The following is a 56,860-nucleotide window of genomic DNA, read 5'->3' as shown; positions in this document are numbered from 1 at the left end:
GTCGTTCTGATAGGCCGAAACCAGCGCCTTCACCCAATCGGCGTCCTTGTTGTCTTCCTTGACGGCGATGAAGTTGCGGTAGGGGTTGTCGGCGATCGGCTCCTGCGCGATGCGCTCCTTCGGCGACAGACCGCTCTTCAGCGCCCAGTCGGTATTGACGACGGCGCCGTCGAGATCGTCGATCGAGCGGCCGACGATGCCGGCGTCGAGTTCCTTGATCTCGAGCTTCTTAGGGTTCTCGGTGACATCGGCGAGGGTGGCGAGAATGCCGGTGCCGTCCTTGAGCTTGATCAGGCCCTCGTTCTGCAGCACGCGCAGCGCACGGCCTTCGTTCGATGGGTCGTTCGGCACGCCGATGATGGCGCCTTCTGGAATCTCGGCGATCGTCTTGTACTTCTTGGTGTAGAGGCCGATCGGCCAGACGCCGGTATAGCCGACGCGAACGATATGGTAGCCGTGCGTCTTGATCTGGTTGTCGAGGTAGGGCTGGTGCTGGAAGGCGTTGGCATCGACTTCTCCGCGCTCCAGTGCTTCGTTCGGCTGCGTGTAGTCGTTGAAGGCGATGGTCTCGATCTTGAGACCCTTCTTGGCAGCTTCGGCGGTCACGACGCGCCAGACGTCTTCGTCCTCGCCGCTCATGATGCCGACCTTGATGGATTTGTCGGCTGCAACCGAAGGAAGCGGTGCGGCAAAGGTTGCCAACGCGACGGCGGAAACGGCGAGCGCTGCAAGGCCTGCGCGGCGCGTCAGGGCGAGCGTGGAGAAAGTCTTGTTCATATTATTGTCCCGTCTTGATGATGAGAATTGATCTCTAAACAGCCAAAAGCATGTCAGATCGCGGGCGCGCCTTCGAAGCACGGGTGTCTCTTCTCGAATGCAGGCCGGAAAAACTCTTGCGAAAGCGGCAGGGCTTGCCGAATAAAATTCCACATTTTTTATAGAGTATATTGGTTGTGCGGAATGATGATCCGCCTTATTGCGGATTGCAGCAGTGAATGATCCAGGTACGATAACGTGATGAACAGCGGTGGCGGTCTTTCCAAGGTCGTGGCAATTATTGGCGGGGGCGTATCCGGCGCCGGTGCCGCCTATCATCTTGCGCAAGCGCTTGCACCCGGGCAGGCCGATATCATCGTCTTCGAACCGCGCGAGGAGCTTGGCCGCGGGCTCGCCTACGACACGGCGGATGCGGCGCACCGCATCAATGTGCCCGCCGCCCGCATGAGCCTGTTTCCCGATAGGCCGGAAGATTTTCTCGACTGGATCGCCGCCACCGATGGCGTTGCCGGCGATCCGCGGGCTGTTCGCTCCGATGGCAGCCTCTTTCCGAAGCGCAGCCTTTTCGGCGCCTATATTGCCGCCCGTGTGCAGCCGCTCGTTGACGAGGGCAGGATCATCCACAGGCGCGCGTCGGTGACCGGTGTCGAGAAGACATCGGATAAGTGGGTTATTTCCGACAGTGCCGGTGCGGAGACCCGCGCCGACTATCTGGTGGTCGCCACGACGCATCCCGCACCGTCCGCACCCCGCGGGCTGCAGGCCGCACTCGCCGGTCATCCGCGATATGTTGCCGATCCGACGGCCGCAGGCGCGCTCGATGCGATCCGCCCTGATGACCGTGTGCTGATCGTCGGCAATGGTCTGACGGCGGCAGATATCGTCGCATCGCTTTCGCTTGCCGGTCACCACGGCGAGATCGTCTCCGCTTCCCGGCGCGGCTTGCGGTCACGCGGCCATGCCGCGGTGGCGCAGGAGCCGTTCGGTGATTCCACGGCGCAACCCGCGAAGACCGCCTCGCAGCTGCTGAAGAGCATTCGCCGGGCGATTGCCGAGGCGGATAGGGCGGGCATCAGCTGGCACGCCGTCATCGACGAGGTGCGCGGCCATGGACGGCAGATCTGGCAGGGGCTTGCGCTTGCCGAGCGGCAGCGCATCGTCCGGCATCTGCGTCCCTTCTGGGATGTGCATCGCTTCCGGATCGCTCCGCAGGTGGAGGAGGCTCTCGATCAGGCAATCGGCGAGGGGCGGCTTTCGGTGCTCGCCGCGTCGGTTCGTGATGCCGAACGTGATGGCGAAGAGATCGGCGTCACGCTGAGGCTTCGCAACGGCAGCACGCTGGCGAAGACCTTCGACGCCGTGGTGGTGACCACGGGGCCGGCGCATGGCGGCATCCTGCAGAGCCAGCTCTGGCTCAGCGAGCTGGCCGAGGCCGGCTGGCTGGAGCTCGATCCGACGGGGCTGGGCATCGCCTGCAACGATCGTTGCGAGGCGATCGGCCGGGCAGGCGACGCCGAACCGTCGCTGCTGATCGGCGGGCCGCTGGCGCGTGGTACCTTCGGCGAACTGATGGGCCTGCCGCAGGTGACCGAGCATTCGGTCTTCGTCGCAGCCGAGTTGCAGCGCAAGCTGTTGCAGGCTGACTGATAGAGACGCCTTTTCACACCGTTTTGGCGCTTGTTCGCCTGCGGCTCATTGCCATCCCGGACAAAGCTCAACCTGAGGGATCGAATTTCCCTGCCGCTCTTCAGAATGGAATTCCATTCCTTTAGTGCACTAAATTTATAGAGAATATTTGGCGCAAGATTAAAGGAGAGAGACATGCCCCTTCGCCTCGTGGGAATCGCCGGCAGCTTCAGCCGCCCGTCCAAGACCTACGCGCTCGTCGACCATATCGCCGGTTTGGCGGCTGAAAGCTATGGTTTCTCGATGAAGGTCTACGACTTGCACGACGTCGGTCCGTCGCTTGGTTCGTCGCTGTCGCGTAAGGAGCTTGATGCGCAGGCTGCCACCGTCATTGACGATATCGTCAATGCCGACGTGCTGGTGGTCGGCTCGCCGACCTACAAGGGCTCCTATCCCGGTCACTTCAAGCATCTGATCGATCTGATCGAGCCGCATGAGCTGCGCTCCAAGCCTGTGATCATCACTGCGACCGGTGGCGGTGACCGGCATGCGCTGATGGTCGAGCATCAGCTGCGCCCGCTGTTCGGTTTCTTCATGGCCCACACGCTGCCGACGGCCGTCTACGCTTCGGATCGTGATTTCACCGACTACAAGGTCTCGTCGGAACCGTTGTCCGGCCGGATCGGCGCCGTTGTCGATGAACTGGCGGCCTTCTTCCCGGCCTCGCGCCGCAACCTTCAAGCCGCGGAGTAACGTCATGGGCGGCGCTGGCTTGGGTTTGCGGATGGCGGACGAGCTCTGGAACGTCTTCGATTTTTCCCGCCGCTACCGGCTTCCGGTCCGTGAACAGAACCGCCTGCTGATGCTTTTCGGCCCGGTGGCCCGTGCCGAAGACCTGCTTGCCAATGCAAGGCGCAACCAGTCGATCTGACGATCTCATGAGGAGAACCGGGTTATGAGGCTTGTATTCGAAATCCTGTCGATCCTGCGGCAGGCGCTCAGCCATCCGCGGCCGCTCGATGCGGCGCTGCTTTCCGAAGGCGACCGGGAGCCCAGCGCCCGCGACTATGAATTCTACTATTGGACCCCGGCTTCCGGGCCTTGGTATTGAGGAGGCTGGCATGGCCGTTTTCGACGACCGCCGTCCGGCGCCGCTTTCACCGTCCGGCCGGATCCTGCGCAGCAGCGCCGATCTAGCCGCACCGGCTGCCGCGGCACTCTCCTTTGCTCTGCTTTTTGCCATCACGTTCGGCATTCTCTAGATCGGAGACGACATGACGCCGGTACTTATCGTTCCCGGACTTTTCGGATCGGAAGAGGCGCATTGGCAGAGCGCCTGGCTCAAGGATCACCCCGAGAGCCGTCTGGTTCAGCAGGAAGACTGGGATCATCCGCGCGTCACCCCATGGCTGGAAGCTCTGGAAACGGAGCTGGAGCGGGCGGGCGACGCCTTCATCGTCGCCCACAGCCTCGGTTGCCTGCTGGCAGCCCGTCTGGCCGGACGGCCGGCGGCCCGGCGCGTCAAGGGCGCGCTGCTCGTCGCCCCTTGCGATCTCAAGGTTACCGACAAGCTGCATCCCGGCCAGATCGGTTTCGGCACCATGCCGACGGAATGGCTGCCGTTTCCAAGCATGCTCGTCGGCAGCCTCAACGATCATTACATGTCGCTTGAGCGGCTGACGCTGTTCTCCAGGCTCTGGGGCAGCGATCTGCGCAATGCCGGGCTCGCCGGGCACATCAATGTCGCCAGCGGATACGGCCGCTGGCCGGGCGGCTACCGGCTGTTCGAAACGCTGAAAACAAAGACGCGGCATCTGAGCAAAATCCCGCCGAAAAGGCATTCACTGGAGCGGGAAGTTCCTCTAGCGTAGCGGCGGATATTTCACCCTGTCAGGCATGAGGCATTCCCAGCCCCTGGCTGCCACCATCTTCATAAAGGTCCCATTCCATGAGCCTGCGCATCAATGACGTCGCCCCGGATTTCAGTGCTGACACCAGCCAGGGTCCTATCCAGTTTCATGACTGGATCGGCAATGGCTGGGCGGTGCTGTTCTCGCATCCGAAGAACTTCACGCCTGTCTGCACCACGGAACTCGGTGCCATGGCCGGACTCGAGGGCGAATTCCGCCAGCGCGGCGTCAAGATCATCGGCATCTCGGTCGATCCGGTCGAAAGCCACGCCAAGTGGAAGGGCGATATCAAGACGGCGACCGGCTTCGAGGTCGAGTATCCGCTGATCGGCGACAAGGATCTGAAGGTCGCCAAGCTCTACGATATGCTGCCGGCCGGCGCCGGCGAGAGCTCGGAAGGCCGCACGCCGGCGGATAACGCGACTGTGCGCTCGGTCTTCGTGATCGGCCCAGACAAGAAGATCAAGCTTGTTCTCACCTATCCGATGACGACAGGCCGCAACTTCGCGGAGATCCTGCGCGCCATCGATTCCATCCAGCTGACCGCCAAGCATCAGGTCGCGACGCCCGCCAACTGGCAGCAGGGCGACGACGTGATCATCACGGCCGCGGTCTCCAATGAGGATGCGATCACGCGGTTTGGTTCGTTCGACACGGTGCTGCCGTATCTGCGCAAGACGAAGCAGCCTGCTGCTTGAGGTTGATTAAGGGGAGGGTTCGTTGAACTCTCCCTCATTGCTATGCTCGCCACAAGACGAGGGAAATGCCGTGCTCGTGGCCCCCTCATCCGACCCTTCGGGGCTCCGGGCGGGAGCGTCGCTTCCAAGCGAAGCGCCTTCACGCCTCGGCGTGATGCTGCCTCTGCGCACTCCCCGCAGACCTCCTGATCACCTCGCCGATTTCCATCAGTTGCCTGACCAGCGGGGTCGAGTTGCGCCAGATCATGCCGATGGTGCGTGATGGCCGGGGCGACTGGAAGCGGGCGATCGAGACTTGCGCCGAGCGGGTTTCGATTGGGACGGCCATTTCCGGGATCAGCGTGACCCCGATGCCGGCGCCGACCATCTGGACCAGCGTGGAGAGCGAGCTGCCTTCCATGATTTCCCGCGGCCGCGCCTGGCCGATGCGGCAGAAGGACAGTGCCTGTTCGCGGAAGCAATGGCCTTCCTCGAGCAGCAGCAGCCGCATTTCGCGCAGCATGTCGCGGTCGGGAACCGGGCGGCCTTCATCTTCCAGACGGCGGACGAGCACGAATTCCTCGTCGAACAGTTTCAGTTCGGCCAGCGACGGTTCCGAGACCGGGAGGGCGACGATCGCCAGATCGAGATCGCCTCGTGACAGCTCCTGCACGAGCTTTGCGGTCTGTGTCTCGCGCACGTCGATCTGAATCCCGTCGAATGTGGCGTTCAGATCGTTTATGATTGCCGGAAGCAGATAGGGCGCAACGGTCGGGATAATGCCGATCCTCAAACGCGCCAGAAACGGATCGCGCGATGCGCGGGCGAGATCGCCGAGCTCATCGACGGCACGTAAAATGTCATGAGCGCGGGAGGCGAACATCTGGCCGAAGGCGGTGAGCTTCACCTCGCGGGCGCTGCGTTCGAAGAGATCGTTTCCAAGCTCTTCCTCGAGCTCCTTGATCTGCATCGAGAGCGCCGGCTGCGAGATGGCGCAGGCATCCGCGGCAAGGCGGAAACGGCCGTGGCGGGCGAGCGCCTCGAAATAGCGCAGCTGTCTCAATGTCAGGTTATTCATAACTTTATCTTATCGCGGCAATCAGTAAATCCAACTTAAATTTATCACATGCTTCCGATAAGAAGAGGGTAAGGGAGGAGGCGCCGAGGCGCTCAGCCGGCCAGATGGCACGGCCCCTCCCTGTCGACGGCAGATCATCGAATAATTCAAGGAGAACGTCATGGACGACCAGAAACCCGACAGCGCAGGCAAATGTCCCGTCCCGCACGGCGGTAACACGCCGCGCGCCAGAGGCAATCGCGAATGGTGGCCGAACCAGCTCAACGTGCAGATGCTGCATGGCCATTCCGTCCGCTCCGACCCGATGGGTGAAGGCTTCAACTATGCCGAAGAGTTCAAGAAGCTCGATCTCGAAGCGCTGAAGCAGGACCTTCACGCGCTGATGACCGATTCGCAGGAATGGTGGCCGGCCGACTTCGGTCACTATGGCGGCCTGTTCATCCGCATGGCCTGGCATAGCGCCGGTACCTACCGCATCACTGACGGCCGCGGCGGCGCCGGTCAAGGGCAGCAGCGCTTTGCCCCGCTCAACAGCTGGCCTGACAACGTCAACCTCGACAAGGCCCGCCGTCTCCTGTGGCCGATCAAGCAGAAATACGGCAACAGCATTTCCTGGGCCGACCTTCTGATCCTGACCGGCAACGTTGCGCTTGAGTCGATGGGTTTCAAGACCTTCGGCTTTGCCGGTGGCCGTGCCGACGTCTGGGAGCCGGAAGAACTCTATTGGGGTCCTGAAGGCACATGGCTCGGCGACGAGCGCTACAGCGGCGAACGCGAGCTGGCAGAGCCGCTCGGTGCTGTGCAGATGGGTCTCATCTACGTCAACCCGGAAGGCCCGAACGGCAATCCGGATCCGCTCGCGTCGGCACGCGACATTCGCGACACTTTCGCCCGCATGGCGATGAATGACGAAGAAACCGTGGCGCTGATCGCTGGCGGCCACACCTTCGGCAAGACTCACGGCGCGGGTGATCCGTCGCTCGTCGGTGTCGAGCCGGAAGGCGGCGCGATCGAAGATCAGGGGATTGGCTGGAACAGCAAGTTCGGCACTGGCCGGGCAGGCGACACGATCGGCAGCGGTCTCGAAGTCACCTGGACGCAGACGCCGACGCAGTGGAGCAACTTTTTCTTCGAAAACCTCTTCGGCTTCGAATGGGAGCTGACCACCAGCCCGGCAGGCGCCAAGCAGTGGGTGGCGAAGACCGCCGAAGCTTCGGTTCCTGATGCTTTCGACGCGTCGAAGAAGCATCGCCCGACGATGCTGACCAGTGACCTAGCGCTGCGTTTCGACCCGATCTACGAAAAGATCTCGCGCCGCTTCCTGGAAAATCCGGCCGAGTTTGCCGACGCGTTCGCTCGCGCCTGGTTCAAGCTGACGCACCGCGACATGGGCCCGAAAGCCCGCTATCTCGGCCCGGATGTTCCGGCTGAAGATCTGATCTGGCAGGATGTCGTTCCGGCCGTCGATCACAAGTTGATCGACGATGCGGACATCGCCGCTCTGAAGGAGAAAGTTCTCTCGACCGGTCTTTCCGTGCAGGAGCTGGTTTCCACCGCTTGGGCGTCCGCCTCGAGCTTCCGCGGTTCCGACAAGCGCGGCGGTGCCAATGGTGCGCGCGTCCGTCTTGCGCCGCAGAAGGATTGGGAAGCCAACCAGCCGGCCCAGCTTGCCAAGGTTCTCGGCGTTCTCGAAGGCATCCAGAAGGAGTTCAACGCCGCCCAGAACAGCGGCAAGAAGCTCTCGCTGGCCGACCTGATCGTGCTGGCCGGTGCTGCAGGTGTGGAAAAGGCCGCGAAGGCCGGCGGCCAGTCCGTCAACGTGCCGTTCACGCCGGGCCGCACCGATGCGTCCGATGCACAGACCGACGCTGCTTCCTTCGCAGCGCTGGAGCCACGCGCTGACGCGTTCCGGAACTATGTCAACGGCAAGCGCAAGCAGTTCCTCAAGGCCGAAGAAGCGCTCGTCGACCGTGCCCAGCTGCTGACGCTGACGGCGCCTGAGATGACCGTTCTCATCGGTGGTCTGCGTGTGCTGAAGGCCGGTGCTCCCGAGCATGGCGTCTTCACGTCGCGCCCGGAAACGCTCTCCAACGACTTCTTCGTCAACCTGCTCGATATGGGCACGCAGTGGGCTCCGGCTCCCGGCAAGGACGGCGTTTATGAAGGCCGCGACCGCAAGACCGGCGAATTCAAGTGGACCGGCACGCGCGTCGACCTGATCTTCGGCTCGCATTCGCAGCTGCGCGCCATCGCCGAAGTCTATGGCCAGGCAGACGCCAAGGCGAAGTTCGTCAAGGACTTCGTTGCCGCCTGGAACAAGGTGATGAACGCCGACCGTTTCGATCTCGTCTGATCGATAGGATCCGTCTGGACGCGGTAGACCGCGTCCAGACATCTGGTGCTCTTATTCCCCAAGGCGCCGAAACCTCGCGGGATTATGCCTTGCACCCATTTGTGCTGACTAATTTACGCCTGGATTAATCACATTTTTTGGACAGTGTGTTCCAGTTACGGGGATGGAAAATCTCCGGAACAGCCGTTACAGATAGCGTCGTGATATATCGCGACTGGCCGATTGCGCTGTGCGAGCGACGAGACGACCGTACGGCGAACGCACGGCCGTCGATCCTGACAACAATACGGATAACCCTCTCCATTTCATCCTCCGCGGCGCCAATTCCTCCCAGGCGCATACGCGGCGATCCTGCTTTGATAATTCCTCCCAAGAAATTACAGCCGATACACACCATGACCACACCTTGCCCCGAGTTGTTTAAAACCCTCTTCGGCATCGCCTCCTATCCCGATACGCGGGAGACGGAGGAAAGCGACGTGATGCCGAGCCAAACTTTCAGGACGGCGCTGCGCATCGTTCTGGCTATTGCCTATAATCAGGCGCAGTCGCGCACGACGCCGCACCGCAAGATTTGCCGGATTGGCGGCATAGCCGAGCATGACGCCGATGCGATCCTCGGCCTTTTGAAGTTCGCAGATATTGTCAGCGGCGATGATGAAGGTTACCGGCTTGCCCGGTCGCCGCGCATGGTCTCGCTTGCCGAAATTTATGCCGCCGTCACGCCGGCCCGCAAGCTGCCGAAGACAAGCTTCGATTATCTCTATGATGCTCTGATCGACAAGGCCCGCACGGCAGCCATTGCCGACCTCGATGGCATTGACCTCTCTTCGACGCTCGCCGATTTGCTTGGGACCGGGGAAGGCACGAGTTTTGAAGTGGCCGACCGCGGCCACTAGCAACTGCAACTCGCCGATTCACAGCAATCGGCGATAGTGGTTCTAGATTTTTTGCTGTTTCGGCGGTATGTCACAATTGATGAGTGACACACGGTTTCCGACAGCGCTGCAAATCGTAGTGACGGTCGCGGTCAACGAGGCCGCGGGCGTTCGCACGACGAGCCCGTTATTGGCCGTCAGTCTCGACACGAACCCCAGTTTTGTCAGAAAAATCGTCTCGACTCTGTCGAAATCCGGCATCCTCGTCTCCAGCGACGGGGTCAACGGTGGGATACGCCTTGCAAGGCCGGCACCTGACATCAAGCTTCTCGACATTCATGGCAGCGTGCTGCCGGAGCAGAAGGCCTGGTCGGCAAGGGGAGGCATTCCCTCGATCTGCTCGGTCACCCGCAATATCGGCGCTGTATCGGATCAGCTGAGTGCGCAGGCCGACAGCGCCGTCGCAGGCGTGCTGAAAGGTGTCACCGTGCAGGATTGCATCGAGCAGATCAGCGCACTCGATCGCAGCGATCTTAGCGCCGCAACCCACTCCTAAAAACTCCAAATAAAAAAGAAGCCCGGAGGGAAATCCGGGCTTCTTCACTGTGATCGGAGGTCAACCAGATCACTTGACGTGCGTCTCTAACCGCACGTCAATTCATTAGAAGTCGCGCTGCAGGCGGAAGAAGCCTTCAACCCAGTCGGCATCGCCCTTACCGTCAACCGTCTGATTGCCGTAGTCTTCCTTGACGTAGGTCGCGGTCAGCTTGGCATTCAGGTTTTCAACGACCTGGTAGTCGAGGGTCACGCCGGCGCGCCACATGCTGCCGTCATCCCAGCTGCCGTCAGCATCGGTTACGATGTTGTTGGTGTACTGAGCTGCCGGGGTGATGGTGAACTTGTCGGTTGCCTTCAGAGCGTACTGAGCAACGACCGTCCATTCGCCGTTTGCGTAGTAAGCGTTGCCGCCGTTGCCGGCATCGCCGAGACCGCTCGACCAGATGACTGCAACTTCAGCCTTGCCTGGGCCAACGTCTGCACCGATACGAGCCGTGACGGCGCCTTCCTGGTTGCCAGCGTCATAGCCGCCGTAGACAGCCCAGGTGAAGTTCGAGAACTTGCCGCCGACCGAAGCGTCAACGCCGAGGGTGTTGCCACGCTCGTCCGTGCCGCCAACGAAGGACGAGCTGCGGGTGAAGGTGCCGTCGTTGCCGCCGAGTTCTTCGAGCGCTACGCCTGCGTAGAAATCGCCAGCGTCATACTGATAGCGAACAGCGTTCGTGTTCGTCACGTTCGCCATTGCATCGGTTTCGCCCGAGAAGTCGTCGTCCCACCAGCTGGTGAACTTACCAACGCGCAGGCCAGCGATATCGATGTAGGCCTGGTCGATGATCGTGCCGGTGGAAACGCCACCGAGGGTCGTCGAGCTTTCTGCGGTGATGCCGCTTGCACCTGTAGCAACCGGACGGTTGTTGGCTTCAAGAACGATACGGCTCGTCAGTGTGCCGTATTCCGTGTCGCTCTTGGCGTCGAAGGCGACGTGAGCGCGGGTACGGGAAGACCAGTCTTCGTTCGAGTTGTTCTTGTAAGCATCGCCGAAGCCGAAGCCGACGTCGAAGCGGAGGTAGCCACCGATCTTGAGGCAGGTTTCGGTGCCCGGAATGTAGAAGTAGCCAGTGCCGTAAGCGTCGCAAACGCGAACGTATTCAACAGCTTCCGGCTCAGCTGCAACAATGGCGTCGGCCGCGTATGCGCCGGACACCGAGCTCAGCGCAGCCGCCGAACCAATGAGAATAGAACGAATGTTCATAGCAGTTCCTTTTTCAATCGGGCGCAGGAGATCGCGCCGAGAAACCAGCGTCAAAAACCCATCCCAGTTTTGTCGAATCCCCTCAGGGGAAAGCGGCAACCCGCGAGTATTGGATCGCACATCAGCCTAACCGTATCAAGCTGAGATACGGTTAGGTCACGCTGTTGCGGACCCCTGTTGCCAAAACGACACAAATTGATGATCTGAAAACGCAGATATGGGCATGCTGCAGCTGCGAAGCAAGGCCTTTGATATTGAAAATAAAACAGAAACGGCTGGATCCTGCCGTCGCCTGTGCGAAAAAGGCGGCACTCTGCGCAGGAATCCGATGTAACCTATATAAAAGCTGGCTATTTCATTGCGCGCCCATGGTTTCGGCGTTATTTGACAATAGAAGAAGGCATAATGGCGCGAATACTGCAGGGCTATCGAAGATGCTGACGAAAAAGGGAAAATACGGGCTGAAGGCGCTGGTCGATCTGGCCAGGCTGGCGCCCGGAGAGACGGCGTTCATCAACGACGTCGCGGCGCGCAACAACATCCCGAAGAAGTTCCTCGATACGATCCTGCTCGAGCTTCGCAATGTCGGCATCCTGCGCTCGAAAAAGGGACCGGGCGGCGGTTACTCGCTGTCGCGTCCGGCATCGGAAATTCGAATCGGCCATGTCATCCGTACGCTCGACGGTCCGCTGGCACCGATCCGCTGCGCCAGCCGCACGGCTTATGAAGCCTGCGACGACTGTTCGGATCCCGAGACCTGTCATGTCCGCCGGTCGATGACCGAGGTTCGCGACGCAATTGCCGATATCCTCGACAACATGACGCTGGAACAGTTCGTCGCCAAGGATGGCAAGCTGGGCGATGCCGACGTCGCCGAGGTTCTGCCGGTTTCGGCGGCCGGCTGATCAGATTTCCCAGTTAGGGCCATAATAGGCGACTGCTTTCGCATGCAGGCCTGCGAGCTTGCCGCCGAGCGCCCGGATGCGGGCGTTGCGCCAGTGCCGGTCAAGGTTGCGGCCGATGCCGCCCACGTCACCTTTTGCGATCTCGAAAATGGCGGCGGCGGTGCGTAATGCCAGTTCGCTTGAATGCGCCTGCGCGGCGGTGGCGGAAAACGCCGCCTCGGTGATCGCCGTCCCTGAATTGATCTGGGCGATATCGAGCCTGTGTCCGGCCCGCTCCAGGAGGGCTGCCGCGGCTTCGATGCCGACAATCAGCCCGCCTGCGGCCGGCGGCATGATTTCGGCTTCCTGCAATTCCGACAGAACGGCGCGGGCAATGCCGAGATCAACGCCGGCATGCAGCAGCGAGGCGATCGCAACGGCCGGTGCCTCTTGGCTGACAGCGGCATCTGCATTGGTCTGAACATTCTCAGCGATCAAAGCCGCGGTGCCGTTGGTGCGCTGGCCAAAGCCGTCCCAACTGTCGATTACCTGCAGGCCTTCGCTGCTGCGGGCAAGATAAAGCAGAAGGTTGTTGCCGGGGGTCGAGATCGCCAGCCAGTCGGCAAAAAGCACAGCTGTTGCCTGCCGGCTGCGGCCATTGATGCGGTGGCCGAGGGGAAGGGCGGTAACAGCATCGGTGTCGAAGCTTGCTTCGGCAAAGCGGTCTCCCGCCAAAGCGCGAGTGAACAGCGGGCGCTTGAGATCGTCGCCAGCGTGCTGCCGCAAACCCTCCAAAGCCGCGAAATGGACTGCCAGGCATTCGCCGATCGAGGCATCTCCCTCGGCGATGATCGCGACGATCTCCGCCAGCAGCGCGTTGCTGACGTCGAGACCTTCATATTCGGGAGGCACGGTGATCGCCGTCAGTCCCGAGAGCGACAGCGAGTCGAGTTCGGAATAGGGGAGGATGCGATTGATGTCGCGTTCGCTCGACTGGCGCCTGAAATCGGCGGCAAGGCGGCGCGCTGCGGCGACCGCTTCTTCCTCGCTCTCGATCCGGTGTGCGGCCGGTCTCAACCGGTCGTGCAATTGCGATACTGTTCCCATCGGTCATTCTCTTCCTGATGTCCGTATGAGTGATCGATCCCATCCTTGTTGATAAGGCCGCATTTTCTACAAAATCGGTACGGTTTGAATTTTTCTACCAGCTTGCCAGCCGCAGCCTTTTGCCTAACTATTTCGTAAAGCTCACAATTCGCACTTCACGGCTTCCAGCACAGCGCGGGATCGACTATGGCTCATTCATTCGCAGACGACGACCGTGAGGTTAGGACCATGTCATCGCCATCCCGGCAGCGCCTCCAGTTCGACCCCGGCGATATGCCGATCTATGCGATCGGGGATATCCACGGCCGCCACGACCTGCTGGAGATGGCAGAGCACACGATCATCAGGGATGCGGCGCGTCTTCCGGGCCGCAAGCTGCTCATCACGCTTGGGGACTATATTGACCGCGGGCCGTCGTCGGCCCAGGTGATCTCGCATCTGATGATGCCGCCGCCGGAGAATTTCGACCGGATCTGCCTGACCGGCAATCACGAGATCATGATGCTCGACTATATCGACGGCAAGATTTCCTATGCCGAATGGATGCGGATGGGCGCCGATGCACTGCTGCGCTCCTACGGTCTCGATCCCGAGCATCTGCCGCTGATTTTTCCGACGGCCTCGAAGCTGGATACCTTCATCCGCCAGTCGCTGCCGAAGCCGCATATCGATTTCCTGCGGGAAATGCCGATCTATGCGGATACGCCGGATATTCTCTTCGTCCACGCCGGCATCGATCCGACACTGCCGCTGGAGCGGCAAAGCGACGAAGATCTCGTCTTCATCCGCGAGCGCTTTTTCCAGGCCATGAAGCCGCTGCCGAAGCTTGTCGTCCACGGCCATACGCCGGTCGAGGAGCCGGAGATCGAGGCAATGCGCCTCAATCTCGATACGCGGGCGTTCAAGACAGGCAGACTGACCGTCGCCCGGTTCTGGCGCGGTCAGGTCCACCTTTTCTCCACCTGATCAGGCGTTCGTTTCAGCCGGTTCCGGCTTCTTCGGGATCTCGTCGGTATAATAGCTCACATATTTCTGGCGGTAGCGTTCGGTGCCGCCGAAGTTGCTGAATTTGCTGAGCTCCGACATATCCGTCTTGTTGAGGATAACGCCGAGGATCTTCTGCTTGATCTGTGGCTCGGCATTCAGGATGTCGCGCACCACCGTCGTCGGTGTCTGGCCCCATTCGGTGACGAAGAGGAAGCCATCGACCTGCGGCGCAAAGGCCTTGGCGTCGATGACAGGACCAAGCGGCGCCAGATCGACGACGACGTAGTCGAACATCTTGCGGGCGTTTTCCATCAGGTTGAACATGCCCTGCGACGCCAGCAGCTCGCTCGTATGCATCAGGTTGTCGTTGGACACGACCGGCAGGATGGCGAGCTTGGTGCGGTTGTCGACCTTGACGGCGCTGGCCCAGGGGATTTCGCCGAGCACGGCCTCGACCAGACCCTTTTGCGGCGGCTGTTTCAGCATGCGGGTCAGGCCGGGATTGCGCAAGTCGGCGTCGATCAGCAGCGTGCGCTTGCCGCTGGATGCCAGCAGTGCCGCGAAGTTGGCAGCAGTCGTGGACTTGCCTTCGCCGGGGAGAGCGGAGACGACGCCGATGACACGGTCGGACTTGCCCTGGAACATGACGTCGCTGGCAAGCTTGGCATTGCGCAGCGTTTCGGCAAAGACCGAGCGCGGCGCTTCCAGAACGATGCGCATGATGCGCTCGAAGCTGGCTCCGTCATCGGCCGCTGTCTCGACCGGCTGCGGTAGGGGCTCCTTGCGCGGTTTGAACACCTTGCGCTCCTTCGGCGGCTTGCCGACCAGCGGCAGGTACCCGAGGAACTTGAGGCCGAGGATGGTGCGTACATCGCCTTCGACACGGAAGAAGCGTTCGCGGAATTCCTGGAAAGCGGTCAGTGCGCCACCGGCCATCAGGCCGAGCACGATGGCGAGACCGAGCGTCATGGTCTTCTTCGGGCTGGAAGGCGAGGCCGGGACACCGGCTTCAGAGATCACGCGTGCCTTGGCTATCGGGAAGGACTGCTGCTGCGAGGCCTGCTCGTAACGGGCGAGATAGGATTCGTAGAGCGTCTTCAGCGCCGTTGCGCGCTGTTCCAGATCGTTGAGCTGAACGATCGACTTGTTGGACTCCGAATTCTTGCCGGTCAGGTGCTCGATGTTCTGGCGCAGCGACGCCTCGCGTGTGCGGGCGACTTCGAATTCGTTGCGGTAGCTGGAGGTCAGCTGCTGCAGTTCCTGGAAGATCTGGCGCGTGAGATCGGCCTTTTCCGTACGAAGCTGGACAGCCTGCGGATGGTCGGCGCCGAAATTGGTGGTGATCTCGGCTTCGCGGCGGCTAACCGAGATGTAGCGCGTGCGCAGATCCTGGATAACCGAATTGTCGGTCTGGCCGGAGGAGATCGCCGCATTGTTGACGGCGCCGTCCGGGCCTTGATCGACGATCGACTTGAACTGGTTGTAGCGGGCCGAAGCGCTGGCGGTATCGGCCTGCGAGACGATCAGCTGCTTGTTGAGGTCGGCCAGCTGCTGCTCGGACATCAGTTCGCCGTTCGCCGAGGTCAGCCCATTCTCGGTCTTGAACTTGGCAACTTCGAGGGCGGCCACCTGCGAACGGTTGCGCAGGTCGGCAAGGCGCTCCTGCAGCCAGACAGAGGCGCGCTCGGTGGCATCGAAATTGGCGTTCAGCGTGTCGTTGAGATAGGCGTCGGCATAGGCCTTGGTAATCCGGGCGGCGAGCATCCTGTCCGTCGAGCGGAACGAGACGGCGATCACCGAGCTGCGGGTGACGCGGGACACGTTCAGCGCCTGCTGCAGCATGGCGGCGGCCTTCTGGCGGCGGCCTTCCTTGGCATCATCGTCCGAAACCGGCGGGCCACCGGGCGTCAATGCGCTGACGACGACCTTGAGGCCGGATTTCACGAGATCGACGGGGCCCTGGCCGGTGTCGAGGATCGTCTGGTTTTCCGACAGGTTCTGCGCATCGACGACGCGCAGCGCCAGTTCGGTCGATTTCAGGATTTCGACGGCGCTGGCGATCTGCATGTCCACCTGCTGGGAGCTGGCGGCCGGCGCCTGATCCTCGGCATATTTGGTCATGCTGTCATCCAGCAGGATCTGCGTCATCGAGGTATATTGCGGCGTGGCGAACAGCAGATAGACGCTGGCGAGTGCCACCAGCGCCGCAACGCAGAGCGCAATCGAACCAGCCCGGCGGATCACAATGGCGATCAGGCGATCGATGTCGATAAAGCTGTCGCTATCGTCAGGGGCCTTCGGGACTGTGCTGTGCAGGGTCAGGTTTCGTTGGTTCATGGGCTCTTATCCTTTGCGCGAGCGCGAAGCGCCGCCTGTGACTGTGACTTCCGAATTCCGGATAGCAGCGCCGCGAAGGGCTGCCGTCATGCGGTTCAAACGGATTGCGATTGGCATTCTGAGATGAGCGATGGCCAGCGGATCGCGCCAGGCGGCACGAAGCGCCCGGGAGAGGGAGCGCTGCTTGATGCCATCCACGAGTTCAAGAAAGGCATGCGCCTGCCGGAGGCTGCGGGTGCGAAACGTCTGGGCGGCCGTGGCTGCAGCGTCGAGGTTGTGGCGCGATAGAAACCGGCGGTCGCCTTCCATCATCGCCTCGATGTGCCTGATATCGAGAATCCGCGAAATCGATCCTTCGCGGATATGATAATTGTAGCCCGGCTCGGGCTCGATGACGCAGGTGGCGCCGAGCGCCATGGCGGACGCGAGGAAGAGATAGTCTTCGCCGATCCGGAGATTTTCGTCGAAACGCAGATGATGGCGCTCGATGAAGGCGCGCTCGAAAACGGGCTTCAGGTAGCCGAAATTGTGCTCGCTGCGAAACAGCGCGTTGGAGCGGATGAATGCCGGCAGCGTCAGCATCGGCGTTGCCGCCAGAGCGGCCGGTGAAAACATGGTTTCGGGCAGCGTTCCGTCGGCGCGGATCACCCGCATGTTGTCCACGGCGATCTGAGCACCCGCAGCTTCGGCGCGGGTGATCATGCGCAGCAGGCGATCCGGTTCGATCGTGTCGTCGGCATCGAGTGTCGCAAGCCAGCGCCCGCGGGCTGCGCTGATCGCCGCGTTGCGGGCGGCGGAGGGGCCACCGTTCCTCTCGAGCGCGATCATGCGGACATTGCCGCCGTAAGCAGCGGCGACGGCGCGGGTCGCATCCGTCGAGCAATCGTCGGCGACGATGACTTCGACGCTGACACCCACCTGCGCCAATGCGCTGCCGATCGCCTTGTCCAGCGTTTCGGCAGCATTGTAGGCTGCAATGATAAAGCTGATATCGGGCAGCTTTTCGCTCATGCGGCCCCCTCGACAGCGCCATATTGGCGGATTTCGCGAACGCCGAGCAGACCGCTGACGACGCCGATATGCATCGTGCCGCGCAGTGCATAGCGATAGCGCGGGACCGGCACGAGGATGCAGAGGGCGGCAACGCCCAGGCAGTAGCTGGCCTTGGCCGAGGCAATGCCGATGGCCTTCACGCGGCTCAGACCCTTGCTGTTTTCCTGCAGCAGGCGGCCATGCGTCTGGCCGAAGCGGAAGCGGCGCTTTGCCAGCCAGGAGAGGTCGGCGCGGTTTTCCGGAACCGGCTCGTAGACATGCGCTTCAGGGGCAAAGGCGATCTTGCCGCCTTCCCGATGCAGGTAGCTGAAGAATTCCGTATCCTCGCCACCGGTCTTGCCGAGCGCGAGATTGAAGCGGCGGCCCTCGACATGGCGGGAGGAAAGGCGCAGCAGCACGTTGCAGGTATAACCGGTGCGGATCTCGCCATCGACCCAGACGGGTAGGGTGGAATGGAAATCGCCCTCGCGCATCCAGGCGGGTGCTGTCTGCGCATAGACGCTGCGGACCGGGCCGAGCACGGCATCCGCCGTGGTCTTTTCAGCGGTATGCAGCAGCTCGACCAGCCAGTTTTCCGAGGCATCCTCGTCGTCATCGATGAAGGCGAGATAATTGCCGGTGGCGTTTTCCAGGCATGCGTTGCGGGCGATCGAGATGTTCGAGGCCGGGCAGTGCACATAGGCGATCGGGTGCGGAATGGTCGAGCGAAGTGCTTCTACGCGGCCTCTAGCGCTCGGCGTCTGATCGTTATCGGCAACGATGATGCGCAGGCGCACATTCTCGGGCACAGCGAGCATGGCCAGCGAAAGCAGGGCCTCGTCCAGCGACGCGCGCCGGTATGTGCAAACACCAATGTCGATCTGCATGATCTGATCCTTCATCAGGAGACCTTCCGGTTGCGGAAGCTCAGGAGCTCCATCCAGAAACCGGCCGACCAGGCGAAATGCATCACCATGGCCGAGAGGGCCGCGAGCGGCCCGTAAGGATTGCGCTGGCCGACGGCCATCCAGAAGCCGTAGCCGACGCAGGCGATTGCCCAGAGGCTGAAGGGAATCACGGCGATCCAATTCAGCACGGCAAGAAATGCACCGATGAAGACCGGCACGACTGCAAGCGGCAGCATCTGGCGAAGCTTCGGCATATTGCCATGCTTCAGGATGTTCTTGGCGCGCCCCCGGCCGTAGCCGAGATATTGCCGGAAGAGCGTTTTGACGCTCGAACGCGGATAATAGATCATCCGCGTCTTGTCTGTCATCCAGATGCCGAACCCCGCCTTTTTCAGACGGTAGTCCAATTCCGCGTCCTCATTATGGCTGAAGCTCTCATCGTAGCCGCCGACGGTCTCGAAGGCGTTGACGCGCATCAGCGCGTGATGGCCGTGATCGGTCCAATGGCCCTCGGCACCCTCGCGATGCTTGGAGCCGCCATTGCCGAGCTTGGAGTTCTGGGCGAAGGCAGTCGCCTTCTGGAACATGCCGAAGCCGACAGTTTCCATGGCGACGACGACGGAATCGGCTTCCGTATCCTGCGCTTCCTCGACGAGGCGCTGGCAGTAGTCGTCCGGATAATCGCCATGGGCGTCGATGCGGATGAAATATTCGTAGTCGCGGCCGAAGGTGCTGACGGCGAGATTGATCGCGGCGCTTTGCAGCCGGCGCGGATTGTCGAGCAGGATGACGCGGTGATCCGCCTCGCTGATGCGGGCGACGATCTCGCGCGTGCCGTCTGTGCTGCCGCCATCGGCAACGACGATCCGGGCATTGAGGTCGTCGAGCGCCGGATCGAGCTTTTCGATCAGCGGCTCGATATGCTTGGCTTCATTCAGGCAGGGAATGATGATGAGGCTGGAGACGCTGGTACGGACATCAGTCTTCATGGCAGTCAACCCTTCTTGAGCTGCGGGAGCTTTGGGAACGGAACCGGCGCGCCCCTCAGCGGCAGCCGGAACGAGATTGGCAAGTGTTTCGATAAGCGCGCGGCAATCTCCGCGATCGGCCATCCATGTGTGCCTGCCGGTATCGGCGACTGCGGAGGCCAGCCCGCCGTAGCGCTCAGCCGTCAGGCCTTCGAACATGGCCTGCAGCGCATTGGCTGTTGGTTCGTTCAGCGACAGGCCGAGCTGCTTGCCGGCGAGGAAGCGGCTGGTTTCGGTGCCGGCGACGCTGAGCGGCACGCTGCCGTAAAGGCAGCCCTCATAGAGCCGGTTCGGCAGCAGCCAGCTGGAATTCAGGCCCTCCTCAAAGAAATCGATCGCCCAGGAGAAATGCACCTCGCCGTAGATGCTGGCGAGATCCTCCGGGTTCTTGTAGGGGCCGCGGAAGCTCAAGTAGGGCTCATTGGCAATGAAGCCATCGAAATCCTCGAATTCGGAATAGGCGGGGCGTCCGCGCAGGATGACCTCGACCCGGCCTTCCATGCGGCGGGTGAAATCGGCAAGCAGTTCCAGAGATTTGCGGCAGCGGAGCGCGCCGAACCAGCCTATCTTCCAAGGCTCTCCATCGGCGGGCGGCAGGCGCAGCGAGGCTGCCTGCGGCATGCCGTCCAGCGCCAGAACCTTGTTTTCCAGCAGCATGACCGGCGCCTTGATGGCCGATTTGGTGGCGAAATAATTGGCGATGAAGGCCGGTGAGCTGGTGATCAGCAGCTTGGCCCTGCGGCCGAAATGCGCCTCGGCCCGGCGCAGCATCTTGCCCGGCGTACCCTCGTTCGACAGAAGCCGATGGATATCAAGGCATTCATAGACAACCGGGACACCACCGAAGAGCGCGCTGGCGCGATCGGCAACGGCCAATGCTTCCAGATTGCGGCCGATGATGACATCCGGACGCTCGACGCCCTTCAACAGTCCGCGCAGACGGATTGCTGCATTGAAGACCGCGCCGATGCGCTGACCGAACCTGCCGTCGGCTGTTTTGCCCAGCTCGATCGGTGTCACGCCGCTGACCTCGGCCAGTGCATTGTCGCCGCGGCGAAAGCCGGCGAGGGTCACGGCAGCGCCGCCCTCGGTCAGCATCAGCACGCGGCGGCGCACGGCCGGATCGGCCAGATCATGCACCAGGTAAAGGACTTTCAGCATCAAGGCTCCTGTGCGTAGACCGGCATTGGCCGGAGTCCGTTTCGGGGGTGAGGCAGGCAAGTCTCAGGCAGTCAGCCTGCCTGCTCAATTCAGCGTGCAGGCTATCGATTCCGGGAACTGGCATTTGTCGCCGGGCGCCGTGTAGGCGATCCGGTCGATCTGCATCGTGGTCGGCTGGGTGTAGGCGAACTTGCCCATCCAGCCGGCAAGCGTGTCGGTGCCCCAGAGGCTGAAGAAGATCTTCTGCGGGCTCTGCGGGATCTTGCTGGGGTCGGTGACGTCCTGCACCAGCTTGCCGTTCAGGTAATAGCGCAGCCGGTTCGGCTCCCAGACGAAGGCGTAATCGTTGAAATCCTGATCGGCGGACTTACCGACCGGCACCAGCTTCTCGTTGCCGCCCTTGGCCTTGATGTACTGGTTCACCTGAACGGTCGAGCTGTCCTTGCCGAGCACTTCGAAATCGATCTCGTCGTGCTGCTGCTTGTCGGCCGGGCCGATATAGGTGAAGAAGGCCGAGTTCAGGCCGGAGCCGGTCGCGGTCTTGATGCGGGCCTCATAGGTGCCGTAGCTGAAGCGCTTCTTGGTCTGGATCTCGCCGCACTGGTAGTTGCGGTCCTTCGACTTGCCCTGGGCAAAGCCGAGTTCGAGCTTGCCGTTATCGATCTTCACCTGATCCTTCGACCAGGTGCAGTTCTGATGCGGGCCGTTGTTCCAGCCGTCGGAAATGTACCAGACGCTGCGGTCGATCTTGTCGAACTCATCGACGAAGGATGTGCCTGCAGCCTGCTGGGCAGACGCGGGAAGGGCGCCGGCGAGGCCGGCACCAATGATCGTAAAACTCAGGCAAAGCCGTCGAGCATGGGCGATTTTCGTCGTCATGTGTCACCTTCGCTGTGGAACGAAATCAGCCGGGATATCCCGGCGGGATGGGGATTGCGGACCTTTCTTGGTCCGGCCGCCGGTCAGGACGGCGTAGGATTTCGGGGAGTTGCTGCGCACGAAGCCGTTCGTGAGAACGAGCAGCGGGAAAAGCACCAGCAGGCAGCCGCCGAAGAACAAGGGGTAGAAATCGACGCCGGTCTTGCCCCAGACCATGAAGAGGAAGACGAGCAGCGGATAATGGGCGCAGAAGATCCAGAAGCTGAGGCTCCCGGTCTTCGACAACAGCTGGCCGAGCGGGGTCTTGATGAGCAGGGCCGAGAGCATCCAGAAGCCGGCAGCGCCGCCGATCGCCAAGGCATTGCGCGACAACTCCACCCAGTCGGGCATCGACGGGCCGGTCGCGTAGATCGCCGTCGCCAGCAGCGCCGAGGCGCCGAGCAGCAGTGCTACGCCCAGCGGCGCGAAGCGGTCGAGCGCCTTGATGTCAAGCTTGTAGAGGCTGGCATAGATGCCGAAGGTGAAGCTGAACAGGATCGAGCGCTTGATGACGATGTAGAGCGGCAGCTCCGGAATCAGCGCCAGCAGCAGCAGCGACGACAGCGTGATCAGCGGGATACGGCGCACCAGCCAGGCAAGGATCGGCGAGATCAGGATGCAGACGAAGAGATCGCGCAGGAAGTAGAGCGGGATATTCGCCGGAAAGGTTTCGGCAGCAAACAGCTGGCTCAGCAATTCGCGGAAGGTCGATTCATAGGGGCTGATGACATAGCCGTCGCCGATGCCGATCGCCAGGATCGCCAGCACGGCAATGAAAAACAGCGTGTTCCAGATCAGGAACGGCAGGAACACGGTCTGCGCCTTGGTGCGCACCGTCTTGGTGTAGTTGAAGCCTTCCATCCCGCCGCGAAACAGCAGGTAGCCGGAAATGGCGCTGAGGCACGGGACCCCGACACGGAAGAGCGCTTCGCTCAGGAACACCCGCAGCCAGTCGAAGAAACCGTAGTTTCCGTTGAACGGCGTATTCGCAGGGTCGAATGGTATGTGGACGAACACAATGCCCGAAATGAGCACGATGCGCATCAGATTGATCCGCGAGGATACGTTGGCGTCTACGTTCACTTTATCTGTCACCCCTGTTGGAGCTGCACCTCCCCTTGCAGCCGTTTCAAAGAGCAGACTCTGGCCCGCAGACGAAAAGCTAGAGCGTTTTGGCGGAAGAAAATATGGCACTGCAGCAAAAGTGATCGCCGGTCCCGTTTTGTAACGGTGCGAAATTGCGGCTACCATGGCGTGTCGCAGACCGGGAAATCAGTTGCAGAAACGCTTGAGCGCCCTTTGCGCCAATGTATTTCCGAAAATGATCATAAAACGTTTGCGCCTGTTGCGAAGCGTGATCCGCATGGAAAAGTTTTTCTCATTTGGTGAAGGACATTCTGTGGTTTGTTACAGAACGCGGCCTCCGATTGAGGCCGAAATGTGTCTTCGTCACCCCCAAATGGGTCTATTCGGCACAGCCAGCACTGGTGTTCCGATAATCCGCCTTTGACAAATTTCGGCCGGAATGCGCTTCATCATGCTGCGGCGCAACAACTTGCCGTGCGGGTGACGGGCGCTAGATTCGCACTCACCGCTTCGGCCTGTCAGGAGAAAGAATGGCGACCTTCACGATCATCATCCCGTTTTACCAGCGTGAGGACGGCATCCTGCGCCGGGCGCTGGCCTCTGTCTTCGCGCAGAGCTACCGGGATTTCGATGTCCTTGTCGTCGATGACCACTCACCCTATCCGGCCGAGGACGAGCTGAAGCCGCTGGGGGCGGAAGAGCGGGCGAAAATCACCGTGATCCGCCAGGAGAATGCCGGGCCGGGCGGGGCGCGCAATACCGGGCTCGACAATGTGCCTTCGGCCAGCCGCTATGCCGCCTTTCTCGATTCGGATGATATCTGGACGCCGGATCATCTGCAGAACGCCTATGCGGCGATGCAGCGTTTCGACGGCGACTGCTATTGGGCCTCGATCCATGGCGGCGAGGAATTCGATTATCACTTCGGCATCGCCGATCTGGAGGTCAGAGAGGGCGCGCACCGGCTTTCGGATGCGCCACTGATCATCGAGCTACCGGATATTGCCGGCGTGATGCTGAAGAACTGGGCCTTCCTGCACATGTCCTGCATGGTGATCGGCCGGCCGCTGATCGAGACCGTGCGCTTCGACGCGGCGCTCAGGCTTGCCGCCGAGGACGTGCTGTTCTTCTGCGACTGCATGCTGGCCGCGCGTCAGGTGCTGCTTTGCGGCGAGGCCGGTGCGCTGCGCGGCGAGGGGATCAACATTTTCCACGGGGTCGACAACGACTCGCCGCAGTTTTTGAAGCAGCAGTTCATCACCTGGATGGCGCTCGACCGGCTGGAAGCGCGCTTTGCGGCGCGGCCGAAGGAAATCCAGACGATCAAGGATTACAAGACGCGGGCGCGCAAGCAGGCGCTGTGGAGCCAGGCGAAGCGGGTGCGCAAGGCGCGCATGCCGGACTTTCGCCTGCTGCTGCACTGGGCGCGCCGCGACCCGGCGCTGCTTGCCAGCGCCTTCCAGCTCGCGGGCGGAAAATTCTCGAAATAGCCGTCAGTCGGCGGGCGAGGGGAGCAGGTAGCGCAGGCCGCCGGCACCCTTCGTGGCCATCTCTGCGCCGCCGGGGCTGCGGAAGCGCTCGGTCTTGTCCATGAAGATGCCGCAGGCGATCGCCGGCACGGCTGCAGGGTTCGCCAGCGCATAGCCGAGTGCGGCGCCGGGGCCAGCTTGCTTCTTGACGTCGAGGAAGTGGCGGAGCTCATATTTGCCGCGCACATGGCTTTCGTGGCGGCGCACCGCCGCTTCACCCTCTGGTGTCAGCTTGCAGCTGGCCAGGATCGCGCGGTCGGCTTCGTACAGCTTGCGGATATCGTCGGTACGGTGGCTGCCGCTCAGCGAATTGCCACGCACGACCGCACCGTAACCACAGGAATGGATCACCTTGTAGCGGGCGCCATTGGCGAGCGCCCGGACATAGAGCTCGTAATCCTCACCGAGCCGCATCTCCTCGCGGTAGCGCAGCTTGTGCGCATCGAGGAAGGACCGGCGCATCACCGGCTTCAGGAAGCCGATCTCGCCGCGGCGGACGCCGCGCTTGGAGATGTTGCCGTCGATGAAGGCGACGAGATCGAGGAAGAGCGGGCGATCAGGGAAGCTGTCCAGCCGCTCCGGCGCCAGCATCACCGTTTCCGAATCGACGAAGGCGATGTTGTCGGCGACGAAGTCCCAGTCGTCTTCCGCCAGCATGCGGCTGAAGCGGCCCTCGAAGAAGAAGTCGTCGGCATCGAGGATGGCGATCAAGGGTGCCGAGGAAATTTCGATCGCATGATTGCGGGCGGCAGAAGGCCCGCGATTCTTTTCGAAGGAAACGACGTTCAGCCGCCCGCTCGCATCATCGGCGGCGCGCGCCGTATCGGCCGTACCATCGCTGGAGCCGTCGTCGATGACGACGACTTCGGCCACTTCCTTCTCGCGTAACGCCGAGCTGACGGCCATTCCGATCGTATCGGCCGCGTTCTTCGCGGCGATGATCACGCATACGCTTGCAACCACGTCGTGCCCTCCGTTGTTGGCGCAACAGTTAGGACGCCACGGCGGCGGGGGCAATGCGGGAGGTCTTCAAAAGATGTTACGCGCGGTCCGGCAGCATAGGCCGGCCTGTCCGTTCAGCGGTTGAACGGCTCGGAATTGTTGAAGGGGCTGACGGGCAGCTTGTCCTTGTCGTCGCGCGCCGGCGCCATGGACGGTGCAATGCCTGCGGAAGAGGCGTTGCGCGCCTTGGCTTCCTTCCAGACCATGAAGATCACGCCACCGAAGTAGCCGAGCTGCAGGAGAACCGCACAGATCGCCGTTTGTATGAGCGTCGTCGTCAGAGAACCGTTCAACATATAGGTTGCCACGGCAAAGACGGCGAGTGCGCCGATCATGCTAACGAAAACGCGAGGTGCATACATGACGTTGCCTCCCTTTAGGAGGGTTGGTCCAATGAACAGTCATTGAACTCGGGCGCCTCCTAAGGTCCCTTTACTCGATATATTTTAGCAGGCTCTGAGTTTCAACAGAACGAAAGCATTAGTACCGCTAATCTTTTGTCCGGCGTTGCAGGTTTTCTACAGTATGCGGCTTAAGGTTTCCTCCTCGCTTTGCCTAAAAACGCCGATTGGGCGGTAACCATGTGATTTGCAGTCCGGGCGGCACGGGCGGGGTGCAAATTTACTCAAGGTTGCCTTGAATGAGACATTGCACGCCCCGAATCGCGCCACATTTGCATCTCCGGAACAACGCCTGAGGCGCTTATGCGTTCAACTTTTATTACAAAGATTTCATCTAAAACGATTTGAGTGTGCGGTGCGAAACTAATGGTGCGCTGCAATAAATTGGGCTGCGCGCAAATAACAATACGGTACTCGCGATAGTGGCCGCACCCTTTTCGCTAATGCTGCCTGCATTCCCGAAAAGGACTTGTTCTTCAATCTTGTTGCAATGCAAAGCAAACTCTTCCCTCTTTAGTGCAGTGCATCCGACTTAGTCGGAAACATTGCATGCTCTGCATATCCATTTGAGCTAATCCTAACGGACGGAAAAAGTGAACACGGTTTCCAAAAGGGCCCTGTTACAGACCCGTCTTCAAATTGTGGCTTAAAAAAACAAAATCCACCCATACACTCCGAACCTGTCAGCGCTACCTCAGCGGCTGAGACTACCGACCAAACGGCAAACATAAGTGGAGTTAACTCTATGAAGTCTGCGACGAGATCGGACAGTACGCCATTCTTTGGCGTGGTTCATGCAAACGTGTTTCCGCCGACCGGCGGGATCATGAAGCGCGCATTCGATGTCACCGCTGCATCACTGGGGCTCGTGTTTCTGAGCCCGATCTTCTTGATGGTGATGCTGCTCGTCAAACTAACCGACAAGGGCCCGGCCTTCTATGGTCATCGCCGCATCGGTCATAATGGACAGGAATTCCGTTGCCTGAAGTTCCGCACCATGGCGGTCGATGGCGACCGGTTGCTGCAGGAACACCTGCGTAACAATCCGAAGGCAATGGAAGAGTGGCGTGCGACCCGCAAGCTGCAGGACGATCCGCGTGTTACCGCGGTCGGCAGCGTGCTTCGCAAGCTCAGCCTCGATGAGCTGCCGCAGCTCATCAATATCATTCGCGGCGAAATGAGCGTCGTCGGGCCGCGTCCCGTCGTGCGTGACGAACTGGAGCTCTATGAGTCTTCGGCCGTCTTCTATCTTCAGGCACGTCCTGGCCTCACCGGCCTGTGGCAGATCAGCGGACGCAACGACGTCTCCTATGCCACGCGTGTCGCCTTCGACACCCACTATGTCGAAAACTGGTCTCTGACGCGTGACGTCATGATCATCGCCCGGACGATTCCTGCCGTCTGCATGCAGCGCGGCAGCTACTAACGCCGCTCCCACAACTCGACACGTTCGCACGGTGCTGCCCCTATGGCTTGCCGTGCAAATTCACGAGGAAGACTGAATGAAAGAATTCCTTTTTCACCGCCTCACGGCGCGCCGGTCCATTGCTTCAGGTCTCGCAATCGTTGCGGGCCTTGGTGTTTTGATCGGCTCATCGGGGCTTGCCAGCGCCGCCGATTATCAACTCGGCACGATGGACAAGCTGCGCATCCGCGTTGCCGAATGGCAGACGGCGGAAGGCGCGATCCGCGATTGGTCCGTGGTCAGCGGTGATTACTCGATCGGTCCATCGGGCAGCCTGTCGCTGCCGTTCATTGGCGACCTCCCAGCCTCTGGAAAGACGACGGACGCGATCGCGCAGGAAATCGGGCTGGCGCTGCAGAAGCAGTTCGGGCTCAAGGATCGGCCCTCGGCATCCGTCGAACTGGCCGAGTTCCGCCCTGTCTTTCTCACCGGCGATGTCGAAAAGCCCGGCGAATATCCGTTCGCGCCCAATCTCACGGTGGTCAAAGCCGTGAGCCTTGCGGGCGGACTTCGCCGTGCCGACGCCGGCCAGCGCTTTGCGCGTGATTTCATCAACGCCAAGGGCGATGCCGTCGTCTACACTTCGGAAAAGAACCGCCTCATCGCGCGGCGCGCCCGGCTGCAGGCCGAGACGCAGAACAGCGATGCCATCGACATGCCGCCGGAACTCAAGGATCTGCCGGAGGGTAAGGCATTGATGGCCAGCGAAGTGGCCTTGAAGGACACGCGCAAGAAGCGGCTGACGCTGCAGCTCCAGGCGCTCGACGACCTGAAGGCGCTGCTGCAGGCCGAAATCGAATCCCTGGCCAAGAAGACCGAGACGCAGACGCGTCAGCTCGAACTCGCCAAGGAAGATCGCGACAAGATCGAAAACCTGGCCGAAAAGGGGCTGGCTCTCAGCGCCCGCAAGCTGACCGCCGAACAGCGCGCCGCCGATATCGAGGCGACACTTCTCGATATCGACACCAATTCGCTGAAGGCCAAGCAGGATATCAGCAAGGCCAATCAGGACGAGATCACGCTGCGCAACGACTGGGACGCCAAGCTGGCCCAGGAGCTGCAGGATACCGAATCCGAGCTGGATACGCTGAACCTCAAGCTTTCCACCAGCGATGCGCTGATGTCGGAGGCGCTGTCGCAGTCGAGCGACGCCGCGCGCTTCGACCCTGAAAACGCCGCGAACATCAACTATTCGATCGTCCGCGATGTCGGCGGGCAGTCGAAGGAAATCCCGGTGCAGGAGAACATGGCCCTCGAGCCGGGAGACCTGATCAAGGTCACGGCCGGGGTCGCGATGCGATAGAAGCGGAGACCGCAATGCGGATCGCCAAATCGGCACTGATCATTCCAGGCGTGAACGCGGCCTATGCCATCCCGGCGGTCGCGCTCTCGATGTTCTGCTTTGCCTATTCGATCCGTTTCGGGCAGGCGGCGATCCTGCTTTACTATGCGCTCTGGCTGCCGCTGATCGCCGTCGACTACAAGAAGGTGCTCGGCAGTCACAGCAAGTTCGTCTGGCTCTATGCCTTCGCCGTCTTCGCCTTTCTCTCGGTCTTCTGGTCGCAGGTGCCGAGCGTCTCGATGCGCGCCAGCATCCAGTATCTGACGCAGGTGCTCTGCGCGCTGATCGCGGTTCGCACCATCGATGTCAGGACGCTGACGCTCGGCGGCGTTGCCGGGGCGGCGGTCGTGCTGCTCTATTCGATCCTGTTCGGCTATTACGAATATGATCCGCTCGACGGCACCTACAGCTTCGTCGGCGCCTTCGCCTCCAAGAACCAGCTCGGCTTCTATGCTTCGCTCGGCATTATCTTCGCCTTTGCCGCCGTCTTTATCTATGGCGAGCGGCGGATATGGGCGATGGTCTCTGCCGCTGCCGGTCTGATGGCCGCTTACTGCCTGCTTGCCTCGCAATCCGCGACTTCGGTGCTGACAACGGCCGTCATCGTCGCACTCCTGGTCGGCATCCGCATCGTGCTGATGCTGTCGCCGCAGCAGCGCAAGCTGCTGGTGATCGGCGGTGGCGTGGCGGCGATCATTCTCGCTGTCGCGAGCGTCTATCTCGGCGTCGTCGATCTGGTCCTCGGCCTGTTCGGCAAGGATTCGACGCTGACGGGGCGCACCTATCTCTGGCAGCAGGGGATCGAGGCCTGGACGCGGCACCCGGCCTTCGGCATCGGCTATCAGGCCTATTGGGTCCAGGGCTTCTCGGAACCGGAACGTCTCTGGGAAGAGTTCTTCATCGGCTCGCGCAGCGGCTTCCATTTCCACAACACCTATATCGAGACGGCCGTCGAACTCGGGCTGACCGGGGTGCTCATCCTGGCGGCGACGATGCTCGCGATGCTCTGGGGGCACCTGCGGCGGCTGATCGAGGACGTGCGCAACGACGAGTCCTATCTGCTGCTCGGGCTTGCGGTGCTGCTGACGGTGCGCTCCTTCGTCGAGATCGATGTGCTCACACCTTATAATGTCGGCACCTTCCTTCTTTATTTCTGTGCCGGAAAACTGGTCGGCGCGCGGCAGCGCTCGGCGATGGCCGAACTGCGGCGCTACGAAACCATGCCTGCCGCCCATTCCTGATCCATTTCATTGCCCGCCGCTTCTCGCGGCATCTTGAGGAAACTGCATGAAGACCCTCTACGGGATCCAGTATTTGCGTGCCTTTGCAGCGCTTGCCGTCGTGGTGTTCCATGCCGCCGAACGGACCGGCGGCCATTTCGCCATCGGTGCGGCTGGGGTTGATGTGTTCTTCGTAATTTCAGGCTTCATCATGTGGGTGATCAGCGACCGGCGGCCGGTTACGCCGCAGCGCTTCCTGCTCGATCGTATCAAGCGCATCGCGCCCTCCTATTGGCTGGTGACCGGGATCATGGTGGCGGGCGCGCTCGCCGGGCTTTTCCCGAACCTGCAGCTCAGCGCCGGACATCTGCTCGGATCGCTTTTCTTCATTCCGGTGCGCTCGCCGAGCAATGGTGAAATCTGGCCGGTGCTGGTGCAGGGCTGGACGCTGAATTTCGAGATGTTCTTCTATGTGCTGTTTGCCGGCGCGCTGTTCCTGCCGCGTCAGTGGCGGCTTGTCTTTCTTGCCGCCGTCTTCGGTCTGTTCTTCGTTGCCGGGCTGCTGACCCATCCGTCCTCGGCAGCACTTGCGACCTATACGCGGCCGATCATCCTCGAATTCCTCGGCGGCGTCTTCATCGCCGAATTGTGGATCCGGCGGAAGGTGGCGGGAACGAGCCTCGGGCTTGCCTGCATCGGCGCAGCACTTTGCGGCTTTGCGGCGATCTATCTGATGGGTGCGGAGTTCGATGAATCCATCTGCGGGCCGCTGGCCATGGCGCTGGTCTTCGGCATGGTGTCGCTGGAAACCGGCGGCAGCATCGGCCGCGTACCTGTCCTGACCTATCTCGGCGATGCGTCCTACTCGATCTATCTGTGGCACACGCTGGCGATTTCGGTCGCCGTCAAGGCGGCTGAGATCCTCGTCATCGGCGGCGGGCTGACGCTGCTCGGCGCCATCGCCGGCGGCACGATCGTCGGTGTCGGAGCTTACGAGCTGGTCGAAAAGCCGCTGCGCAGGCTGTTTTCCGGCGAGGGGCTGAAGCGCCGCGGATTGCAGCGGCGCCCCTCCTGATCCCTTACTGCGCGGCTTCTTCGGCCTGCGCCGGTGGCGGCGCGGTGACTGCCGGCTTGCGCCGGTAGCGGGCGCGCAGCACCACATAGAAGACCGGCGTCAGGAACAGGCCGAAGATTGTCACGCCCAGCATGCCGGAGAACACGGCGGTGCCGAGCGACTGGCGCATTTCTGCGCCGGGGCCGGTCGCGATCATCAGCGGCACGACGCCGAAGATGAAGGCGAAGGCGGTCATCAGGATCGGGCGCAGGCGCAGGTGGCTGGCCTCGATGGCAGCCTCGATCGCCGTCTTTCCTTCTTCTTCCGCCTGTCTCGCGAACTCGACGATCAGGATCGCGTTCTTGGCCGCAAGGCCTATCAGCACAATCAGGCCGATCTGCGTCAGGATATTGTTGTCCATCCCGCGCAGATGCACGCCGATCAGGGCGGCAAGGATCGCCAAGGGCACGATCAGGATGATCGCCAGCGGCAGGACCCAGCTTTCATACTGGGCCGACAGCGCCAGGAAGACGAAGATGACCGAGAGCGCGAAGATATAGATCGCAGTGTTGCCAGTGTTCTTTTCCTGATAGGCGATTTCCGTCCATTCGAAGGTCGTGCCGGCCGGCAGGATGCTTGCGGCAACGCCCTCCATCGTGTTGAGCGCGCTGCCGGTCGAGACGCCGGGTGCGGCGTTGCCCTGCAGGGGAACGGAGACATACATATTATAATGCTGGACGAGCGAGGGACCCGCCGTGTCCTTGATCTCGACCAGCGTGCCCAATGGTACCAGCGCGCCGGTTGCCGAGCGGACCTTGAGCGCCAGGATATCGTCGCGCTCGACGCGGTACTGCTGGTCGGCCTGCGCGCGCACCTGGTAGACGCGGCCGAAGGCGTTGAAGTCGTTGACGTAGGACGTGCCAAGGTTGATCGACAGCGTATCGAAGATATTGGGGATCGGCACGTTMAGCGCACGCGCCTTGTCGCGGTCGATCTCCAGGAAAAACTGCGGGCTGGAAGCCGAGAAGGTTGTGAAGACGCCGGTGAGGCCGGGTGTCTGGTTGGCCTTGCCCATGATCTGATAGGCGGCCCCCAGCACGCGGCGCATGTCAGAGCTCTCGCGGTCCATGACCTGCATCTTGAAGCCGCCGGCATTGCCGATGCCGGAGATCGGCGGCGGCGGGATGGCGATGATGAAGGCTTCCTGGATACTCTGCAGGCTGCCGTAGAGCTGGCCGATGATCTGCCCGGCATTCTGGTGGTGCTCCAGCCGGTTTTCGAACGTATCGAAGGCGGCGAAGACGACGCCGGCATTCGAGGCATTGGTGAAGGTCGCGCCGCTGAAGCCGGAGAAGGCGACGGCATTCTTGACGCCCGGCGTGTTGCGGATGATCTCCGAGGCGCGCTGGACGACGGCATCGGTTCTCGCCAGCGACGCGCCATCCGGCAACTGCACGACGACGATCGCGTAGCCCTGGTCCATCACGGGCACGAAGCCGCGCGGCACGATGCTGGTCATATAATAGGTGAGGCCGAGCAGGCCCACGAAGACCAGCAGTGCGATGCCGAGCGCCGCCCAGGTCTGCACCGCATGGCGCACGATCCAGGAATAGCCCGAACTCAGCCGGTCGAAGCCATTATTGAAGCCGTTGGCCAGCGCATTGCCGAAGCGCGAGACCGGGTTTTTCGGCTTGTGATGCGCATCATGCGGTTTCAGCACGATCGCGGCGAGCGCCGGTGACAGCGTCAACGAATTCAGCGCGGAAATCGCCGTCGCGACCGAGATGGTCACCGCGAATTGCCGGTAGAACTGGCCTGAAATGCCGGGGATGAAGGCCGTCGGCACGAAGACCGCGATGAGCACCAGCGAGATGGCGAGAACGGCGGTGCCGACCTCGTTCATCGTCACATGCGCCGCCTCGCGCGGTGTCATGCCCTTCGCCAGATTTCGCTCGACATTCTCGACGACGACGATGGCGTCGTCGACGACGATGCCGATCGCCAGCACCAGACCGAACAGCGTCAGCATGTTCAGCGAGAAGCCGAAGGCGAGCAGGAAGGCGAAGGTGCCGATCAGCGACACCGGAATGGCAACGATCGGGATGATCGCCGTTCGCCAGGATTGCAGGAAGACCAGAACGACGAGAGCCACGAGGATCGCCGCTTCGGCGATGGTCTTGTAGACCTCGTCAATCGATTCCGAGATGAACTCGGTCGGGTTGTAGACGATGTCGTAAGAGAGGCCGTCGGGGAAATCCTGCTGCGCGGTCTGCATCGCCTGCTTGATCGAGGCGGCGGCTGCCAGCGCGTTGGTGCCCGGGCGCGAGAAGATGCCGAGCGCGACTGCCGGCTTGCCGTTCAGATAGCTGTTGGTGACATAGTCCTTGGCGCCGAGCTCGATGCGGGCGATGTCCTGCAGCTGCACCAGACGGCCGCTGGCCGTCGCCTTGACGATGACATAGCGGAACTGGCGGGCATCCGAGAAGCGGCCTTCCGTCGTCACCGTATATTGGAACGCATTGGTGCCTGATGTGGGCGGACCGCCGATCGAGCCGCCTGAGACCTGAACGTTCTGATCGCGCAGCGATTGCACGACGTCGCTCGATGTCATCCCGTAGGCCGAGAGCTTTTCCGGATCGAGCCAGATGCGCAGCGAATACTCGCGTTCGCCGAAGATGATGACGTCGCCGACGCCATCGAGGCGGACGAGCGTGTCGCGGATGCGGCTGCGCGCATAGTTGGAAACGTAGAGCTGGTCATAGCGCGAGTTCGGCGACAGTAGATGCACGACCATCATCAGGTCGGGAGAACTCTTGGCGGTGGTGATGCCGATGCGGCGGACCTCTTCGGGAAGCCGCGGCTCGGCAATGCCAACGCGGTTCTGGACGAGGACCTGTGCCTTGTCGAGATCGGTGCCGAGCTTGAAAGTGATGGTCAGCGCCATCGAGCCGTCGGCGGTCGAATAGGAGGACATGTAGAGCATGTCTTCGACGCCGTTGATTTCCTGCTCGATCGGCGTTGCCACCGTATTGGCGATGGTTTCGGCGTCGGCGCCCGGATAGGCGGTGCGCACGACGATGGTCGGCGGGGCGATTTCCGGATACTGCGCCACCGGCAGCTGGAAATACGCGAGCCCGCCAACGATGAGCAGGACGATCGAGAGCACCGACGCGAAGATCGGCCGGTCGACGAAGAAATGGGCGAACCTCATTGGGCGAGCTCCATGCCTGCAGCTTCCGGCGGGATGTCATCACGGCTTTGCGGCAGTTCGATCAACTGCGGCGTGATCTTCGAGCCGGGGCGGGCGCGCATCAGGCCGTTGACGACGATGGTTTCGGTGCCGTCCATGCCTTCGCGGATGGCCCTGTAGCCATAGAGCCGCGGTCCCGGCCGGACCGGCTTGGTCGAAACGGTGCCGTCAGCGCCGACGATATAGACGACGCGCTGGTTCTGGTCGGAGCCGACGGCTTCGTCGGGAACCAGGATCGCCTTGTAGGTGTTCGAGGCTTCCACCTGCACACGGCCGAAGAGCCCGGGCTGGAGCACGAGATTGGGATTGTCGAAGCGGGCGCGGATGCGCATCGTGCCGGACTCGTTGTCCACCCGGTTTTCGGCGAAATCCAGCTTGCCGCTGAACGGTTTCTGGGTGGAATCGGAGATCCGCACCTGGACCGGCACGCCACCACCGCCCTGCTGCAGATCGCTGCCGCGGGTGCGGGCGGTATCGGCGAAGTTCAGCAGGCGGCGCTCGTCGACGTCGAAATAGAAGTCGATCGGATCGAGCGAGACGATGGTCGTCAGCACCGACTGGTCGGCTTGCACGAGGTTGCCGGCGGAGATCAGGCGGCGGTCGATGCGGCCGCTGATCGGCGCGGTGATCTTGGTATATTCGAGATCGAGCGCGGCGCGGTCGGCGGTTGCCTGGGCGCCGCGAACATTCGCCTGGGCGGAGACCCAGTCGCGGCGGCGGTCGTCGAGTGTCGAGACCGACTGGCTGCCATTATTGGCGAGCGATTCCGCCCGTTTAAACTGAGTCTCGGCATATTCCTGGGTCGACTTGGCGACTTCCAGCGCGGCGTTCGCCTCGTTGACGGCGGTGATGAAGGGGCGCTGGTCGATGACGAACAGCAGGTCGCCCTTCTTGACGAGCGCGCCGTCAGTGAAATGCACTTCCTGCAGATATCCGCCGACGCGGGCGCGGATCGAAACCTGGTCGACGGCTTCGAAGCGGCCGATGAATTCGTCGTTGTCGACGACCTCGCGGACGACGGGTTTGGCGACGGTGACGGGCGGGGGAGGTGGTGCGGCGGCCTGCTGGGCCTCAGCGGCGAGCGGCAGAAGAGCCGAGACAAAGCCGAATGCAATAGCGGCACGAAGAGAGTAAGGCATAGCGATCCCCCATTCTGGGCGGCCGTTATGCCGCCAATCTCATGCTGAAATGATGCGTATCATATCCACTGCTTCAAACGCGGGCGGCCGCGTCTGCAACTTCCAACTCGAGCACCCGAGGGCGCATTGCCAATCGTCCGGGCTGCGTGGTTTTGCCGCGCTAACCGTATGAAACGGCACTATAAGCGTCACTCCGCAGAAATTGCAAACGACAATAGGTTGCAGTGCTCAGGCAATGCGGTGACTATCCTTCGACGATCTGTTCCTGCCCGGGAGACGATGCCGCAAGCTCGGCCCAGTCGAGCTCCTGCTCGAGAATATGGAAGATGTCGTCGTCGATTTCGTCGGTTTGCCGCATCTCCGCGAGCTTCTGGCGTTTCGCGGAGATGATACTGCGGCGCAGTTCGTCCATTTCGCTGACTTCGCGCGGATGTTCACCCTTGCGGACGATTTCGCGTTCGGAGGTATAGACATGCCGCAGGATCGCTGCCGCCTTGCTTTCCTTGCCCTCGAGTTCCGCGAGAGCGGATTCCAGCAGATCGGCGCGAGCATCCGACAATCCCTTCTCCCAGGAGGTGTCAGGCGCGAAGCGCAGGAAACGGATCAGCGGACCGAGCGTCAATCCCTGGATGATCAGGGTGCCGAGGACGACGCCGAGGGCGCTCAGCAGGATTACGTCGCGCTCTGGAAAGTCGAAGGGCAGGGCAAGTGCTGCGGCGAGCGTAACGAGGCCGCGCATGCCGCACCAGCCGGCAACGATACTCATCGCCAATGTCGGCGGCTCCTGCTTTGTCGTCTGTCTCATCCGCCGCCTGGTCATCACCACATTGTAGCCGAGCACCCAGAGCATGCGGACGCAGACGACGGTGACGAAGACGGCGAGAGCGACCGTCAGGGCGTAGGTGCGCCGGCCCGGCTCCATGTCGAGGAAGATTTGCCGCGCCTGCAGTCCCATCAGCAGGAAGGCGACGACATTGAGCAGGAAGACTGCCGCTTCCCATACGGAATAGGAATGGATGCGATGGCGGGCGCTTTGCCGCTCGGGCATGTAGCGGGCGATCACCATGGCATAGACGACGATCGCCAGGATGGCGGAAAGATGCAGACGCTCGGCAATGATCCAGGTGCCGAAGGTGGCGACGAATTCCAGCAACGTGCCGCCGAGCGTGCCTGCCAGTCTGGTGCCGATGATCATGTAGAGCCGCCCGGCGGCATAGCCGATGATAATGCCACCCGGTATCGCCAGCGCCAGTTCGGGTAGCGTTCTGGCGAAGAAGGCCGGGCTGGTGGCGGCGGCGACCGCGGCGGTGAAAATCAGCAGCGAGACGGCGTCGTTGAGGAGGCTTTCGCCTTTCAGCACCACATAGGTTTGCCGGGGGAGATCGAAGCGGTCGAGCATGGCAGTAGCCGCAACCGCATCGGGCGGCGCGACGATGGCGCCCAGCGCGATCGCCGCCGCGATCGGAAGCCCTGCCATCCAGATGCCGACCGTGGCGACGGCTGCGGTCGTCAGGATGACGGCGATGGCCGCGAGCGAGATCAGCGGCAGCCAGTTCTGGCGCAGTGTCCGCGGCGGCAGGTCGTATGCGGCGTCGAAGAGGGCGGGCGCGATGAACAGTGCCAGCGCCAGCTGCGGATCGATGCCGATCTCCGGTGCCCAGGGGACGGACGCGACGGCGAGACCGGCGATCGCCAGCATCGTCGGGTAGGGGATCAGGAATTTCCTCGACACCTGGAGAAAGACGATGGCAACGAGCAGCAGCGTCAGCATGCTTTCGAAAAATGCCATGGGTCCCCCTATCCGCCTGCAGGGAATGATCTAGCGCGCTGCCGGCGCTTGGCCATGCCTGTGACGGGAGCGCGGGAGAGGCCGCGGCATCAATCTTCGCTTGACGGTGCAGTGCGGCATTTTAGCCGCAGCTGCTGAATCTGAGGTGGCTGATCTTGTGTGTCAGCCATGCTCAATATATCTACCAACATTATAAGCACACTTATTAATAGCTGGCGCAGATTTCATGAACTCCAACCCGACTCTTGGCTTCCTTCTCCACGACGTCGCCCGGCTGCTGCGCAAGCGGTTCGAGCAGCGCGCGAAGTGCCTTGGCCTGACGCGTTCGCAGTGGCAGACGCTTGCCTACCTGTCGAACAACGAAGGCATTCATCAGGGCGGGCTGGCTGAAATTCTTGAAATCGAGCCGATCACGCTGGTGCGCATTCTCGACAAACTCGCCGAACGCGGGCTGATCGAGCGGCGCCAGCACCCGACCGACCGGCGTATCTGGCTTCTCTACATGCGCGAAGCCGCGCATCCGATCCTCGCGGAAATGCGCGAGCTCGGCGATGTGACGCGGGCCGAAGCGCTTGCCGGCGTCACAGCGGAGCAGCGTGAAGCGCTGTTTGCAATCCTATCCGAAATGAAGACGAACCTTGTAGTGGCGTGCCGGACACCGGTCGCTGAAAAAGAGCAGAACCATGGTTAAGAAAATCCCCCTCCGCGTTGTGTCCGATGCCAACGCAAAGACTGCCGAAGAAATCGAAGCTCCCAAGATGCAAGAAACGGTAGCGGAAGCGCCTTCATCCAATTCAGCGCCCGCTACTGCTGTCGCTGCGCCTGGCGGCACCACGGTCCGCCGCCGGCGCAGCCTCACGCGCCCGATCCTGTTTGCATTGCTGCCCCTGGCCCTCATCGTCGGCGGCTATTATTATGTGAACGGCGGCCAGGTGATGTCGACCGACAACGCCTATATCCAGGCCGACATGGTCGGCATTACCACCGACGTCTCTGGCATCGTCGACAAGATCAACGTGCATGAGAACGAAACGGTGAAAGCCGGGCAGGTGCTCTTCAGCCTGCAGTCCGACGCCTTCAAGATCGCGCTCGATGGCGCCAAGGCACAGCTCGGCGTGCAGCGTAACCAGATCGCCAACCTGAAGGCCAGCTACCAGCAGTCGCAGGCCGAGATCACCCAGGCCGAGGCCGATCTGCCCTATTATCAGGATCAGTTCGACCGCCAGCAGAACCTCGTCAACAACGGCAGCGCCACGCAGTCGGCCTATGACGAAGCCAAGCACAATCTCGAGGTCGCCCAGCAGAAGGTCTCGGTCGCCAAGGCGGAAGCCGCGACGACGCTCGCGCAGCTCGGCGGCAATGCCGATCAGCCGGTGGAGCAGAACCCGCTCTTCCTGCAGGCCAAGTCGAATGTTGACAATGCCCAGCGCGAGCTCGACCACAGCATCGTGAAGGCGCCGTTCGATGGTGTCGTCACCAATGTGAACGCGCTGCAGGTCGGCTCCTATCTGCAGGCGTCTGCGCAGGCCTTCTCGCTGGTTTCGACCAACAATCTCTGGATCGCCGCCAGCCCGAAGGAAACCGAGCTCACCTATGTGAAGCCCGGCCAGGAAGCGACCGTCTATGTCGATACCTATCCGGGCGTTTCCTGGAAAGGCAAGGTCGAGAGCATCAGCCCGGCTTCGGGCTCCAGTTTCTCGCTGCTTCCCGCGCAGAACACCACGGGTAACTGGGTGAAGGTCGTGCAGCGTATTCCGATGCGCGTCAGCATCGAGGATGCTGCAGGCAAGCCGCCGCTCCGCGTCGGTATGAGCACGGTCGTCGATGTCGAAACCGGCCATGCCCGCGGGCTGCCTGATTTCGTCAACAAGCTTCTTGGGCGGCCTGTGAGCCACCAGTAAAGAGTTATTGCCATGAGCAACGCTCCCGCATCCCCGGCAACCCCGGTTGTTAATCGCGGCGCGATCACGGCCTGCGTCATCCTGGCCGTCATCATGCAGGCGCTGGATACGACGATCGCCAACGTTGCGCTGCCCTATATCCAGGGCAGCGTCTCGGCCTCCGCCGACCAGATCAACTGGGTTCTGACCTCCTATATCGTCGCCGCCGCGATCATGACGCCGCCCTCAGGTTTTCTTGCCGCCAAGTTTGGCCGCAAGAACGTGCTTTTGACCGCGATCGTCGGCTTCGTCGTCGCTTCGGTCCTCTGCGGTCTGGCGCAGTCGCTGAACCAGATCGTCGCCTTCCGCCTGCTGCAGGGCCTGTTCGGCGCTTCGCTGGTGCCGCTCTCGCAGGGCATCCTGCTCGATATCTACACGGCTGAGGAGCGCGGTTCGGCCATGGCACTGTTCGGCGTATCGGTCATGGTCGGTCCGGTTCTCGGGCCCGTCATCGGCGGCTGGCTGACCGACAATATCAGCTGGCGCTGGGTGTTCTATATCAACGTGCCGATCGGCGCGCTGGCCTTTGCCGGGATCGTCATCTTCGTGACGGAAACCAAGAGGGATGCGCTGGCGAAGCTCGACTGGTTCGGCTTCGGGATGATGAGCCTGTTCATCGCCGCGTTGCAGCTCTTCCTCGACCGCGGCGAGCAGCTCGACTGGTTCTCGTCGGGCGAGATCATGATCGAGGCGATCGTCTGTGCCGCAGCCTTCTATCTGCTCGTCGTGCATACGCTGACGGCGGAGAAATCCTTCGTCAATCCGCGGCTGTTCCTCGATCAGAACTTCTCCGTCAGCATGATCTTCATCTTCGTGGTCGGTATCACCTATCTGGCCTCGCTGGCGCTGATGACGCCCTATCTGCAGACGCTGATGGGGTACCCTGTTATCACCGCCGGTATCGTCATGGGGCCGCGCGGTCTTGGGACGATGCTCTGCATGTTCATCGTCGGGCGGCTGATCGGCAAGGTGGATTCCCGCTGGCTGCTGGCGCTCGGTCTGGCGCTGACCGCCTGGGCTATGTACGACATGACCGGCTGGACGCCTGATGTCTCGCAATGGACGATCGTTTCCACCGGCTTCATCCAGGGTGCCGGCCTCGGCTTCCTGTTCGTGCCGCTGACGACGATGGCGTTTTCGACCTTGCCGGCGCAGATGCGCGGCGATGGTACGGGCCTCTACAATCTCTCGCGCAATATCGGATCGTCGGTCGGTATCTCGATCGTGTCGGCGCTGATCGTCGAGAATACGCAGAGCAACCATGAATCGATCGCCGCCTATGTGACGCCGTTCAACCATGCCTTCAACGCGGCGGCGGCTCAGGGCCTGAGCCCGCTGACGGCCGCCGGACGGGCGTCGCTGAACGAGGTCATCACGCTGCAATCGACGATCATCGCCTATATGGACGATTTCAAGCTGCTGATGCTGATGTCGCTCGCCGTCATGCCGCTGGTCTTCCTGCTGCGCAAGCCGAAGGCGGCCGCGCCGCCGATGGATCATGCAGCCGTGATGGAATAGGTCCTGCGCGCCGCAATTACCGGAACGGCTTGCTGAGATAACGCGATCCCTGAATGCCGAAGCGCCATGGTGCTTCGGCATTTTTCGTGATGCCGATCCGCTTGCCCGAAACGATCGTAACCGGGGAGGAAGGGAAGAGCGCATAGGGCTCCCGGTCGAGCAGCCGGTCGTTGATGGCGATGCCGATGTCCATGGCCTGACAGAGCTTGCCCGGGCCGCTGCACAGGCTTGTCAGCTGATCCGTGCCGCGGCGCTCGGCCATCTCGGCGATGCCGCTTTCCGGCTCGATGGCACGGATGAGAACGGCCGAGCCCGGGGTGCAGACGAAGTTCAGGCACCAGTACATGCCGTAGATGCGGTAGATATAGACATTGCCCGGCGGGCCATACATCGCGCCGTTCCGCTTGGTCGGGCCGCGAAAACTGTGTGAGGCCTCGTCATCGGGGAAATAGGCTTCGGTCTCGGTGATCCGCCCGCCCATGCCGTTGACCAGAAGGTGACAGCCGAGAAGATCCCGGGCCACGGCGATCGCATCGCGCTCGAAGAAATCGCGAAGCGCTCCGCCTTCCAGAGGCGCTGCGCCGATCGGTCCCTGCATATTCAATTGATGCCCTCGCTATCGGCCGTCCGCCGGTGCTCTGCAAAGATCTTCACCAGCCAGTCGATGAAGACGCGCACGCGCGGCGAAAGCTGGCGGTTGCGCGGATAAAGAAGCGAGACCGGCGTCTCCGTCAAGGGATAGTCTTTCAGGATCTGCACCAGTTCACCCGAGGCAAGGTAGCGCTCTGCGTGATAGCGCGGCACCTGGATGATGCCGAGGCCGCAACGGGCGGCGGCATGCAGGCTCTCGGCGGCATTCACCGAGATCGTCGCGGGTATGGTGATCTCGCGGACCTTGCCGTCGACGATGAATTCCAGCGGCATCAGCGTGCCTGTCGTCGAAGAGCGGAAACCGACCATGCGGTGGCCGTCCAGTCGGTCGGGATGTTCGGGCATGCCGTGGCGGGCGAGATATTCGGGCGAGGCGAGCGTCATCTCCTCCAGCATGGCGACGCGGCGGGCGATCATGTCGCTGTCCTGCGGGATGCCGACGCGCAGCACGCAATCGATGCCCTCACGCACCAGATCGACCAGCCGGTCGCCCTCGCTCATGTAGAACTCGATATCGGGATAGGTATCGAGAAATGAAGGCAGGCTGGGCAGCACGAAATGCCGGGCAAGCGTGCCGTGCACATCGACTCGCAGCATGCCCTTCGGTTTGGCACCGGCAAAGGCGCCTTCGGCATCCTCGATATCGGCGAGGATCGACAGGCAGCGCTGGTAATAGGCCTCGCCATCGAGCGTCGGGCTGACGTGCCGGGTGGTGCGCTGCAGGAGCTGGACGCCGAGCCGGGCTTCCAGCTGCTTGACCGCATCCGTCACCGTCGAGCGCGGCAGGCCGGTATCCTCGGCGGCAGCGGTGAAGCTGCGGCGTTCCACGACGCGGGAATAGACCCGCATGGCATCGAATCTGTCCATTTTGTTCGAATTATCCGGATAGTGATGCCGAAGAATGCCTGATTATCCGAAAGAGGGAAAGGGCCATCTTCTTCTCATCGAAACGCGCTGAAGCGCAGACCACTGAAGGAGAAAGAAGATGGCTAGTCAGGACAACAAGGTCGCTCTGGTTACCGGCGCCTCGCGCGGCATAGGCGCGGCAATCGCCGAACGCCTCGCAAAAGACGGCTTCACCGTCGTCATCAATTATTCTGGCAATGCGGCGCTCGCCGAAGAGCTTTCTGCCAAGATCGAGAAGGCTGGCGGCAAGGCGCTGACGGCGAAGGCCGATGTCAGCGATGCCGGGGCGGTGCGCCGGATGTTCGATGCAGCGGAAGCTGCCTTCGGCGGCGTCGATGTGCTCGTCAACAATGCCGGCATCATGATGCTCTCGACGCTCGCCGAAGCCGATGACGAGAACTTCGACAGGCAGATCGCCGTCAATCTGAAGGGCACGTTCAACACGCTGCGCGAAGCCGCGAAGCGCCTGCGCAACGGCGGCCGGATCGTCAACTTCTCGACCAGCGTCGTCGGCCTGAAGCTCGAGAGCTACGCCGTCTATGCCGGCACCAAGGCTGCCGTCGAAACGATGACCGGCATCATGGCCAAGGAAATGCGCGGCCGCGGCATCACCGTCAACGCCGTTGCACCGGGACCGACCGCCACCGATCTTTTCCTCAACGGCAAGTCGGACGAGCTCGTCGCCCGCATGGCGAAGATGAACCCGCTGGAACGCCTGGGCACGCCCGAGGATATCGCCGCCGCCGTGTCGTTCCTCGCCGGTCCCGATGGCGTCTGGATCAATGGCCAGGTGCTGCGTGCCAATGGCGGCCTGATCTGATCGATCCCGGGGGCGGCATCGCCGCCTCCCTTCACCCAAGAGCACAAGGAGCAGGACAATGAGCAAGCAAGTTATCGTCGTCACCGGTGCATCGAGCGGCTTCGGCGCCATGAGCGCCAGGGCGCTCGCCAAAGCCGGACACACCGTCTATGCGGGCATCCGCGCCACCACCACCCGCAACGCTAAGGCCGTTGCTGATGCGGCGGCTTTCGCCAGGGACAACGGTGCGGACCTGCGTAGCATCGAACTCGATGTCACCGACGATGCATCGATCGAGCAGGCGGTCGCAAAGATCGTTGCCGAAAACGGTCAGCTCGATGTGATCGTCCACAATGCCGGACACATGTCCTTCGGTCCGGCCGAAGCCTTCACGCCGGAGCAATATGCCGAGCTGTTCGACATCAATGTTCTCTCGACGCAGCGGCTGAATCGTGCGGCGCTGCCGCAGCTTCGCAAGCAGGGCAGGGGTCTGATCGTTTGGGTTTCCTCGTCGAGCACCCGCGGTGGCACGCCGCCGTTCCTGGCGCCCTATTTCGCCGCCAAGGCCGCGATGGACTCACTGGCGGTTTCCTATGCCAGCGAGCTCACCCGCTGGGGCATCGAGACTTCGATCATCGTTCCCGGCGCCTTTACAAAGGGCACCAACCACTTCGCCCATTCCGGCTCACCGGCGGATACGGCGCGGACTGCCGAATATCTTGACGGTCCCTACAAGGGCGTTTCGGACAAGGCGCTGCAGGGGCTGGCATCGCTGGAGCCTGAAGATGCCGATCCGGAAGAGGTTGCCCGTGCGATCGTGGATGTCGTCGGCAAGCGCCCGTTCCGCGTCCATATCGATCCGTCTGAGGATGGGGCCGAGATCGTCAACGGTGTTGCCGATCGGCTCAGGGCGGAACTCTTCTATCGCGTCGGTCTCGAAGACCTGCTGAAGCCTTCCGTGATCGGCTGATCGGCGCTTGATTGTTGCAATTTTGCGAACACTGCTATGCGAATCAAACGCCTTACAAACTCCGCAATAGGGCATATATCTATTGGGTAAGGGGCGACGGAAAGTCTCCGTTCCGAAGCCCGCCTCCCGGGTCCGCCGAGCCATTTCCCCTGGTGACGCGGTGGACCACCAAATTCAAAGTCGATGATTGACGGCCCGTTGAAGGTATCCCTCCCTTCCGGGCCGTTTTCATTTTCAGGGGTCGTTCAGCTTGGCATCGGCCAGCAGTTTGACCATCCAGTCGACGAAGACGCGGACCTTGTTGCTGAGGTGACGGTTCGGCGGATAGACGATGTAAAGCGGGATCGGCTCGCGCGACCATTGCGGCAAAACCTCAATCAGCTCGCCTTTCTTGATCGCGTCGCGGGCCATGAAACGTAGCGTCTGCCCGATTCCCAATCCCGTCGTCAGCGCGCTTATGAAGGTTCTGCCGTCGTTGACGGCCAGCATATAGCGTGGCGTGATCTCTAGATGTTCGTCGTCGCGGTCAAATTCGAAGGGCAGGGCGCGGCCCGTCTGGGCGCGAAAATAGTTGATCGTATAGTGGTCGTTTTCGAGGTCCTGCGGCCGTTCCGGCTCGCCGAATTTCTGGATATAGAGCGGGGCGGCGCAGGTGACGATTTCGAGTTCGGATACACGCCTGGCGATCAACGACTGATCAGCAGGCGTGCCGGCGCGCAGCGCGCAATCGACATTCTCTGCAAGGTAATCGACGGTGCGGTCGCCGACACCCAGATCGATGCGGATATCGGGGTATTTCTGATAGAAATCGCAGAGTGCCGGGACCACGATGGAATCGGCGAAAGCGCCTGCCATTTCAACGCGCAAGCGGCCGGTCGGCAAGCTTTGCGAATTGGAAAGGCTGCCGTCCAGTTCTTCCAGTTCCGAGACGATCTGCGAGGCGCGTTCGTAGTAGAGCGCGCCATCGGTCGTGACCATGACGCGTCTCGTCGTGCGGTTGAGAAGCTTGGTGCGCAGATGGGCCTCGAGGCCCTGGATCAAATTGGTCACGGTGGCCTTTGGCATCGACAGAGTGTCGGCGGCCCGTGTAAAGTTACCCGTCTCCACTACGCGGATGAAGGCGCGCATTGCCGAGAGCTGGTCCATGATGGGATCTCCACAGTTTGCACTGCGATATTATTCGAAATACGGAACAGTGTAATCAGAATGGCGGTTCTTATTCCGTGGCCTGAATAACAATATGTTTTTTACAAGTTTGGCAAGCCGTGGCGTTTCGTCATGTGTTATGCGGCTAACAGGATTACAAGGCCGATGACGGTGCAGGTGAAAGACATGGTGTTCGAGAAGGTGGCCATCGGCCCCGTCTCTACGCGCGTCTATCAGGGCGCCGAATACGGCAAGGGTTCGCCGATCGTCTTGTTCTTTCACGGCGGCGCTTTTCAGGGCTCCGGTCTTCAGGACAGTGCCGTAGCCGAAAGCATTGCCAGCGCCGGTGCCATCGTCGTCGTCGCCGATTACAATGCGCCGCTCGGCGGTGTCTTTCCGAAGCCGCTCGAAGTTGGCTATTCGCTCTTCTCCTACATGGCCAACAAGCGGGCGTCCGGTCTTGGCGACCGCAACTCGCTGCTGCTGGTGGCCGGTGAGGAAGCGGGCGGCAATATCGCTGCCGGTGTGGCGTTGAAGGCGCGCGACCATTACGCCAATGCGCTGAATGGCCAGATCCTGATTTCGCCGCTGCTCGATCCTTTCATGGGAACGTCGTCGATCCGAAAGGCCGATGTCGCAGGCATGCGGCAGCGCTGGACGGAAGGCTGGAGCCATTATCTCAGCGGCGGCGGCTGCCACCCTTATGCGGCACCAAGCCTCTGCTCGCGAATTTCGGGTGTCGCGCCGGCACTGGTCATGACAGCAGAAGACGATCCCCTTCGCGACGAGACGCTTGGCTATGCCGCGCGTCTCAAGAAGGCGGAAGTTTCGGTTCGCCAGCACGTTCTCCCCGCCGGGAAGGGCTGGCCGTCAATCTACGGTGGGAAAACGGAAGGAGTGTCCGACTGGCAGGCGACTATCAGCCGTGAGTTCGGAAGTTTCATCCGCGAGTTAAGCGTCCAACCCCAATTGCATTGAAGTCTTGTTGTGAATGAGCGGCCGTTGAGGCCGCAAGGAGAGATACCGATGACGTCCAGAAAGAAGCGCTGGGCCCTCGTGGGCGCCGGCTTGGGCCTTGCTGCGTCTGTTTCAGCCGCTGCCATCTTTTTCGAACTGCCGATGAGCACGGTCGCGACCGCCGCTTCGGAACCCGCACAGGCTCCCGCTGTGCCGGTTACCGTCGCCCTGGTCCAGAACCGTGACGTCACTGCCTGGGAGAATTTCTCGGGCCGTCTCGAAGCGGTCGATCGCGTTCAGGTCCGTCCCCGCGTTGCGGGTGCTATCCAGTCCGTGCATTTCCGTGAAGGCGCGCTGGTGAAGACCGGCGATCTGCTCTTCACCATCGATCCGGCACCTTACCAGGCAGCCGTGGCGCAGGCGCAGGGCCAGGTGGCGTCGGCCGATGCCAAGGTCAGCCTGGCGCAGACCGAGCTCGATCGCGGCCATCGGCTTTCCGACAACCGGACGATCTCGCAGAGCGATCTCGATCAGCGTCAAAGCACGCTGGCCGAAGCACAGGCGGGTCTCCGTTCGGCCCAGGCAGCCCTGCAGTCGGCCCAGCTCGACCTCGACTATACGCAGGTGCGGGCTCCGGTTTCCGGCCGTATCGGCAAGTTTGAAGTCACCGTCGGCAACCTCGTCGCCGCCGGTTCGGCATCGCCCGAGCTGACGACGCTGGTTTCCGTCGATCCGATCTATGCAAGCTTCAATGCCAGCGAAGAGATGGTCACCAAGGCCCTCTCCGAGCTTCCGGCAACGGATGGCGCCTTGCCTGCCGTCGAGCAGATTCCGGTCGAAGTCGGCACGCTTGCCGATGACGGCACGCCGATCAAGGGCAAGCTGCAGCTCGTCGACAACGTCGTCGATGCCGCAAGCGGCACGATCGCTGTTCGCGCCGTCTTCGACAATCCGGGCGGCAAGCTGATCCCCGGCCAGTTCGTGCGGGTCCGCATGGGCCAGCCGAAGGCCGAGAACAAGATCGTCATCAGTGACCGCGCCGTCGGCACCGACCAGGACAAGAAGTTCGTCTTCGTGGTCGATGGCGATAACAAGGTCGGCTACCGCCAGGTCAAGCTCGGCGCCATCTATGACGGCCAGCGCGTCGTCGAAGACGGCCTGAAGGCCGGCGAGAAGATCGTCGTCAACGGCCTGCAGCGCATCCGTCCGGGCGCCGTCGTCGCGCCGCAGATGGAAGAGAAGGTCGCGACCAACTGAGACCTGGCTTCTCCCCGCGGGGAGAAGCGGAATCCCTCATTATTCCTACCCCGCCGGCGGCCTCCCAAGCCGCCGGAATGGGACGTTGCATTCCACGTTCATCCCGGAGAGGGCTTTGATATGAACATCTCCAGATTCTTTATCGACCGGCCGGTCTTTGCCGGCGTGCTGTCGGTCCTGATCGTCGTCGCAGGTTTGATCGGCCTGCGCTCGCTGCCGATCTCGGAATATCCCGAGGTAGTGCCGCCGTCGATCGTCGTGCGCGCCACCTATCCTGGCGCCAACCCCTCGGTCATCGCCGAGACGGTGGCAACACCGCTCGAAGAGCAGATCAACGGCGTCGAAGGCATGCTTTACATGGCAAGCCAGGCGACGTCGGACGGCGTTCTCAACGTTACCGTCACCTTCAAGCTCGGCACCGATCCCGACAAGGCGCAGCAGCTGGTTCAGAACCGCGTGTCGCAGGCCGAGCCGCGTCTGCCGGCCGAAGTTCGCGCGCTCGGTCTGACGACCGTCAAGAGCTCGCCGAACTTCATCATGGTCGTCAACATCGTCTCGACCGGCGGTGATCACGACATCACCTATCTGCGCAACTACGCAACCCTGAACATCAAGGACCGCCTTGCCCGTATCGAGGGCGTCGGCCAGGTGCAGGTGTTCGGCGCCGGTGACTATTCGATGCGCGTCTGGATCGATCCGCAGAAAGCCGCCGAGCACAATCTCGCCGCCAGCGACATCAGCAACGCGATCAGCTCCCAGAACGTTCAGGCCGCTGCCGGTATCATCGGTGCGTCGCCGAGCCCGCAGGGTGTCGATCTTCAGCTGAACGTCAATGCCCAGGGCCGTCTGCGCACGCCGGAGGAATTCGGCAACATCATCGTCAAGACGGGGGCCAACGGCCAGATCACCCGCCTTCGCGACGTCGCCCGCATCGAGCTCGGAGCGGCCGACTATACGCTGCGCTCGCTGCTCGACGGCGAGCCCGCCGTTGCCGTCGCGGTTCTCCAGGCCCCCGGCTCGAACGCCATCCAGATCGCCGACAACGTCAATGCGACGATGCAGGAACTGCAGAAGGCGATGCCGACAGGCGTCAAATACGAGATCGTCTATGACACGACGAAGTTCGTTCGCGCCTCGATCGAGAAGGTCATCGACACGTTGCTCGAAGCCATCGCGCTCGTCGTGCTCGTCGTCATTATCTTCCTGCAGACGTGGCGTGCCTCGATCATTCCGCTGATCGCCGTCCCCGTGTCGATCATCGGTACCTTCGCGGTCATGTACGCCTTCGGCTTCTCGATCAACGCGCTCAGCCTGTTCGGGCTGGTGCTGGCGATCGGTATCGTCGTCGACGACGCGATCGTCGTCGTCGAAAACGTCGAGCGAAACATCGAGGCGGGTCTCAGCCCGCGTGCCGCTACCTACAAGGCGATGAAGGAAGTGTCCGGTCCGATCATTGCGATCGCCCTGGTGCTCGTCGCGGTGTTCGTGCCGCTCGCCTTCATCTCCGGTCTGTCGGGTCAGTTCTACCGCCAGTTCGCGCTGACGATCGCCATTTCGACCGTCATCTCCGCCTTCAACTCGCTGACGCTGTCTCCGGCACTCGCAGCTCTGCTCCTCAAGGGGCATGGTGCGAAGAAGGACTGGCTGACTCGGTTCATGGATGCGATCTTCGGCTGGTTCTTCCGCGGCTTCAACCGTGCCTTCGGCTCGGGTTCGAATGCCTATGGCAAGGGCGTCGGCGGTCTTCTGTCGCGCAAGAGCATCGTCATGGTCATCTACCTGGCACTGGTGGGGGCAACCTATAGCCTGTTCACCGCGGTGCCCGGCGGCTTCGTGCCGTCGCAGGACAAGCAGTATCTGATCGGCTTTGCCCAGCTGCCGGATGCCGCCAGCCTCGACCGCACCGAAGACGTCATCAAGCGGATGACCGATATCGCGCTGAAGCAGCCGGGTGTCGCCAATGCGATCGCCTTCCCGGGCCTGTCGATCAACGGCTTCACCAACTCGTCCAACGCCGGCATCGTCTTCGTGACGCTGAAGGATTTCGACGAGCGTAAGACGCCTGATCTTTCGGGCGGGGCAATCGCCATGGCGCTGAACCAGAAGTTCGGTGTCATCCAGGACGCCTTCATAGCCATGTTCCCGCCGCCGCCGGTCAACGGTCTCGGCACCACGGGTGGCTTCAAGCTGCAGATCGAGGACCGTGCCGGTCTCGGCAACCAGGCTCTCGACGAAGCGACCAAAGCCGTGCTCGCCAAGGCCTACCAGACGCCGGAACTCGCAGGCATCTTCTCGAGCTTCCAGATCAACGTGCCGCAGCTCTATGCCGATCTCGACCGCGCCAAGGCCGAGCAGCTCGGGGTTTCCGTCACCGACGTCTTCCAGACGCTGCAGATCTATCTCGGCTCGCTCTACGTCAACGACTTCAACGCCTTCGGCCGCACCTACAGCGTCCGCGTGCAAGCCGATGCCAAGTTCCGTGCACAGCCGGAAGATATCGGTCAGTTGAAGGTTCGGTCGGCATCCGGCCAGATGATCCCGCTTTCGGCCCTGCTGAAAGTCGATGCCACGACCGGTCCGGAGCGCACGAACCGCTATAACGGCTTCCTCGCTGCCGATATCAATGGCGGTCCGGCACCGGGCTTCTCGTCCGGACAGGCGCAGGCTGCGATCGAGAAGATCCTCAAGGAGACGCTGCCATCCGGCATCGACTTCGAATGGACGGATCTGACCTATCAGCAGATCCTTGCCGGCAACTCGAGCGTCGTCGTGTTCCCGCTGGCCCTGCTGCTCGTCTTCCTGGTGCTGGCTGCCCAGTATGAGAGCCTGACGCTGCCGCTGGCGATCATCATGATCGTGCCGATGGGTGTGCTTGCCGCCTTGACGGGTGTCTGGCTCACCGGTGGAGACAACAACATCTTCACGCAGATCGGCCTCGTGGTCCTTGTGGGTCTTTCGGCGAAGAACGCGATCCTGATCGTGGAATTCGCCCGAGAACTGGAGTTCGAAGGACGCACGCCGGTGCAGGCGGCGGTCGAAGCGAGCCGCATGCGTCTTCGCCCGATCCTGATGACCTCCATGGCCTTCATCATGGGCGTCGTGCCGCTCGTCACCTCGACGGGTGCGGGTGCCGAAATGCGCGCCGCCATGGGTATCGCGGTGTTCTCCGGCATGATCGGTGTGACCTTCTTCGGCATCTTCATGACGCCGGTGTTCTACGTGCTGCTGCGCAAGCTGGCTGGCAATCGCCCGCTGATCCAGCACAACGACAACCATCCGGTGGATGAAGAAGACCATATGAAGGTCGCAGCCGAGTAAGCGGCAACCCCAGAGTGAAACAGGAAGGCGGGACATTTGGTCCCGCCTTTTTCATTTGCATCGCCCGGTCAGCCGGTTAGTCTTTGATGAACGTACATCGGCCGGGTGGAGTTAGGCCGATGAAGCGCATAGCGGAGGAATGCATGCATATCGCGATTATCGGTGCGGCCGGCATGGTCGGCCGGAAGCTGACGGCGCGTCTCGTCGAGGACAAAGTTCTCGGCAGCGCGGAAATCTCGGCCCTTTCGTTGATCGACGTCATCGAACCGGAAAAGCCGGCGGGGTTTGCCGGCACGGTGAATGCATGGGCATCCGACATTTCGGCGCACGGTGAAGCAGCGAAGATCGTTGCCGGCCGGCCCGACCTGATCTTCCATCTGGCAGCGATCGTTTCGGGGGAGGCGGAGCTCGATTTCGAGAAGGGCTACCGGATCAATCTCGACGGCACGCGCGATCTCCTCGAAGCGATCCGGCTCGCGCATATCGAGGCTGGCTACAAGCCGCGTGTGGTCTTCACCTCGTCGCTGGCCGTCTTCGGTTCACCCTTCCCGAAGGTCATTCCCGATGATTTCCACCAGACGCCGCTGACGAGCTACGGCGCGCAGAAGGCGATGAGCGAGCTGCTGCTGTCCGATTACAGCCGCCGCGGTTTCCTCGACGGTATCGGTATCCGGCTGCCGACCATCTGCATCCGCCCGGGCAAGCCCAACAAGGCAGCCTCGGGCTTCTTCTCCGGTATCCTGCGCGAACCGCTCGCCGGACAGGAAGCCATCTTGCCGGTGCCGGATACCGTGCGTCACTGGCATGCATCGCCACGCTCGGCCGTCGGCTTTCTGCTGCAGGCGTCGCGGATCGATCTCGCGCCGCTTGGCCCACAGCGCAGCCTCACGATGCCCGGCGTCAGCGCCACGGTCGGCGAACAGATCGAGGCTCTCAGGCGTGTTGCCGGGGAGGGCGCCGCGAAGCTCATCCGCCGCCAGCCCGACGAACTGATCATGCGCATCGTTTCCGGCTGGCCGGAGGCTTTCGAGGCGAAGCGCGCGGGCGCCCTCGGCTTCGTTGCCGACTCGTCCTTCGACGAGATCATCCGCATTCACATAGACGACGAGCTTGGAGGCAAGATCGGATGAGCAGCACACGGAACATCGCCTTCCTCGGCACCGGCCTGATGGGCGGGCCGATGGCGCGCCGGTTGCTGGGCGCGGGCTTTGCGCTCACGGTTTGGAACCGGGATGCCAGCAAGGCTGCGCCACTTTCGGCTGACGGCGCGCGGATTGCAGGTAATGCAAGTGAAGCGGCAAAGGGCGCGAATATCGTCTTCACCATGCTGTCGGATGGCAATGCCGTTGAGGACGTCCTCTTCAACCAGGGTGTTGCAGCAGCGCTTGCCGCAGGTGCGGTTGTTATCGACTGCAGCTCGATCGCGCCCAAGGCGGCGCGGGATCATGCGCAGCGCCTTGCCGAACGCGGCATCCGGCATATCGACGCGCCGGTTTCCGGCGGTGTCGTCGGTGCAGCAGCCGGGACGCTGGCGATCATGGCGGGCGGGGAGGGGGCTGTTATCGCCGAACTGGCGGAGGTCTTTGCGCCGCTCGGCCGCGTCACCCATGTTGGGCCCACCGGAACCGGACAGCTTGCCAAGCTCGGCAACCAGCAGATCGTTGCGGTGACCATCGGTGCCGTTGCCGAAGCGATGATGCTGGTGGAAGCCGGTGGCGGTTCACGCGAGGCGTTTCGCAATGCGATCCGCGGCGGTTTCGCCGAGAGCCGTATCCTCGATCTGCATGGCCAGCGCATGGTCGATCATAATTTCGGCACCGGCGGCCCTTCGAAGCTGCAGCTCAAGGATCTGAATAATATCCTGGCTGTGGCAGAGAGCCTGTCGCTGGCATTGCCGCTAACAGAAACCGTGCGCGCCGAGTTCGCCGAATTCGTCGCGGGCGGCGGAGGCGACGTCGACCACAGTGGCATTCTCCAGCATTTCGAGGACAAGCATTCGCGCGCCAAGCGGTGATGCCGGGTGCTTGATTCTCAAGTGAAAATACGATCCCGGCACAACCCATGAGCGTTTTTGTGACTGTTGTAAGGAACAGTTCACCTAGTAACTAGTTCGATAATACGGAGAAGCCTTCGTTAATCCGGCTTTGAGAAGGTGGTAATATCGGCAAAGGCCGCTGCTAGGTTGAGACTGCATTGCCCCATAACAAACCGACCCGGTCAGAACGTGAATTCCAGGATTTGCTGAGACGCCTCGAGCTTGCCCTTGATGCGTCGCAGATCGGTGTGTGGGAACATGATGTCCGCAAGAGCGGGATCGTCTGGGATGCGCAGATGCACCGTCTATACCAGACCGGCGAGACCAGCCGGCTGGTGCCGACAGCGATCTGGGAAAACGCCATCCACCCTGATGACCGGGACCGTGCCTTCGCAGAGTTCGACGATGCGATCGCGCGGCGCGGCGCCTACAATTCCGAATTTCGCATCATCTGGCCGAACGGCGAGATTCGTCACATGCGTTCGCGAGCGCATTTCTTCGTCAGCGAGGATGGCGCACCGTCGTTCATCGGCGCCGAATGGGATGTGACCGCTGATGTCGAGCTTGCCGCCGAACTGCAGCGCCAGCGCCTCGTTGCCGAAGCGCGGGCTAAAGCGCTGGAGGAAAGCAATGCGCGGATCGAGCATGCCGCCGAGCACGATTATCTGACGGGTCTGCCGAACCGCAGGCTTCTCGACAAGCGGCTTGCCGAGCTGCATGGCAACAAGTCGGTATCGTCGCTCGCGGTTCTGCATCTCGATCTCGACCAGTTCAAGCAGATCAACGACAGCCATGGCCATTCGGCCGGCGATACCGTTCTGCGTGCTGCTGCGCTGCGGATCAACGCAGGCATTCCCGCTGACGGCATGGTGGCCCGTGTCGGCGGCGATGAGTTCGTCATCATTCTATGGAATTTCGCAGGCCGCGAGGAACTGGATCGCATTGCCAGCGACCTGCAGCGCCGGCTCGGCAAGAAGATCCGGTTCGGACAGGAGCTCCTGCAATCCGGAACGTCGATTGGCGTTGCGTGGAACAACGGGCGCAACGCGCGCAATCTCCTGACCGAGTCCGATCTGGCGCTGTTCCAGGCCAAGAAGCTCGGCCGCAACCGCATTGAATTCTTCACCCGGCAGCTGCAGGACGACATTCAGAGCAAACGGCGGCTGGCCGAGGAGCTGAGGCTCGGGCTGGAGCGCCGCGAGATCGTTCCCTATTACCAGATCCAGCTCGACGCCAAGACCCGGGAGATTGCCGGCCTGGAGGCGCTGGCCCGCTGGATCCATCCTGAAAAGGGCGTGCTGTCTCCTGCTGTTTTCCTCAAGGTGGCTGACGAAAACGGTCTTGCCGCAGAGATCGACGCGGCCATTCTCAGCAGGGTTCTGGAAGACCGGCTCGACTGGCAGGCGCAGGGTGCTGTGGTCCCCCGTGTCGCCGTCAATATATCCGGCCCGCGGCTCTTCGATCCCGGGCTGCTTGCAAATCTGGGAGCCCTGAAGATCCCGCCGGGCGCCTTGTCCTTCGAACTGGTCGAAACCATCTTCCTCGACGATTCCGACGACCGTCTGGTCGCCAGCATCGAGCGCATCAAGCAGATGGGCATCGATATCGAGATCGACGATTTCGGCTCCGGCCATGCCTCGCTGATCGGGCTCGCCCGCCTGCGACCGAAGCGGCTGAAGATCGACCGGCAGCTGGTGACCGATATCGTCGGCTCGAAAGAACAACACCGCGTCGTCGGCTCGATCGTCGAGATCGCCAAGGCATTGAATGTCGAAGTGATTGCCGAGGGCGTCGAGACCGAGGGCCATGCCGAAGTGCTGACGGCGATCGGCTGCGATACGCTGCAGGGCTATGCGCTCGGCTACCCGGCGCCCGCGGCCGATATCGCCAGACTGATCGCGCCGCGTGCCCTGAACCACGCGACGCCAGGCGTCGGCGGACGATAGCTAGGCAGGGATTTCCATGTCGGCGCGGGCTTCCAGATACCACTCGATGAATGCCTTCACGCCCTGATCCAGCGTCGTTTCCGGCTTGTAGCCGGTCAGCGCCAGAAGCAGGTCGGGGCTGGCGAAGGTGCGGGGCACATCACCCTTCTGCATCGGCAGCATCGTGCGCTTTGCGGACTGGCCGAGTGCATGTTCGACGGTCTCGACGAAATCCATCAGGCTGACGGGCTGGCCGCCGCCGATATTGACGACGCGGAACGGCGCCTGGTGCGAGAGCGTCTCGACCTTGTCACCGGCGACACGATTTTCCTCGGAGGGAATGACAGCGGAGAGGCGGACGATCGATTCCACCAGATCGTCGATATAGGTGAAATCGCGGCTCATCTTGCCTTCGCCATAAATCTCGATCGGCTGGTCTTCGAGCATGTTCTTGACGAACTTGAAGAGCGCCATATCCGGTCGGCCCCAAGGACCGTAGACGGTAAAGAAGCGGAAGGCGGTGATGGGCAGCTTGTAGAGATGCGAATAGCTGTGCGCCATCAGCTCCATCGACTTCTTGGTCGCGGCATAGATGGTCAGTGGCTCGTCGGCGCGATCGGTCTCGCGGAAGGGGACGTCCGGGTTGGAGCCGTAGATCGACGAGGTCGAGGCGAGCATCAGGTGCTTCACCTTATACCGTTCGGCAAATTCCAGAATGTTCCAGGAGCCGTCGACGTTCGAACTGATGTAGGAACGCGGGTTCTCGATGCTGTATCGAACGCCCGCCTGCGCGGCGAGATGGATCAGCACGTCAGGCTGTGCCTTAGCGATGGCCGCCTCCAGCTTTTCGCGGTCTTCGAGCATGGCGATAGCAGGCGTGAAGGACGGAAACTGGCCCAGCGCCGCGTGGCGCATATGCTTGAGCTTGACGTTGTAATAGGGCGTCAGGCCGTCAAAGCCGGTCACCCGGTGACCATCCTGCAACAGGCGCCGCGCCAGGTGGAATCCGATGAAACCGGCCGTGCCTGTTATGAAATAGTGCATCCTCTTACTGCTTCTCGCTTTTCTTGCCGACGGCGAAGTAGCTGAAACCATGTCTACTGACTTCGGCGGCGGGATAGATGTTGCGCAGGTCGACGATCGTCGGCGTCTTGACCGTGGTCTTCAGGCGCTTGAAATCGAGGGCGCGGAATTCATCCCATTCCGTGACGATGACGATCGCGTCGGCACCCTCGGCGATCTCGTAGGGATCCTTGCCGTAGGTCACGTTGCCGAGCATGCCCTTGGAGGCCTCCATGCCTTCGGGATCGTATGCGTGAACCGCGGCACCACCGTCTAGCAGTGCCTGGATGATGGTGATCGACGGGGCATCACGCATGTCGTCGGTATTCGGCTTGAAGGTCAGGCCGAGAACGGCGATCTTCTTGCCGCGCACGCTGCCGTCGCAGGCGGCGATGACCTTACGGCCCATGGCGCGCTTGCGATTGTCGTTGATCGCCACCGTCGTCTCGATCAGCCGCATCGGGCTGTCGTAATCCTGCGCGGTCTTGACGAGCGCCAGCGTGTCCTTCGGGAAGCACGAGCCACCGTAGCCGGGGCCGGCATGCAGGAACTTGTCGCCGATGCGCTTGTCCATGCCGATGCCTTTTGCGACCTTCTGCACGTCGGCGCCGATCTGTTCGCAGAGGTCGGCGATCTCGTTGATGAAGGTGATCTTCATCGCCAGGAAGGCGTTGGCGGCGTATTTGATCAGCTCGGAGGTGCGGCGTTCGCAGAAATAGAGCGGCGCTTCGTTGAGATAAAGCGGGCGGTAGACCTCGCGCATGACTTCCACGGCGCGCGGCTCTTCGGTGCCGATGACGATGCGGTCAGGGCGCTTGAAGTCGGTGATCGCGGCACCTTCGCGCAGGAATTCCGGATTGGAGACGACGGCGATGTCCTTGCCGGGGAATTCGTCGCGGAAGATGCGCTCGATCTCGTCGCCGGTGCCGACCGGCACGGTGGACTTGGTGACGATGACGGTGAAGCCGGTGACGGCAGCGGCGATCTCACGGGCTGCGGCATAGACGTAGCTCAGATCGGCATGACCGTCGCCGCGGCGCGATGGGGTGCCGACAGCGATGAAGACGACGTCGGCAGCAGCGACGGGCGCCGCCAGATCTTTGGAAAAATCAAGGCGGCCGGCCGCCCGGTTATGCTCGATGATCGCGTCGAGGCCCGGCTCGAAGATCGGCACTTCGCCGCGCTCCAGGGCGTCGATCTTGGCTTCGGACTTGTCCACGCAGGTGATGTGGTGGCCGAAATCCGCAAGGCAGGCGCCGGACACCAGGCCAACATAACCAGAACCGATCATAACAATACGCATGGGATGACTTCCATCATGAAAAACGATCGCGTCCGCCACTGGCAGAACGCGACCGTGTTACAGAGCGAAAGTCATAAGTTCAAGACAAGTGCTGTTGTCAGTTGCGGCCGAACTCGTCCACGAGGCGAATGATGTCATCTTCGCCGAGATAGGAACCGGTCTGCACCTCGATGAGTTCCAGCATGATCTTGCCGGGATTGGCAAGGCGGTGGACTTCGCCGAGCGGGATATAGACCGACTCGTTTTCACGCAGCATCTGCACATTCTCGCCGATCGTCACTTCGGCAGTGCCCTTGACGACGATCCAGTGCTCGGAGCGGTGATG

At 61.8% G+C, this 56,860-nt stretch carries 49 protein-coding genes and 1 pseudogene (1 of these 50 cut by a window edge); 28 read left to right on the top strand and 22 right to left on the bottom strand.

What is annotated here, in order from left to right; genetic code table 11:
• A protein-coding gene (locus tag AC1DNK_RS28120) for a MetQ/NlpA family lipoprotein (protein ID WP_477944370.1) crosses the window boundary here: on the bottom strand, positions 1 to 777 show its 5' portion. Its footprint begins 57 nt before the window's first position; only the first 777 of its 834 coding nucleotides appear in the window; the start codon lies at positions 775 to 777; the stop codon falls past the left edge of the window.
• 240 nt (positions 778 to 1,017) lie between these two features.
• Here AC1DNK_RS28120 and AC1DNK_RS28115 point away from each other — a divergent pair, with 240 nt between their 5' ends.
• The 7 genes from AC1DNK_RS28115 (at position 1,018) to AC1DNK_RS28085 (ending at position 5,011) form a co-directional block, all read left to right on the top strand.
• Complete coding sequence (locus AC1DNK_RS28115; RefSeq protein ID WP_477944368.1) at positions 1,018 to 2,424, top strand: FAD/NAD(P)-binding protein; 1,407 nt, start codon at positions 1,018 to 1,020, stop codon at positions 2,422 to 2,424.
• Positions 2,425 to 2,598: 174 nt separating this feature from the next.
• Positions 2,599 to 3,156, top strand: a complete 558-nt coding sequence (gene msuE / locus AC1DNK_RS28110) for an FMN reductase (RefSeq protein ID WP_477944366.1) — start codon at positions 2,599 to 2,601, stop codon at positions 3,154 to 3,156.
• Between the two features lie 4 nt (positions 3,157 to 3,160).
• Positions 3,161 to 3,334 carry a hypothetical protein gene (locus AC1DNK_RS28105; RefSeq protein ID WP_162698748.1) on the top strand — a complete coding sequence of 58 codons (174 nt, stop codon included), beginning with the start codon at positions 3,161 to 3,163 and terminating at the stop codon, positions 3,332 to 3,334.
• 24 nt (positions 3,335 to 3,358) lie between these two features.
• Entirely contained in the window at positions 3,359 to 3,514 is a 156-nt protein-coding gene (locus tag AC1DNK_RS28100) for a hypothetical protein (RefSeq protein WP_477944364.1), read from the top strand.
• Positions 3,515 to 3,524: 10 nt separating this feature from the next.
• Positions 3,525 to 3,665 (top strand): hypothetical protein, encoded by a 141-nt coding sequence (locus AC1DNK_RS28095; RefSeq protein WP_310293858.1) that lies wholly within the window; start codon positions 3,525 to 3,527, stop codon positions 3,663 to 3,665.
• A 12-nt stretch (positions 3,666 to 3,677) separates the two neighbouring features.
• Complete coding sequence (locus AC1DNK_RS28090; protein WP_477944362.1) at positions 3,678 to 4,274, top strand: RBBP9/YdeN family alpha/beta hydrolase; 597 nt, start codon at positions 3,678 to 3,680, stop codon at positions 4,272 to 4,274.
• Between the two features lie 77 nt (positions 4,275 to 4,351).
• Positions 4,352 to 5,011: a peroxiredoxin gene (locus tag AC1DNK_RS28085; RefSeq protein WP_112538862.1), complete on the top strand. Its 660-nt coding sequence runs from the start codon at positions 4,352 to 4,354 to the stop codon at positions 5,009 to 5,011.
• A gap of 139 nt (positions 5,012 to 5,150) precedes the next feature.
• Here AC1DNK_RS28085 and AC1DNK_RS28080 read toward each other — a convergent pair whose 3' ends face one another.
• Entirely contained in the window at positions 5,151 to 6,068 is a 918-nt protein-coding gene (locus AC1DNK_RS28080) for a LysR substrate-binding domain-containing protein (RefSeq protein WP_477944360.1), read from the bottom strand.
• Positions 6,069 to 6,228: 160 nt separating this feature from the next.
• On the opposite strand from AC1DNK_RS28080, the gene katG reads away from it, so the two are divergent.
• From katG to AC1DNK_RS28065, 3 genes are all read left to right on the top strand, one after another.
• Positions 6,229 to 8,421 carry a catalase/peroxidase HPI gene (katG, locus tag AC1DNK_RS28075; RefSeq protein WP_477944358.1) on the top strand — a complete coding sequence of 731 codons (2,193 nt, stop codon included), beginning with the start codon at positions 6,229 to 6,231 and terminating at the stop codon, positions 8,419 to 8,421.
• A 200-nt stretch (positions 8,422 to 8,621) separates the two neighbouring features.
• On the top strand, positions 8,622 to 9,320 hold the full coding sequence (locus AC1DNK_RS28070; protein ID WP_477944356.1) for a hypothetical protein: 699 nt from the start codon (positions 8,622 to 8,624) through the stop codon (positions 9,318 to 9,320).
• Between the two features lie 79 nt (positions 9,321 to 9,399).
• Complete coding sequence (locus AC1DNK_RS28065) at positions 9,400 to 9,855, top strand: RrF2 family transcriptional regulator (RefSeq protein ID WP_162698756.1); 456 nt, start codon at positions 9,400 to 9,402, stop codon at positions 9,853 to 9,855.
• 105 nt (positions 9,856 to 9,960) lie between these two features.
• Here the strand turns inward: AC1DNK_RS28065 and AC1DNK_RS28060 are convergent, their stop codons facing one another.
• On the bottom strand, positions 9,961 to 11,109 hold the full coding sequence (locus AC1DNK_RS28060) for a porin (RefSeq protein WP_112518359.1): 1,149 nt from the start codon (positions 11,107 to 11,109) through the stop codon (positions 9,961 to 9,963).
• 434 nt (positions 11,110 to 11,543) lie between these two features.
• On the opposite strand from AC1DNK_RS28060, the gene AC1DNK_RS28055 reads away from it, so the two are divergent.
• Complete coding sequence (locus AC1DNK_RS28055; protein ID WP_112518358.1) at positions 11,544 to 12,014, top strand: RrF2 family transcriptional regulator; 471 nt, start codon at positions 11,544 to 11,546, stop codon at positions 12,012 to 12,014.
• On the opposite strand, the gene AC1DNK_RS28050 is transcribed toward AC1DNK_RS28055, so the two are convergent.
• Positions 12,015 to 13,100, bottom strand: a complete 1,086-nt coding sequence (locus AC1DNK_RS28050) for an acyl-CoA dehydrogenase family protein (RefSeq protein WP_477944353.1) — start codon at positions 13,098 to 13,100, stop codon at positions 12,015 to 12,017.
• Between the two features lie 228 nt (positions 13,101 to 13,328).
• Between AC1DNK_RS28050 and AC1DNK_RS28045 the strand changes: the two genes are divergently transcribed.
• The gene (locus AC1DNK_RS28045; protein WP_477944351.1) at positions 13,329 to 14,066 is read left to right on the top strand and encodes a metallophosphoesterase family protein; all 738 of its coding nucleotides are present in this window, start codon (positions 13,329 to 13,331) and stop codon (positions 14,064 to 14,066) included.
• On the opposite strand, the gene AC1DNK_RS28040 is transcribed toward AC1DNK_RS28045, so the two are convergent.
• The 7 genes and pseudogenes from AC1DNK_RS28040 to AC1DNK_RS28010 form a co-directional block, all read right to left on the bottom strand.
• On the bottom strand, positions 14,067 to 16,424 hold the full coding sequence (locus AC1DNK_RS28040) for a polysaccharide biosynthesis tyrosine autokinase (RefSeq protein ID WP_477944349.1): 2,358 nt from the start codon (positions 16,422 to 16,424) through the stop codon (positions 14,067 to 14,069).
• 6 nt (positions 16,425 to 16,430) lie between these two features.
• Positions 16,431 to 17,435 (bottom strand): glycosyltransferase family 2 protein, encoded by a 1,005-nt coding sequence (locus AC1DNK_RS28035; protein ID WP_477944348.1) that lies wholly within the window; start codon positions 17,433 to 17,435, stop codon positions 16,431 to 16,433.
• A complete protein-coding gene (locus AC1DNK_RS28030; RefSeq protein WP_477944346.1) occupies positions 17,432 to 18,358 on the bottom strand; it encodes a glycosyltransferase family 2 protein in 927 nt (308 codons plus the stop codon). Before AC1DNK_RS28030 ends, AC1DNK_RS28035 begins: the two co-directional genes overlap by 4 nt.
• On the bottom strand, positions 18,358 to 19,353 hold the full coding sequence (locus tag AC1DNK_RS28025; RefSeq protein ID WP_477944386.1) for a glycosyltransferase family 2 protein: 996 nt from the start codon (positions 19,351 to 19,353) through the stop codon (positions 18,358 to 18,360). Before AC1DNK_RS28025 ends, AC1DNK_RS28030 begins: the two co-directional genes overlap by 1 nt.
• A 45-nt stretch (positions 19,354 to 19,398) precedes the next feature.
• Positions 19,399 to 20,553: pseudogene (locus tag AC1DNK_RS28020) on the bottom strand (glycosyltransferase); the annotation flags it as partial.
• Positions 20,554 to 20,637: 84 nt separating this feature from the next.
• Positions 20,638 to 21,432 carry an endo-1,3-1,4-beta-glycanase ExoK gene (gene exoK, locus AC1DNK_RS28015; RefSeq protein ID WP_477944344.1) on the bottom strand — a complete coding sequence of 265 codons (795 nt, stop codon included), beginning with the start codon at positions 21,430 to 21,432 and terminating at the stop codon, positions 20,638 to 20,640.
• 3 nt (positions 21,433 to 21,435) lie between these two features.
• Positions 21,436 to 22,554, bottom strand: a complete 1,119-nt coding sequence (locus AC1DNK_RS28010) for an acyltransferase family protein (protein WP_477944342.1) — start codon at positions 22,552 to 22,554, stop codon at positions 21,436 to 21,438.
• Between the two features lie 533 nt (positions 22,555 to 23,087).
• On the opposite strand from AC1DNK_RS28010, the gene AC1DNK_RS28005 reads away from it, so the two are divergent.
• A complete protein-coding gene (locus AC1DNK_RS28005; protein ID WP_477944340.1) occupies positions 23,088 to 24,047 on the top strand; it encodes a glycosyltransferase family 2 protein in 960 nt (319 codons plus the stop codon).
• Between the two features lie 3 nt (positions 24,048 to 24,050).
• On the opposite strand, the gene AC1DNK_RS28000 is transcribed toward AC1DNK_RS28005, so the two are convergent.
• Both AC1DNK_RS28000 and AC1DNK_RS27995 read right to left on the bottom strand, forming a co-directional pair.
• A complete protein-coding gene (locus tag AC1DNK_RS28000) occupies positions 24,051 to 25,049 on the bottom strand; it encodes a glycosyltransferase family 2 protein (RefSeq protein WP_477944338.1) in 999 nt (332 codons plus the stop codon).
• A 113-nt stretch (positions 25,050 to 25,162) separates the two neighbouring features.
• A complete protein-coding gene (locus tag AC1DNK_RS27995; RefSeq protein WP_477944336.1) occupies positions 25,163 to 25,450 on the bottom strand; it encodes an exopolysaccharide production repressor protein in 288 nt (95 codons plus the stop codon).
• 784 nt (positions 25,451 to 26,234) lie between these two features.
• Here AC1DNK_RS27995 and AC1DNK_RS27990 point away from each other — a divergent pair.
• The 4 genes from AC1DNK_RS27990 (at position 26,235) to AC1DNK_RS27975 (ending at position 30,591) form a co-directional block, all read left to right on the top strand.
• Positions 26,235 to 26,915: a sugar transferase gene (locus AC1DNK_RS27990; protein ID WP_112390357.1), complete on the top strand. Its 681-nt coding sequence runs from the start codon at positions 26,235 to 26,237 to the stop codon at positions 26,913 to 26,915.
• A gap of 76 nt (positions 26,916 to 26,991) precedes the next feature.
• Positions 26,992 to 28,257 (top strand): polysaccharide biosynthesis/export family protein, encoded by a 1,266-nt coding sequence (locus AC1DNK_RS27985; RefSeq protein ID WP_310293887.1) that lies wholly within the window; start codon positions 26,992 to 26,994, stop codon positions 28,255 to 28,257.
• Between the two features lie 14 nt (positions 28,258 to 28,271).
• Positions 28,272 to 29,537 (top strand): O-antigen ligase family protein, encoded by a 1,266-nt coding sequence (locus tag AC1DNK_RS27980; RefSeq protein ID WP_477944334.1) that lies wholly within the window; start codon positions 28,272 to 28,274, stop codon positions 29,535 to 29,537.
• 46 nt (positions 29,538 to 29,583) lie between these two features.
• Entirely contained in the window at positions 29,584 to 30,591 is a 1,008-nt protein-coding gene (locus AC1DNK_RS27975; RefSeq protein WP_477944332.1) for an acyltransferase family protein, read from the top strand.
• Positions 30,592 to 30,595: 4 nt separating this feature from the next.
• Here AC1DNK_RS27975 and AC1DNK_RS27970 read toward each other — a convergent pair whose 3' ends face one another.
• The 3 genes from AC1DNK_RS27970 to AC1DNK_RS27960 all read right to left on the bottom strand — a co-directional run bounded on the left by AC1DNK_RS27970 (position 30,596) and on the right by AC1DNK_RS27960 (position 36,748).
• Positions 30,596 to 33,781, bottom strand: coding sequence for an efflux RND transporter permease subunit (locus tag AC1DNK_RS27970; RefSeq protein ID WP_112390361.1), 3,186 nt, complete (start codon positions 33,779 to 33,781; stop codon positions 30,596 to 30,598).
• Positions 33,778 to 34,959 carry an efflux RND transporter periplasmic adaptor subunit gene (locus AC1DNK_RS27965; RefSeq protein WP_477944330.1) on the bottom strand — a complete coding sequence of 394 codons (1,182 nt, stop codon included), beginning with the start codon at positions 34,957 to 34,959 and terminating at the stop codon, positions 33,778 to 33,780. Before AC1DNK_RS27965 ends, AC1DNK_RS27970 begins: the two co-directional genes overlap by 4 nt.
• Before the next feature lie 244 nt (positions 34,960 to 35,203).
• Positions 35,204 to 36,748, bottom strand: a complete 1,545-nt coding sequence (locus tag AC1DNK_RS27960) for a cation:proton antiporter (protein ID WP_477944328.1) — start codon at positions 36,746 to 36,748, stop codon at positions 35,204 to 35,206.
• Between the two features lie 226 nt (positions 36,749 to 36,974).
• Here AC1DNK_RS27960 and AC1DNK_RS27955 point away from each other — a divergent pair, with 226 nt between their 5' ends.
• The 3 genes from AC1DNK_RS27955 to AC1DNK_RS27945 are packed head-to-tail and all read left to right on the top strand — an operon-like array spanning position 36,975 to position 40,206.
• The gene (locus AC1DNK_RS27955) at positions 36,975 to 37,439 is read left to right on the top strand and encodes a MarR family winged helix-turn-helix transcriptional regulator (protein WP_112390364.1); all 465 of its coding nucleotides are present in this window, start codon (positions 36,975 to 36,977) and stop codon (positions 37,437 to 37,439) included.
• Complete coding sequence (locus AC1DNK_RS27950) at positions 37,432 to 38,649, top strand: HlyD family secretion protein (protein ID WP_477944326.1); 1,218 nt, start codon at positions 37,432 to 37,434, stop codon at positions 38,647 to 38,649. The genes AC1DNK_RS27955 and AC1DNK_RS27950 overlap by 8 nt, the downstream gene beginning before the upstream one ends.
• A gap of 12 nt (positions 38,650 to 38,661) precedes the next feature.
• A complete protein-coding gene (locus tag AC1DNK_RS27945) occupies positions 38,662 to 40,206 on the top strand; it encodes a DHA2 family efflux MFS transporter permease subunit (RefSeq protein WP_477944324.1) in 1,545 nt (514 codons plus the stop codon).
• A 16-nt stretch (positions 40,207 to 40,222) separates the two neighbouring features.
• Here the strand turns inward: AC1DNK_RS27945 and AC1DNK_RS27940 are convergent, their stop codons facing one another.
• Positions 40,223 to 40,804, bottom strand: a complete 582-nt coding sequence (locus tag AC1DNK_RS27940; protein WP_477944322.1) for a DNA-3-methyladenine glycosylase — start codon at positions 40,802 to 40,804, stop codon at positions 40,223 to 40,225.
• A 2-nt stretch (positions 40,805 to 40,806) separates the two neighbouring features.
• Positions 40,807 to 41,724: a LysR family transcriptional regulator gene (locus AC1DNK_RS27935; protein ID WP_477944320.1), complete on the bottom strand. Its 918-nt coding sequence runs from the start codon at positions 41,722 to 41,724 to the stop codon at positions 40,807 to 40,809.
• A gap of 118 nt (positions 41,725 to 41,842) precedes the next feature.
• Between AC1DNK_RS27935 and AC1DNK_RS27930 the strand changes: the two genes are divergently transcribed.
• Complete coding sequence (locus AC1DNK_RS27930) at positions 41,843 to 42,583, top strand: SDR family oxidoreductase (RefSeq protein ID WP_477944318.1); 741 nt, start codon at positions 41,843 to 41,845, stop codon at positions 42,581 to 42,583.
• A 58-nt stretch (positions 42,584 to 42,641) separates the two neighbouring features.
• Positions 42,642 to 43,532, top strand: coding sequence for an SDR family oxidoreductase (locus AC1DNK_RS27925; protein WP_477944316.1), 891 nt, complete (start codon positions 42,642 to 42,644; stop codon positions 43,530 to 43,532).
• A 234-nt stretch (positions 43,533 to 43,766) separates the two neighbouring features.
• On the opposite strand, the gene AC1DNK_RS27920 is transcribed toward AC1DNK_RS27925, so the two are convergent.
• Positions 43,767 to 44,678: a LysR family transcriptional regulator gene (locus tag AC1DNK_RS27920; RefSeq protein WP_112390371.1), complete on the bottom strand. Its 912-nt coding sequence runs from the start codon at positions 44,676 to 44,678 to the stop codon at positions 43,767 to 43,769.
• Between the two features lie 165 nt (positions 44,679 to 44,843).
• On the opposite strand from AC1DNK_RS27920, the gene AC1DNK_RS27915 reads away from it, so the two are divergent.
• The 6 genes from AC1DNK_RS27915 to AC1DNK_RS27890 all read left to right on the top strand — a co-directional run bounded on the left by AC1DNK_RS27915 (position 44,844) and on the right by AC1DNK_RS27890 (position 54,191).
• On the top strand, positions 44,844 to 45,656 hold the full coding sequence (locus tag AC1DNK_RS27915) for an alpha/beta hydrolase fold domain-containing protein (protein WP_112390372.1): 813 nt from the start codon (positions 44,844 to 44,846) through the stop codon (positions 45,654 to 45,656).
• 48 nt (positions 45,657 to 45,704) lie between these two features.
• A complete protein-coding gene (locus tag AC1DNK_RS27910) occupies positions 45,705 to 46,892 on the top strand; it encodes an efflux RND transporter periplasmic adaptor subunit (RefSeq protein ID WP_112518335.1) in 1,188 nt (395 codons plus the stop codon).
• Positions 46,893 to 47,012: 120 nt separating this feature from the next.
• Positions 47,013 to 50,210, top strand: coding sequence for an efflux RND transporter permease subunit (locus tag AC1DNK_RS27905; RefSeq protein WP_112390374.1), 3,198 nt, complete (start codon positions 47,013 to 47,015; stop codon positions 50,208 to 50,210).
• Positions 50,211 to 50,353: 143 nt separating this feature from the next.
• Positions 50,354 to 51,340: a D-erythronate dehydrogenase gene (gene denD, locus AC1DNK_RS27900; RefSeq protein ID WP_477944313.1), complete on the top strand. Its 987-nt coding sequence runs from the start codon at positions 50,354 to 50,356 to the stop codon at positions 51,338 to 51,340.
• Positions 51,337 to 52,224, top strand: coding sequence for an NAD(P)-dependent oxidoreductase (locus AC1DNK_RS27895; RefSeq protein WP_477944312.1), 888 nt, complete (start codon positions 51,337 to 51,339; stop codon positions 52,222 to 52,224). Before denD ends, AC1DNK_RS27895 begins: the two co-directional genes overlap by 4 nt.
• 179 nt (positions 52,225 to 52,403) lie before the next feature.
• On the top strand, positions 52,404 to 54,191 hold the full coding sequence (locus AC1DNK_RS27890) for a putative bifunctional diguanylate cyclase/phosphodiesterase (RefSeq protein ID WP_477944310.1): 1,788 nt from the start codon (positions 52,404 to 52,406) through the stop codon (positions 54,189 to 54,191).
• On the opposite strand, the gene AC1DNK_RS27885 is transcribed toward AC1DNK_RS27890, so the two are convergent.
• From AC1DNK_RS27885 to AC1DNK_RS27875, 3 genes are all read right to left on the bottom strand, one after another.
• Positions 54,192 to 55,214: an NAD-dependent epimerase gene (locus AC1DNK_RS27885; RefSeq protein WP_477944308.1), complete on the bottom strand. Its 1,023-nt coding sequence runs from the start codon at positions 55,212 to 55,214 to the stop codon at positions 54,192 to 54,194. It lies immediately after the preceding gene.
• A 4-nt stretch (positions 55,215 to 55,218) separates the two neighbouring features.
• A complete protein-coding gene (locus AC1DNK_RS27880) occupies positions 55,219 to 56,535 on the bottom strand; it encodes a UDP-glucose dehydrogenase family protein (RefSeq protein WP_477944306.1) in 1,317 nt (438 codons plus the stop codon).
• 97 nt (positions 56,536 to 56,632) lie between these two features.
• Positions 56,633 to 56,860 (bottom strand): cupin domain-containing protein (locus AC1DNK_RS27875; protein WP_477944304.1); only part of this gene is annotated, 228 nt, incomplete at its 5' end.

The organism is Rhizobium sp. 01N424 (assembly GCF_056399485.1).
Note: the sequence above shows the minus strand (reverse complement) of the source record. Positions and strands in the feature narration are given on the sequence as shown.

Excerpts from the sequence above, each read along its gene's own strand:
- AC1DNK_RS28025 (WP_477944386.1), bottom strand. The coding sequence starts at position 19,353 with ATGAAGACTGATGTCCGTACCAGCGTCTCCAGCCTCATCATCATTCCC.
- AC1DNK_RS27945 (WP_477944324.1), top strand. The coding sequence starts at position 38,662 with ATGAGCAACGCTCCCGCATCCCCGGCAACCCCGGTTGTTAATCGCGGC.
- AC1DNK_RS28095 (WP_310293858.1), top strand. The coding sequence starts at position 3,525 with ATGGCCGTTTTCGACGACCGCCGTCCGGCGCCGCTTTCACCGTCCGGC.
- AC1DNK_RS27925 (WP_477944316.1), top strand. The coding sequence starts at position 42,642 with ATGAGCAAGCAAGTTATCGTCGTCACCGGTGCATCGAGCGGCTTCGGC.
- AC1DNK_RS27880 (WP_477944306.1), bottom strand. The coding sequence starts at position 56,535 with ATGCGTATTGTTATGATCGGTTCTGGTTATGTTGGCCTGGTGTCCGGC.
- AC1DNK_RS27990 (WP_112390357.1), top strand. The coding sequence starts at position 26,235 with ATGAAGTCTGCGACGAGATCGGACAGTACGCCATTCTTTGGCGTGGTT.
- katG (WP_477944358.1), top strand. The coding sequence starts at position 6,229 with ATGGACGACCAGAAACCCGACAGCGCAGGCAAATGTCCCGTCCCGCAC.
- AC1DNK_RS27980 (WP_477944334.1), top strand. The coding sequence starts at position 28,272 with ATGCGGATCGCCAAATCGGCACTGATCATTCCAGGCGTGAACGCGGCC.
- AC1DNK_RS28090 (WP_477944362.1), top strand. The coding sequence starts at position 3,678 with ATGACGCCGGTACTTATCGTTCCCGGACTTTTCGGATCGGAAGAGGCG.
- AC1DNK_RS28080 (WP_477944360.1), bottom strand. The coding sequence starts at position 6,068 with ATGAATAACCTGACATTGAGACAGCTGCGCTATTTCGAGGCGCTCGCC.
- AC1DNK_RS28085 (WP_112538862.1), top strand. The coding sequence starts at position 4,352 with ATGAGCCTGCGCATCAATGACGTCGCCCCGGATTTCAGTGCTGACACC.
- AC1DNK_RS27975 (WP_477944332.1), top strand. The coding sequence starts at position 29,584 with ATGAAGACCCTCTACGGGATCCAGTATTTGCGTGCCTTTGCAGCGCTT.
- AC1DNK_RS27995 (WP_477944336.1), bottom strand. The coding sequence starts at position 25,450 with ATGTATGCACCTCGCGTTTTCGTTAGCATGATCGGCGCACTCGCCGTC.
- AC1DNK_RS27895 (WP_477944312.1), top strand. The coding sequence starts at position 51,337 with ATGAGCAGCACACGGAACATCGCCTTCCTCGGCACCGGCCTGATGGGC.
- denD (WP_477944313.1), top strand. The coding sequence starts at position 50,354 with ATGCATATCGCGATTATCGGTGCGGCCGGCATGGTCGGCCGGAAGCTG.
- AC1DNK_RS27955 (WP_112390364.1), top strand. The coding sequence starts at position 36,975 with ATGAACTCCAACCCGACTCTTGGCTTCCTTCTCCACGACGTCGCCCGG.
- AC1DNK_RS27950 (WP_477944326.1), top strand. The coding sequence starts at position 37,432 with ATGGTTAAGAAAATCCCCCTCCGCGTTGTGTCCGATGCCAACGCAAAG.
- AC1DNK_RS28030 (WP_477944346.1), bottom strand. The coding sequence starts at position 18,358 with ATGAAGGATCAGATCATGCAGATCGACATTGGTGTTTGCACATACCGG.
- AC1DNK_RS28115 (WP_477944368.1), top strand. The coding sequence starts at position 1,018 with ATGAACAGCGGTGGCGGTCTTTCCAAGGTCGTGGCAATTATTGGCGGG.
- AC1DNK_RS27965 (WP_477944330.1), bottom strand. The coding sequence starts at position 34,959 with ATGCCTTACTCTCTTCGTGCCGCTATTGCATTCGGCTTTGTCTCGGCT.
- exoK (WP_477944344.1), bottom strand. The coding sequence starts at position 21,432 with ATGACGACGAAAATCGCCCATGCTCGACGGCTTTGCCTGAGTTTTACG.
- AC1DNK_RS27940 (WP_477944322.1), bottom strand. The coding sequence starts at position 40,804 with ATGCAGGGACCGATCGGCGCAGCGCCTCTGGAAGGCGGAGCGCTTCGC.
- AC1DNK_RS28040 (WP_477944349.1), bottom strand. The coding sequence starts at position 16,424 with ATGAACCAACGAAACCTGACCCTGCACAGCACAGTCCCGAAGGCCCCT.
- AC1DNK_RS27910 (WP_112518335.1), top strand. The coding sequence starts at position 45,705 with ATGACGTCCAGAAAGAAGCGCTGGGCCCTCGTGGGCGCCGGCTTGGGC.
- AC1DNK_RS27985 (WP_310293887.1), top strand. The coding sequence starts at position 26,992 with ATGAAAGAATTCCTTTTTCACCGCCTCACGGCGCGCCGGTCCATTGCT.
- AC1DNK_RS28050 (WP_477944353.1), bottom strand. The coding sequence starts at position 13,100 with ATGGGAACAGTATCGCAATTGCACGACCGGTTGAGACCGGCCGCACAC.
- AC1DNK_RS27905 (WP_112390374.1), top strand. The coding sequence starts at position 47,013 with ATGAACATCTCCAGATTCTTTATCGACCGGCCGGTCTTTGCCGGCGTG.
- AC1DNK_RS28065 (WP_162698756.1), top strand. The coding sequence starts at position 9,400 with ATGAGTGACACACGGTTTCCGACAGCGCTGCAAATCGTAGTGACGGTC.
- AC1DNK_RS27960 (WP_477944328.1), bottom strand. The coding sequence starts at position 36,748 with ATGGCATTTTTCGAAAGCATGCTGACGCTGCTGCTCGTTGCCATCGTC.
- AC1DNK_RS27920 (WP_112390371.1), bottom strand. The coding sequence starts at position 44,678 with ATGGACCAGCTCTCGGCAATGCGCGCCTTCATCCGCGTAGTGGAGACG.
- AC1DNK_RS27885 (WP_477944308.1), bottom strand. The coding sequence starts at position 55,214 with ATGCACTATTTCATAACAGGCACGGCCGGTTTCATCGGATTCCACCTG.
- msuE (WP_477944366.1), top strand. The coding sequence starts at position 2,599 with ATGCCCCTTCGCCTCGTGGGAATCGCCGGCAGCTTCAGCCGCCCGTCC.
- AC1DNK_RS27930 (WP_477944318.1), top strand. The coding sequence starts at position 41,843 with ATGGCTAGTCAGGACAACAAGGTCGCTCTGGTTACCGGCGCCTCGCGC.
- AC1DNK_RS28045 (WP_477944351.1), top strand. The coding sequence starts at position 13,329 with ATGTCATCGCCATCCCGGCAGCGCCTCCAGTTCGACCCCGGCGATATG.
- AC1DNK_RS28060 (WP_112518359.1), bottom strand. The coding sequence starts at position 11,109 with ATGAACATTCGTTCTATTCTCATTGGTTCGGCGGCTGCGCTGAGCTCG.
- AC1DNK_RS28035 (WP_477944348.1), bottom strand. The coding sequence starts at position 17,435 with ATGAGCGAAAAGCTGCCCGATATCAGCTTTATCATTGCAGCCTACAAT.
- AC1DNK_RS28100 (WP_477944364.1), top strand. The coding sequence starts at position 3,359 with ATGAGGCTTGTATTCGAAATCCTGTCGATCCTGCGGCAGGCGCTCAGC.
- AC1DNK_RS28005 (WP_477944340.1), top strand. The coding sequence starts at position 23,088 with ATGGCGACCTTCACGATCATCATCCCGTTTTACCAGCGTGAGGACGGC.
- AC1DNK_RS28105 (WP_162698748.1), top strand. The coding sequence starts at position 3,161 with ATGGGCGGCGCTGGCTTGGGTTTGCGGATGGCGGACGAGCTCTGGAAC.
- AC1DNK_RS27935 (WP_477944320.1), bottom strand. The coding sequence starts at position 41,724 with ATGGACAGATTCGATGCCATGCGGGTCTATTCCCGCGTCGTGGAACGC.
- AC1DNK_RS27915 (WP_112390372.1), top strand. The coding sequence starts at position 44,844 with ATGACGGTGCAGGTGAAAGACATGGTGTTCGAGAAGGTGGCCATCGGC.
- AC1DNK_RS28055 (WP_112518358.1), top strand. The coding sequence starts at position 11,544 with ATGCTGACGAAAAAGGGAAAATACGGGCTGAAGGCGCTGGTCGATCTG.